Annotated in this window: 45 protein-coding genes and 1 pseudogene (2 of these 46 running past the window's edge); 21 read left to right on the top strand and 25 right to left on the bottom strand. The window is 68.7% G+C overall.

Annotated features, from left to right (window positions below; genetic code table 11):
• From BSZ36_RS12695 to BSZ36_RS12680, 4 genes are all read left to right on the top strand, one after another.
• Window positions 1–2371 carry the 3' portion of an efflux RND transporter permease subunit gene (locus BSZ36_RS12695; RefSeq protein WP_094549526.1) on the top strand. Its footprint begins 941 nt before the window's first position, so the window shows 2371 of its 3312 coding nt (coding positions 942–3312); its start codon lies beyond the left edge, outside the window; the stop codon is at window positions 2369–2371.
• Window positions 2368–3873 (top strand): TolC family protein, encoded by a 1506-nt coding sequence (locus BSZ36_RS12690; RefSeq protein ID WP_094549524.1) that lies wholly within the window; start codon window positions 2368–2370, stop codon window positions 3871–3873. Before BSZ36_RS12695 ends, BSZ36_RS12690 begins: the two co-directional genes overlap by 4 nt.
• 350 nt (window positions 3874–4223) lie before the next feature.
• Window positions 4224–5360, top strand: coding sequence for a tRNA guanosine(34) transglycosylase Tgt (gene tgt / locus BSZ36_RS12685; RefSeq protein ID WP_094549522.1), 1137 nt, complete (start codon window positions 4224–4226; stop codon window positions 5358–5360).
• Window positions 5361–5466: 106 nt separating this feature from the next.
• Window positions 5467–8379, top strand: coding sequence for an MHYT domain-containing protein (locus BSZ36_RS12680; RefSeq protein ID WP_094549520.1), 2913 nt, complete (start codon window positions 5467–5469; stop codon window positions 8377–8379).
• Between the two features lie 100 nt (window positions 8380–8479).
• On the opposite strand, the gene BSZ36_RS12675 is transcribed toward BSZ36_RS12680, so the two are convergent.
• The 4 genes from BSZ36_RS12675 to BSZ36_RS12660 form a co-directional block, all read right to left on the bottom strand.
• The gene (locus BSZ36_RS12675) at window positions 8480–12484 is read right to left on the bottom strand and encodes an efflux RND transporter permease subunit (protein WP_179271181.1); all 4005 of its coding nucleotides are present in this window, start codon (window positions 12482–12484) and stop codon (window positions 8480–8482) included.
• Between the two features lie 79 nt (window positions 12485–12563).
• Window positions 12564–13928 (bottom strand): efflux RND transporter periplasmic adaptor subunit, encoded by a 1365-nt coding sequence (locus tag BSZ36_RS12670; RefSeq protein WP_179271180.1) that lies wholly within the window; start codon window positions 13926–13928, stop codon window positions 12564–12566.
• A gap of 164 nt (window positions 13929–14092) precedes the next feature.
• On the bottom strand, window positions 14093–15769 hold the full coding sequence (locus tag BSZ36_RS12665; RefSeq protein ID WP_094549514.1) for a TolC family protein: 1677 nt from the start codon (window positions 15767–15769) through the stop codon (window positions 14093–14095).
• 1 nt (window position 15770) lies between these two features.
• Window positions 15771–16445, bottom strand: a complete 675-nt coding sequence (locus BSZ36_RS12660) for a TetR/AcrR family transcriptional regulator (protein WP_143536890.1) — start codon at window positions 16443–16445, stop codon at window positions 15771–15773.
• A 406-nt stretch (window positions 16446–16851) separates the two neighbouring features.
• Between BSZ36_RS12660 and BSZ36_RS12655 the strand changes: the two genes are divergently transcribed.
• The 4 genes from BSZ36_RS12655 (at window position 16852) to BSZ36_RS12640 (ending at window position 21362) form a co-directional block, all read left to right on the top strand.
• Window positions 16852–18444 carry a sigma-54-dependent transcriptional regulator gene (locus BSZ36_RS12655; protein WP_094549510.1) on the top strand — a complete coding sequence of 531 codons (1593 nt, stop codon included), beginning with the start codon at window positions 16852–16854 and terminating at the stop codon, window positions 18442–18444.
• Between the two features lie 135 nt (window positions 18445–18579).
• On the top strand, window positions 18580–19395 hold the full coding sequence (locus BSZ36_RS12650) for an EcsC family protein (protein ID WP_094549508.1): 816 nt from the start codon (window positions 18580–18582) through the stop codon (window positions 19393–19395).
• Window positions 19396–19434: 39 nt separating this feature from the next.
• Window positions 19435–19932, top strand: coding sequence for a YDG/SRA domain-containing protein (locus BSZ36_RS12645; protein WP_094549506.1), 498 nt, complete (start codon window positions 19435–19437; stop codon window positions 19930–19932).
• Window positions 19933–19985: 53 nt separating this feature from the next.
• Window positions 19986–21362 carry an alkaline phosphatase gene (locus tag BSZ36_RS12640; RefSeq protein WP_094549504.1) on the top strand — a complete coding sequence of 459 codons (1377 nt, stop codon included), beginning with the start codon at window positions 19986–19988 and terminating at the stop codon, window positions 21360–21362.
• Between the two features lie 50 nt (window positions 21363–21412).
• On the opposite strand, the gene BSZ36_RS12635 is transcribed toward BSZ36_RS12640, so the two are convergent.
• Window positions 21413–22330, bottom strand: a complete 918-nt coding sequence (locus BSZ36_RS12635) for a hypothetical protein (protein WP_094549502.1) — start codon at window positions 22328–22330, stop codon at window positions 21413–21415.
• 55 nt (window positions 22331–22385) lie between these two features.
• Between BSZ36_RS12635 and BSZ36_RS12630 the strand changes: the two genes are divergently transcribed.
• Window positions 22386–24194: a DEDD exonuclease domain-containing protein gene (locus BSZ36_RS12630; RefSeq protein WP_179271179.1), complete on the top strand. Its 1809-nt coding sequence runs from the start codon at window positions 22386–22388 to the stop codon at window positions 24192–24194.
• A gap of 21 nt (window positions 24195–24215) precedes the next feature.
• Here the strand turns inward: BSZ36_RS12630 and BSZ36_RS12625 are convergent, their stop codons facing one another.
• The gene (locus BSZ36_RS12625; protein WP_094549499.1) at window positions 24216–24719 is read right to left on the bottom strand and encodes a DinB family protein; all 504 of its coding nucleotides are present in this window, start codon (window positions 24717–24719) and stop codon (window positions 24216–24218) included.
• 55 nt (window positions 24720–24774) lie between these two features.
• Window positions 24775–25728: an alpha/beta hydrolase gene (locus tag BSZ36_RS12620; protein WP_179271178.1), complete on the bottom strand. Its 954-nt coding sequence runs from the start codon at window positions 25726–25728 to the stop codon at window positions 24775–24777.
• A gap of 103 nt (window positions 25729–25831) precedes the next feature.
• On the opposite strand from BSZ36_RS12620, the gene BSZ36_RS12615 reads away from it, so the two are divergent.
• Window positions 25832–26338, top strand: a complete 507-nt coding sequence (locus BSZ36_RS12615; RefSeq protein ID WP_094549495.1) for a carboxymuconolactone decarboxylase family protein — start codon at window positions 25832–25834, stop codon at window positions 26336–26338.
• A 170-nt stretch (window positions 26339–26508) separates the two neighbouring features.
• Window positions 26509–29280: a S8 family peptidase gene (locus BSZ36_RS12610; RefSeq protein ID WP_094549492.1), complete on the top strand. Its 2772-nt coding sequence runs from the start codon at window positions 26509–26511 to the stop codon at window positions 29278–29280.
• On the opposite strand, the gene BSZ36_RS19485 is transcribed toward BSZ36_RS12610, so the two are convergent.
• Window positions 29223–29405 carry a hypothetical protein gene (locus BSZ36_RS19485; protein WP_179271177.1) on the bottom strand — a complete coding sequence of 61 codons (183 nt, stop codon included), beginning with the start codon at window positions 29403–29405 and terminating at the stop codon, window positions 29223–29225. The two genes, BSZ36_RS12610 and BSZ36_RS19485, sit on opposite strands and share 58 nt — an antisense overlap.
• 54 nt (window positions 29406–29459) lie before the next feature.
• Between BSZ36_RS19485 and BSZ36_RS19480 the strand changes: the two genes are divergently transcribed.
• The 3 genes from BSZ36_RS19480 to BSZ36_RS12595 all read left to right on the top strand — a co-directional run bounded on the left by BSZ36_RS19480 (window position 29460) and on the right by BSZ36_RS12595 (window position 32172).
• The gene (locus tag BSZ36_RS19480) at window positions 29460–29705 is read left to right on the top strand and encodes a PID-CTERM protein-sorting domain-containing protein (RefSeq protein ID WP_094549490.1); all 246 of its coding nucleotides are present in this window, start codon (window positions 29460–29462) and stop codon (window positions 29703–29705) included.
• Window positions 29706–29908: 203 nt separating this feature from the next.
• Window positions 29909–31564, top strand: coding sequence for an energy-dependent translational throttle protein EttA (gene ettA, locus BSZ36_RS12600; protein WP_094551312.1), 1656 nt, complete (start codon window positions 29909–29911; stop codon window positions 31562–31564).
• Between the two features lie 131 nt (window positions 31565–31695).
• Window positions 31696–32172 (top strand): hypothetical protein, encoded by a 477-nt coding sequence (locus tag BSZ36_RS12595; protein ID WP_094549488.1) that lies wholly within the window; start codon window positions 31696–31698, stop codon window positions 32170–32172.
• Between the two features lie 18 nt (window positions 32173–32190).
• Here the strand turns inward: BSZ36_RS12595 and msrB (BSZ36_RS12590) are convergent.
• Window positions 32191–32616: pseudogene (gene msrB / locus BSZ36_RS12590) on the bottom strand (peptide-methionine (R)-S-oxide reductase MsrB); the annotation flags it as partial.
• A 123-nt stretch (window positions 32617–32739) separates the two neighbouring features.
• Window positions 32740–33897, bottom strand: coding sequence for a peptide-methionine (R)-S-oxide reductase MsrB (msrB, locus tag BSZ36_RS19730; protein WP_094549484.1), 1158 nt, complete (start codon window positions 33895–33897; stop codon window positions 32740–32742).
• 405 nt (window positions 33898–34302) lie between these two features.
• On the opposite strand from msrB (BSZ36_RS19730), the gene der reads away from it, so the two are divergent.
• Window positions 34303–35616, top strand: coding sequence for a ribosome biogenesis GTPase Der (der, locus tag BSZ36_RS12580; RefSeq protein ID WP_094549482.1), 1314 nt, complete (start codon window positions 34303–34305; stop codon window positions 35614–35616).
• Window positions 35617–35684: 68 nt separating this feature from the next.
• On the opposite strand, the gene BSZ36_RS12575 is transcribed toward der, so the two are convergent.
• From BSZ36_RS12575 to BSZ36_RS12540, 8 genes are all read right to left on the bottom strand, one after another.
• Entirely contained in the window at window positions 35685–36713 is a 1029-nt protein-coding gene (locus BSZ36_RS12575; RefSeq protein ID WP_094549480.1) for an extracellular solute-binding protein, read from the bottom strand.
• Between the two features lie 84 nt (window positions 36714–36797).
• Window positions 36798–37010, bottom strand: a complete 213-nt coding sequence (locus BSZ36_RS12570) for a hypothetical protein (RefSeq protein ID WP_094549478.1) — start codon at window positions 37008–37010, stop codon at window positions 36798–36800.
• A gap of 82 nt (window positions 37011–37092) precedes the next feature.
• The gene (locus BSZ36_RS12565) at window positions 37093–38673 is read right to left on the bottom strand and encodes an MltF family protein (RefSeq protein WP_094549476.1); all 1581 of its coding nucleotides are present in this window, start codon (window positions 38671–38673) and stop codon (window positions 37093–37095) included.
• Between the two features lie 75 nt (window positions 38674–38748).
• Window positions 38749–39018 carry a DUF4235 domain-containing protein gene (locus tag BSZ36_RS12560; RefSeq protein WP_094549474.1) on the bottom strand — a complete coding sequence of 90 codons (270 nt, stop codon included), beginning with the start codon at window positions 39016–39018 and terminating at the stop codon, window positions 38749–38751.
• A gap of 148 nt (window positions 39019–39166) precedes the next feature.
• Window positions 39167–40438: a GAF domain-containing sensor histidine kinase gene (locus BSZ36_RS12555; RefSeq protein ID WP_179271175.1), complete on the bottom strand. Its 1272-nt coding sequence runs from the start codon at window positions 40436–40438 to the stop codon at window positions 39167–39169.
• Window positions 40439–40524: 86 nt separating this feature from the next.
• The gene (locus tag BSZ36_RS12550) at window positions 40525–41691 is read right to left on the bottom strand and encodes a DUF3095 domain-containing protein (protein WP_094549470.1); all 1167 of its coding nucleotides are present in this window, start codon (window positions 41689–41691) and stop codon (window positions 40525–40527) included.
• Window positions 41692–41773: 82 nt separating this feature from the next.
• Complete coding sequence (locus BSZ36_RS12545) at window positions 41774–42400, bottom strand: hypothetical protein (RefSeq protein ID WP_094549468.1); 627 nt, start codon at window positions 42398–42400, stop codon at window positions 41774–41776.
• 91 nt (window positions 42401–42491) lie between these two features.
• Window positions 42492–42851, bottom strand: a complete 360-nt coding sequence (locus BSZ36_RS12540) for a cupin domain-containing protein (protein WP_094549465.1) — start codon at window positions 42849–42851, stop codon at window positions 42492–42494.
• 183 nt (window positions 42852–43034) lie between these two features.
• Between BSZ36_RS12540 and BSZ36_RS12535 the strand changes: the two genes are divergently transcribed.
• On the top strand, window positions 43035–44327 hold the full coding sequence (locus BSZ36_RS12535; RefSeq protein WP_094549463.1) for a hypothetical protein: 1293 nt from the start codon (window positions 43035–43037) through the stop codon (window positions 44325–44327).
• Between the two features lie 126 nt (window positions 44328–44453).
• Complete coding sequence (locus BSZ36_RS12530; protein WP_094549461.1) at window positions 44454–45416, top strand: ankyrin repeat domain-containing protein; 963 nt, start codon at window positions 44454–44456, stop codon at window positions 45414–45416.
• Window positions 45417–45813: 397 nt separating this feature from the next.
• Here the strand turns inward: BSZ36_RS12530 and BSZ36_RS12525 are convergent, their stop codons facing one another.
• From BSZ36_RS12525 to BSZ36_RS12510, 4 genes are all read right to left on the bottom strand, one after another.
• Window positions 45814–46371, bottom strand: a complete 558-nt coding sequence (locus BSZ36_RS12525) for a hypothetical protein (RefSeq protein WP_094549459.1) — start codon at window positions 46369–46371, stop codon at window positions 45814–45816.
• A 151-nt stretch (window positions 46372–46522) separates the two neighbouring features.
• On the bottom strand, window positions 46523–47149 hold the full coding sequence (locus tag BSZ36_RS12520) for a response regulator transcription factor (RefSeq protein ID WP_094549457.1): 627 nt from the start codon (window positions 47147–47149) through the stop codon (window positions 46523–46525).
• Entirely contained in the window at window positions 47146–48249 is a 1104-nt protein-coding gene (locus BSZ36_RS12515) for a sensor histidine kinase (RefSeq protein ID WP_094549455.1), read from the bottom strand. The genes BSZ36_RS12520 and BSZ36_RS12515 overlap by 4 nt, the downstream gene beginning before the upstream one ends.
• A gap of 81 nt (window positions 48250–48330) precedes the next feature.
• Window positions 48331–50673 (bottom strand): TonB-dependent receptor, encoded by a 2343-nt coding sequence (locus BSZ36_RS12510; protein ID WP_094549453.1) that lies wholly within the window; start codon window positions 50671–50673, stop codon window positions 48331–48333.
• A 26-nt stretch (window positions 50674–50699) separates the two neighbouring features.
• Here BSZ36_RS12510 and BSZ36_RS19470 point away from each other — a divergent pair, with 26 nt between their 5' ends.
• Both BSZ36_RS19470 and BSZ36_RS12505 read left to right on the top strand, forming a co-directional pair.
• Window positions 50700–50840 (top strand): hypothetical protein, encoded by a 141-nt coding sequence (locus tag BSZ36_RS19470; protein WP_179271174.1) that lies wholly within the window; start codon window positions 50700–50702, stop codon window positions 50838–50840.
• 455 nt (window positions 50841–51295) lie between these two features.
• Window positions 51296–52237, top strand: a complete 942-nt coding sequence (locus tag BSZ36_RS12505) for a sulfotransferase family protein (RefSeq protein WP_179271173.1) — start codon at window positions 51296–51298, stop codon at window positions 52235–52237.
• A gap of 19 nt (window positions 52238–52256) precedes the next feature.
• Here the strand turns inward: BSZ36_RS12505 and BSZ36_RS12500 are convergent, their stop codons facing one another.
• The 3 genes from BSZ36_RS12500 to gyrA form a co-directional block, all read right to left on the bottom strand.
• Window positions 52257–53030 carry an SDR family NAD(P)-dependent oxidoreductase gene (locus tag BSZ36_RS12500; protein WP_094549450.1) on the bottom strand — a complete coding sequence of 258 codons (774 nt, stop codon included), beginning with the start codon at window positions 53028–53030 and terminating at the stop codon, window positions 52257–52259.
• Between the two features lie 68 nt (window positions 53031–53098).
• Window positions 53099–53521 (bottom strand): hypothetical protein, encoded by a 423-nt coding sequence (locus BSZ36_RS12495; protein WP_094549448.1) that lies wholly within the window; start codon window positions 53519–53521, stop codon window positions 53099–53101.
• Window positions 53522–53817: 296 nt separating this feature from the next.
• Window positions 53818–56493, bottom strand: coding sequence for a DNA gyrase subunit A (gene gyrA / locus BSZ36_RS12490; RefSeq protein ID WP_425442700.1), 2676 nt, complete (start codon window positions 56491–56493; stop codon window positions 53818–53820).
• Between the two features lie 390 nt (window positions 56494–56883).
• Here gyrA and BSZ36_RS12485 point away from each other — a divergent pair, with 390 nt between their 5' ends.
• Together BSZ36_RS12485 and BSZ36_RS12480 are read left to right on the top strand one after the other, a co-directional pair.
• Window positions 56884–57135 carry a hypothetical protein gene (locus BSZ36_RS12485; RefSeq protein WP_143536888.1) on the top strand — a complete coding sequence of 84 codons (252 nt, stop codon included), beginning with the start codon at window positions 56884–56886 and terminating at the stop codon, window positions 57133–57135.
• A gap of 173 nt (window positions 57136–57308) precedes the next feature.
• On the top strand, window positions 57309–57671 hold the start of the coding sequence (locus BSZ36_RS12480; protein ID WP_094549442.1) for a carbonic anhydrase family protein. 399 nt of this gene lie beyond the right edge of the window; only the first 363 of its 762 coding nucleotides appear in the window; it begins with the start codon at window positions 57309–57311; the stop codon falls past the right edge of the window.

The following is a 57671-nucleotide window of genomic DNA, read 5'->3' as shown; positions in this document are numbered from 1 at the left end:
CATCGAACTCGGCATCGGGTTCGACAACACGGAGCCCATCCGCGCCTCCATCGAGGAGGTCCGCAACACGGTCTTTATCGCGCTGGGGCTCGTCATCCTCGTCATCTTCGGCTTCTTGCGCGACTGGCGGACGACCATCATCCCGGTCCTCGTCATCCCGGTCTCGCTGATCGGCGCGTTCGGCGTGATGGCGCTCGCGGGGTTCTCTATCAACGTCCTCACGCTGCTCTCGCTCGTCCTCGCGATCGGCCTGGTCGTGGACGACGCGATCGTCGTGCTGGAGAACATCTACGCCAAGATCGAGGAGGGCATGGAGCCGATGGCGGCGGCCGTGGTCGGGACAAAGGAGATCTACATCGCCGTCATCGCGACCACGCTCGCGCTCGTGGCGGTCTTCCTGCCCATCATCTTCCAGAGCGGCGTTATCGGCGCGCTCTTCCGCGAGTTCGGCCTGACCATCGCCGCGGCCGTCGTGATCTCGTCGTTCGCGGCGCTCACGCTCACGCCGATGCTCTCGTCCAAGCTGCTCAAGAAGCGGGACAAGAAGCCGTGGGTCTATCGCAAGACGGAGCCGTTTTTCCAGCGCCTCAACGACGCCTACCGGAGCACGCTGGACGCGTTTCTCAAGGTCCGCTGGATGGCGTTCGTGGTCATGCTCATGGCCGCTGGCGGCGTCTACCTCCTGTTCACGAACCTGGAGAGCGAGCTCGCGCCCGCCGAGGACCGCTCCCAGATGCGCGTGAGCGCGAACGCGCCGCAGGGCCGCGGCTACGCGTACATGGACGCGTACATGGACGAACTCGTCGCGCTGATCCAGCGGGAGGTGCCCGAGATCGAAGCACTCATCTCGATCACGTCGCCCGGCTTCGGCTCGTCGGGCTCGGTCAACTCGGGCTTCGGCAACGTCATCCTCGTAGACCCGAGCGAGCGCGAGCGGACGCAAGAGGAGATCGCGAACGGCCTGCAGAAAGCACTCAGCACGCTTCCCGGCGCGCGCGTCAACGTGAGCCAGCCCGCGACGATCCAGACCTCTGGCGGGCGAGGCTCGCCGGTCCAGTTGGTGATCCAGGCGCCCAACCTTCCCGCGCTGCAAGAGGCCCTGCCGGCGTTCATGGAGCGCGCGATGCAAGACCCCGCCTTCCAGTTCGCCCGCGCCGACCTGGAGTTCACGCTTCCCGAGCTTCAGGTCGAAGTCGACCGTGACCGCGCCCAGGCGCTCGGAATCCCGCCTCTGGCGGTGGCCGAGGCGCTCGCGGTCGCCCTCAGTGAAGGCCGCTTCGGGTACTTCAACCGCGACGGCGAGCAGTACGAGATCATCGGGCAGGTGGAGCGCCGCGCGCGCGACACGCCCAACGCCATCCAGGGCATCTTCGTCCGCAGCGCCGCGGGCGTCCCGATCCCGCTCTCCAACCTCGTCACGCTGACGGAGTCGGCCGCGCCGCCGCAGCTCTACCGCTTCAACCGGTTCACCGCCGCGACCGTCTCCGCCGAGCCCGCCGAAGGCGTCTCCCTCGGAGACGCCATCGACGCCATGGAGGCCATCGCGGACGACACGCTGCCCGAAGGCTTCTCGACCGCGCTCGACGGCCAGAGCCGCGACTTCCGCGAGACCGGCGGCTCCATCTTCATCATATTCGGCCTCGCGCTGGTCCTGATCTACCTCGTGCTGGCGGCGCAGTTCGAGAGCTTCCGCGACCCCGTCACGATCCTGCTCACCGTTCCTCTGGCGCTCTTGGGCGCACTTGGCGCGCTGTACGTGTTCGGGAGCACGCTCAACGTGTTCAGCCAGATCGGGCTGGTCATGCTGATCGGGCTGGTGACCAAAAACGGCATCCTGATCGTGGAGTTCGCCAAGCAAAAGCGCGAGGACGGCCTGAACCGCCGCGAGGCCGCCGCCGAGGCGTCGGCCGCCCGCTTCCGCCCGATCCTGATGACGGCGTTCTCGACCACGCTCGGCACGCTCCCCATCGCGCTCGCGCTGGGCTCGGGCGCCGAGAGCCGCGTCCCGATGGGCCTGGCGGTGATCGGCGGCTTGGTCGTCGGCACCTTCCTGACGCTCTACGTCATCCCGGCGCTCTACACCTACATCGCGAGCCCCGACGTGGCGCCCTCGCTCGGCCAGGAGACCGAGGACCCGCTGGCCTCTGGCGACGCAGACCACGACACGGCGGAGAACACCGTCGCCTCTGGCGCCAGAGGCCCGAACTCCGGCTCTGGCGACGGCGCGACCTCTGGCGTGCCCGAGACGGGCCCGCTCCCCGCCGCCGAAGCGGGTGGCGACGGCGCCCCCGGCGATGCCGCTCCCGACCGCGCCGCCCCGGCGCCAGAGGCCGCCCCCGATCCCACCGACGACCGCCCCGAGCCCTCGTGACCGACTCCGTGAGGCGCCTCGCCCCGCTCGTCCTCCTGCTCGTCGCCTCTGGCGCGAGCGCGCAGGACCGCCCCTCGCTCCGGCAGGACTCGCTCCCGCCACTGCCCGACTCGCTCCGCCTCTACGGCGGCACGCTCCCCACGCGCCCCGCGCTACCGGGCTTCGACGCGCCCGCACCCGCGGTCCGGCTTTCGTTGCAGGAGGCCGTCCAGATCGCGCTCTCGGCCAACCCGGACCAGGCCATCTCCGAGTTGGAGGCCGCGCGCGCCGTCAACGACGTGACGCTGGGCAACGCGGGCTACCTGCCGACGGTCGACGCGAGCGCGGGGCTGATCGGCTCGCGAAGCGGAAGCCTGTTCGGCGGCGGTGGCGGTGACAGCACGGGGGCCTCCTCTGGCGGCGGCGGAGGCCGTGGCTCGACGGTTCTGGACGCGAGCCTCGCCGCCACCTACACGCTTTTCGATGGCGGCCTGCGCGATGCCACGCTGGACCGCTTGCAAGCCGAGGCCCGCCGTTTCGCCTACCTCGCCGACGCCGACGCCGAAGCACTCGCGCTCGACGTCTCGGCCGCCTACCTCGACGCCGCGCGCCAGAAAGCTCTCGCGGACGCCTTTGCCGAAGCCATCGAGGTTTCGGAAGACCGCCTGCGGCTCGCGCAGGCCGAGGTCCAGATCGGGACCGCCGCCGAGATCGACGCCGCGCTCGCGCTCGCGGACTACAACGCCGACCGCGCCGCGCTTCTCCAGCAGCAGGTTCTCGCCGCTGGCGCCCGCGCCTCGCTCGGCGGACTCCTCGCGCTGCCGACGCCAGAGGCCGTGATTGTGACGGACTCGCTCGCGCTCGGCGGGCCTCTGGCGCTCGACGCGCTCGTCACTCAGGCCGTGGACGGCAACCGGCGCGTGCTCGCCTTCGAGGCGGCCGAGCAGGTCGCGGAGCAGGCCATCCGGCAGGTCCGCTCCGAGTGGCGCCCCACCGTGCGCGCCTCGGCGGGCGTCGGCCTCACGCTGTTCAACGACGGCTTTCTGCCGCCGGGCCTCTCGCCCACGCTCGGCCCCGACCTCCGCGCCGGCCTCACGGCCTCGCTCCCCATCTTCGACGCGGGCGAGCGCCAGAGGCGCCTCCAGAATGCGCAGATCGCGCTCCAGCAGAGCGAACTCGCGACCTCTAGCGTCCGCGTCTCCAACCGCGCCCGCGCCGCCCGCCTCGCTGCGACCGCCAGAGGCTTCCGCGCGCTTGCCGAACTGGAAACTCTCAACGAGACCATCGCGCGAGAGAACGTCCGCGTGGCCCTCGCCCAGCTCCGCCTCGGGTTTATCACGCCCGTCGATCTCCGCCAGATCCAGCTCACGCTCGTGGACGTGCGCCGGCGCCGTGTAGAAGCGGTCTATCAGGTCGGCCTGGCAGAGGCCGAGTTGCAACTCCTGGCAGGCACGCTGCTGCCGCCAGAGGCCAACGTGTCGCCGGAGATCCTGGACGGCATCGACCCGCGCACGCGGCGGTAGCCTCTGGCGCCAGAGGGTTCCTGGCGCGGTCGGCCTCTGGCGTGGGGCTGCGTTAGCCTGGGAGGACTGCCATGTTCTCCCAAGTGTGTCATCCCGAACGGACGTGAGGGATCTAGCCACGCCCGACTTCGTGGTTGCTTCCGGCCACTAGGCCTCTGGCGAGCATCCTGCACGAGGGCGTATGCGATACGCCCCTACGGGAGGTCATGGGGACCGGAAGCCACAAGGCCTCTGGCGCCAGAGGCGAGCGGTCTGCTACTGGCCACTCCCCACTGGCCCATTCCCCGCAATTCCCCGGTCCCCCGCGTCCTCTGGCGCGATCCTGAGCGCCAACAGACACGCCAGAGGCCATGCCCCTCCGCTACACGCTCCAGGCCGAGTGCCCCGAGACCGGCGCCCGCGCCGGAACGATCGAGACCGACCACGGCACGATCGAGACGCCCATCTTCATGCCCGTCGGGACGGCGGGCAGCGTCAAGGCGCTCTCGCCGCGCGCGCTGACCGAGGACATCGGCGCGCAGATCATCTTGGGCAACACGTACCACCTGCACCTGCGGCCGGGGCGCGAGGTGCTGCACGAGTTGGGCGGCCTGCACAAGTTCATGTCGTGGGACGGACCCATCCTGACCGATAGCGGCGGCTTCCAGGTGTTCTCCCTCGCCGAACTCCGCAAGATGAGCGAGGAGGGCGTCCGCTTCCGCAACCACCTGGACGGCGCGTACCTGCACTTCACGCCCGAGAACGTGATCGACACGCAGCGCGACATCGGCAGCGACATCATGATGGTGCTCGACGAGTGCCCGCCCGCGACGGTCGACATCGCGACGGCGCGGAAAAGCAACGAGCTGACCGTCCGCTGGGCGAAGCGCGCGTTTGAGCACTACCACAACACGACGCCGCACTACGGCCACCATCAAGCGCTTTTCCCCATCGTGCAGGGCGCCGTCTACCCCGAAGTCCGCCGCGAGAGCGCCGACGCGCTGTTGCAGCTGGATGCCGAGGGCTACGCGATTGGCGGCCTGAGCGTGGGCGAAACGGCCGACGTGATGTACGAGATCGTCGAGGTGGTCAACGAGGTCCTCCCACACGACCGGCCGCGCTACCTCATGGGCGTCGGCACGCCGCAGAACCTCATCGAGAACGTCGCCAGAGGCGTCGACATGTTCGACTGTGTCATGCCGACCCGCAACGGCCGCAACGGCTCGCTGTTCACGACGGAGGGCCTGGTCAACATCAAGAACAAGCGCTGGGAGCGCTCGCCAGAGGCTATCGACCCCGGGCTGGACCTCTACGCGTCTCAGAACTTCTCCAAGGCCTACCTCCGCCACCTCATCAAGAGCAACGAGCCTCTGGCGATGGAGCTCGCCTCGATGCAGAACGTGGGCTTTTACCTCTGGCTGATGCGTGAGATGCGCGCCGCCATCCTGGAGGGCCGCTTCCCCGCCTTCCGCGCTGAGTGGAGCGAACGCGTCGCGCAAAAGGTGTAAGCGCCCCGCTCGGCGAGGCGGCCTCTGGCGCCAGAGGCCGGGCTTGCAACATGGGGTTAATGCGAGCCCCAAAAGGGCGATACGAGCCGTGTCTCACCACGATCGTATGCCTTTGCTGTTCGGCTCCTACGACCCTCTCCTCGTCGCGCTCTCGTACGCCGTCGCGACCCTCGCGTCCTTTACCGCGCTGTCGTTCGCCTGGCGGGTCGCGCGCACGACCGGCGCGGCGGCTCACCGCTGGCTGGCGGCGGGCGCGGTAGGCATGGGCACGGGCATCTGGTCCATGCATTTTGTCGGGATGCTGGCCTACCACCCCGGCATGCCGATGACCTACGACCCGCTCCTCACGGCGGTCTCGGTCGCGGTCGCCATCGTCTCGTCCGCGCTCGCGCTGTGGATCGGCACCCGACCGGGCCTGAACACAGCCGGCATCGCGGGGGCGGGCGTCGTGCTGGGCATCGGCATCGCCGGAATGCACTACACCGGCATGGCCTCTATGCGGACGCCCGCCAGCATCCGCTACGACCCCGTCCTGCTCGCCGCGTCCATCGCCGTAGCCATCGGCGCCGCGGTGGCGGCCCTCTGGATCTTCTCCAAGCTGTCCTCGCGCGAGAGGCCCCACATCGGCCTGACGTCGCTGGCCGCGCTCGTGATGGGCCTGGCCGTGTGCGGGATGCACTATACCGGCATGGCGGCGGTCATCCTCACGCCGCACGAGGGGCACGCGATGGCCTCTGGCGACGGCGCGGGATGGATGGCGCTCGGCGTCGGCGGCGGCACCGCGCTCATCCTCCTGGGCTCGCTCGTCGCCCTCCTGTTCGACTACCGCTACTCGCTCGCCGTCGCCTCCGAGGCGCGGCTCTCGCAACTCGTCGACGAGCGGACGGCCGAGTTGGAGGGGCAGCGCCGCCTTCTCCGCGCCGTGACGGACGCGGCCCCGGACGCCGTCATCACGGTCAACTCCCGGGATGTGGTGGTCGACATGAACCCGGCCACGGAGCGCCTCCTCGGCTTCCCGCGCGACGTGCTCATCGGAGCCAGGCTGGCGGACCACGTGGTCCCCGCGGCGTTCCGCGACGAGCACCGCGCCAAGCTGGCCCGCTACGCCGAGACCGGCGAACCCGGCTCCCTCCTGCAGCGCCTGGAGCTTCCGGCGCTCACCGCCAGAGGCGAGGAGATCCCGTGCGAGGTCACCTTCGTGCCCGTCGGCACGGGCTCGGGGCAAGCGCTGTTCACGATGTACCTCCACGACCTCCGCTCGCGGGAAGCCGCCGTGGCCGCCGTGACGGAGGCGAAAGAGGCCGCCGAGGCCGCTCGCGAAGCCGCCGAGGCCTCCGCCGAAGCCGCGCGAGCCGCGACGCAGGCGAAGTCCGAGTTTCTCGCCAACATGAGCCACGAGATCCGCACGCCCATGAACGGCGTGATCGGCATGACGAGCCTGCTCGTGGAGACCCCGCTCGACGAGGAGCAGGTGGAGTTTGTGGAGACCATCCGGGCCTCTGGCGACGCGCTGCTCACCATCATCAACGACATCCTGGACTTCTCGAAGATCGAGGCGGGGCAAGTGGACCTGGAAGAGGCGCCGTTCGACGTGCGCGACTGCACCGAGGCCGCATTGGATCTTATCGCGCCCACGGCTGCGGAGAAGGGGGTGGAACTGGCCTACGCCGTGGAGGACGGCGTACCGGGCCGCGTGGTCGGCGACGTGACGCGCGTGCGTCAGGTGCTCGTCAACCTGCTCTCCAACGCCGTCAAGTTCACGGCCGAGGGGAGCGTCTGCGTGCGCGTTTCCACGGTGCCCTCCAACGCGCTCGTGGGATCCCGCACCATGCTCCAGTTCGCCGTGGAGGACACCGGTATCGGGATCGCGCCGGACAAGCTGGCGGTGGTCTTCGAAAGCTTCTCCCAGGCCGACGCCTCAACAACGCGGCAGTACGGCGGAACGGGGCTCGGGCTCACCATCTCGCGCCGCCTCGCGTCGATGATGAACGGCTCCCTCTCCGCAGAGAGCGAACTCGGCACCGGGTCCACGTTCACGTTCAAAGTGCCCGTTGAGGTGGCCGCGATGGAGAGGCGCGTGTTCCTGCAGGTCAACCAGCCTGCGCTCCAGGGCCGCCGGATCCTCATCGTGGACGACAACGCCGTGAACCTGGACATCCTCACGCGCCTGGCGGAGCGGTGGGGGATGGCGCACGAGGCCGTCACCTCGGGCCCTGCGGCCCTCGCGGCGGCGTCCGTCGCCGAAACGACGGGGCGCCCGTTCGACCTCGTGCTCCTCGACGTGCAGATGCCCGACATGAACGGGGTCGAAACGGCACGCCGGCTTCAATCCGTCTTGGACAAGGCGCCCCTCATGGTCATGCTCACGTCCATCAACCGCGACGGCGCGTTGCGGGACCAGGCGAAAGCCGCTGGCGTCCACACCGTGTTGTACAAGCCAACCAAGCCAGCCGCGCTCCACGACACGCTCGTGCAGGCTCTCAGCGCCACCCATAAGGCGCAGCGCGCGAGCGCGATACCCGCTCCGGTCAACCGCTCAGCGTGGGTCGCCCGGTCTGCGGCGGCGCCGGGAGCGTCCGCCAGCGGCCCGTCCTCCGGGGCTCCCGCGCCGCGCCTCCGTGTCCTCGTCGCGGAGGACAACACCATCAACCAGAAGGTGGCGACCCGGCTGCTCAGCCGGCTCAACGTCCGCGCCGATGTCGTCGCCGATGGGGCGGAGGCCATCGCGGCCGTCCGCGCTCAGGACGCGGCGGGGTATCCCTACGCCCTCGTGCTGATGGACCTCAACATGCCCGTCCTAGACGGGCTGGAAGCGACGCGTCAACTCCGCGCTCTGGGAGCCGCCATCCAGCAGCCGCGCATCGTTGCGCTGACGGCCAACGCCATGGATGGAGACCGCGAGCGTTGCCTGGAGGCGGGATGCGACGCCTACCTCGCCAAGCCCGTCCGCTCCGAGGACATCGCGCGAGCCGTGGAAGAGACCGCCGCGGCCTCTGGCGAGCCGGTGCTCGCCGAATAGCACAGGGCTGGAACGAGGCCGAGCGCCAGAGGCCTCTGGCGAAAACAAAGCAGGCCGCTCCGAGAGGGGCGGCCCGCTGAGTACGGCTCCGTCGGCAGGGCTATTCGCCGCGCTCTTCCTTGCGGAACGGGCTCGCCCACGGCTTCTCGCCCGAGGCGCCGTCGCCGTCCGGCAGGACCACGTGCGACGTGCTCCCGTCGGCGTTCACCGCGACGGCGACCGCGCCGTTACCGCCAGAGGCCCCGTTGGAGCGTGCCTCTGGCGAGGCGTCCGCGCCGCGCGCGGCAGAGATGCGCATCGCGAGGCTGTCGAACGCGGAGTACATGACCGGCACGATGACGAGCGTGAGGAACGTCGCGAAGGTGAGGCCGGAGATGATGGCCGTGCCCATCGGGCCCCAGAACTGCGTGTTCTCCGAGCCGATGGAGAAGCCGGGGTCGAGGTTCACCATCAGCCCCACGAAGTCGATGTTGATGCCGAACGTGAGCGGGATCAGGCCGATGACGGTCGTGAACGCGGTCAGCAAGACCGGGCGCAGACGCGTTGCGCCACCGTCCACAATCGCTTCCTGCTTGTCCTCGCCGCGGTCGCGAAGCTGCTCGATGTAGTCCACGAGCACGATCGCGTTGTTGACCACGATGCCCGCCAGCGAGATCACGCCGATAAACGTCATCAGGCCGAACGGCGTCCGCGTGAGGATTAGCCCCAGCATGACGCCGATCAGGCTCAGGCCCACCGCCACCATGATGATGAGCGGGTTCTTGACCGAGTTGAACTGCGCGATCAGGATGATAGTGATGAGCGCGAGGCCCATCAGGAGCGCCGTGGTCAGGAAGCTGAAGCTCTCGTTCTGCTCCTCGTTCGCGCCGGTGTACGAGACCGTGTAGCCCTCCGGCACGTTCGCGACCGTCTCCTGCAACTCGGCCTGCACGGCCGCGAGGACCTCGTTGGCGTTCGCGCCAGGGGCCGCGTCGCCCAGGACCGTGACCACGCGCTCCTGGTCCAGACGCGTGACCGAGCCCAGCCCGGCGGCGGGGACGATTTGCGCTACGGCCGTGAGCGGGATCTGCTGGCCCTCGTCGAAGATGGTCAGGCTCTCGATCTGGCGGAGGCTCTCGCGGTCCTCCTCGCGGAGGCGGACCGTGATGTCGTACTCGTCCTTGCCGTCACGCCACTTGCTGGCCTCGACGCCGTTGACGGCGCCGCGGACACCGAGCGCGACCTGCTGCGTGCTGAGCCCGAACGCGGCGGCGCGCTCGCGGTCGATCTCGATGCGGTACTCGGGGCGGCCGCTGTTGAGGTTGTCGCGGATGTCCACGAGTCCCGGAAGGCGGCCGGCCTCTTGCGCAGTAATGAGCTGCTCCTTGATGCCGTCGGCGAGGTCCTGGATCTCCTCGAACTCGTCGCCTGAGACCTCGATGTTGACCGCGGCGCCCGTCGGCGGGCCGCCCTGGTCCTGCGTGATCGTGAGGTCGATGCCGGGCAGGCCGCTCAGGCTTTCGCGGATGCGGCGGAGCGTGTTGGAGGACTCCTCGGCGCGGTCGCCGTAGTCCACCATGTTCATCGTGATCGACGAGCGCTCGGCGGAGGCCGCGCCGCCGCCGAACATCGCGTCGCCGCCCACGCCGACGCTCGTGGAGATGTTCTCCGTGTTTGCCGCCGTTGCCGGGTCGGACTGGATCAGGCCGTTGACGCGGCTGAAGACCTCCTCCGAGACCTCGTTCGAGCGCTCGATCGTCGTTCCGATCGGCGCCTCGGCCGTGATCATGATCTGGTTCGGGTCCGTCGTCGGGAAGAACTCCACGCCCGTCGGAGCAACGGCGAACAGCCCGATCACGCCGATCAGCGTGCCGAGCGTGGCCGTGAGCAGCCGCGCGCGGTTATCCGTGAGGAAGATGTACGGCGAGTCGAAGTTCGTCCGCTTGTCGCCGGAGCCTCTGGCGGCGCCGAGCGCGCCGGCCACGAGCAGGATGATCGGGATGGCGAGCATTCCGATGATGACCTCGACGCCCTTGATGGTGGAGAAATCGATCTTGCCCGAGAACGTGAGCAGCGCGATCAGGACGAGCACGATGCCGCCGAACCACATGCCCACCTTCATGCTGGTGCGCCCGCCCAAGAACGCCGTCTCAAAGCTGTGGACGAGGATGGCGATGATGCCCACAATGAGCAGGAGACCGCCGGGTGCCATCAGGAGGAAGCCCGCCGGCGCGGCGGCGGCGTTGAGCGCCGCGCCCGCGATCAGCAGGAGGAAGCCCGCCGTAAAGGCGCCGAGCGCGAACGTGTTGCGCCAGAGGGCGCGGTTGACCGTGTAGTCGCGCTGGAGCATCCACTTCAGGAAGGCCCGGTAGGCGTTGGTCATACGCGGAACGGTCACGTTCGCGAACCGCTGGTGCGCCGGCTCCAGCGCCTTGCGGTAGAGCAGGACGAGGGCGGGAATCGCGATCGCGAGGAAGATCAGCGTCTGCCACCGCGCGATGCCGACGATGAGCGCCGTAAACGCCACGAGTCCCAGCGCGATCTTGCGCTGCGTCGGGTTCTCCTTCGCGCCAGAGGCCGCCTTCTGCGCCTTCTCCTCGGCCATCTCGCCCTCGGTCTTGACGAAGTAGCCGGCGATGACGGGGTTGATGATGAGCGCGACGAACAGCGAGGCCGTCAGCGTCACGATCAGCGTCAGCGGCATGTAGCCCATGAACTTGCCGATCGTGCCCGGCCACAGGAGCATCGGCGCAAACGCGGCGACGGTTGTGGCGGTGGACGCCGCGACGGCGAGGCCGACCTCGGACGTGCCCTTCTGCGCGGCTTCCCAGTTGGAGTAGCCCTCCTCCTTGAAGCGGTAGATGTTCTCGATGATCACCACCGCGTTGTCCACCAACATGCCCAGCGCGATGATGAGGCTGAACAGGATGATGAAGTTCAGCGTCTGGCCCATCACGCTGAAGACGAGGAACGTGAGGAACATGCTCAGCGGGATCGCGAGGCCCACGAGCGCCGCGTTGCGCACGCCGAGGAAGAACAGCAGGACCACGATCACGAAGAGGATGCCCGCGATGATGTTGTTCTCCAGGTCCTCCACGAGCGTTTCCACCTGCTCGGACTGGTCGCCCGTGAGCACGTGCGTCGTCCCGCTGGGGAAGACGAACCCGTTGATGACCTCTTCGACGCCGCCCACGACCTCGATGATGTTCTCGCCAGAGGCCTTTTTGACGTTGAGCCGGATGACCGGGAGGTTCTCGGCGTTCGCGACTGGGACGGTCTCGCCGTCCTCGTTCTCGCGCTGGAGCAGTTCGAGGCGGGCGTAGGAACTGCGGTCTTTGTAGCCGAAGCGGACGTCAGCCACGTCGCGGACGTAGACGGGTGTCCCGCCAGGGGCCTTGACGACGAGGTCGAGGATCTCGTTGGGGCTGTCGAACTCGCCGTTGACGCGGACGAGGTAGTTGGACGGGCCCACGTCCACGGAGCCGCCGGGGATGTTGGTGTTCTCGCTCTGGACCGCCGCGACGACGTCGTTGATGCTGAGGTTGTAGCCCTGCAGCGCCGCGATGTCTACGTCGACCTGCACCTCGCGCTCCAGGCCGCCGAGAAGGTCCACGCCGCTCACGCCGGGGACGGATTCGATCTCGTCCTGCAACTCCTCCGCGGTGGTGCGGAGGGCGGTGAGGCTGCCTTCCGTGAGGAGGTTGACCGTGAGGACCGGGAAGTCCGCGAAGTCGATCTCGCTCACGATGGGCTCCTCCACGTCGCTCGGAAACTCCGTTTTGGCGAGGTCCACCGCCTCGCGGACCTCTTGCGAGGCCTCGGAGATGTCTTTGTCCGGGTAGAACTCCGCGATCACGGTCGAGACGCCCTCGGTGCTCGTGCTGCGCACCTGGTCCAGGCCGGAGATCGTGGCGACCTCGCGCTCCACCTCTTGCGTGATGATGGACTCCACGTCGTCCGGGGAGGCGCCGGGGTAGATCGTCGTGATGATGATCTGCGCGAACTCGATCTGCGGCTGGCTCTCCTTGGGAAGGGAGATGTACGAGATGAGCCCGCCGATGCTGAGCGCGACCGTGAGGACGACGATGGCCGTCCGGTTGCTGATCGCGAGGTCGGTGATTTTCATCGGAGTGATGCGTGATGCGGGAGACGTGAGGAGGTTGCGATGCGAGGGGCGGGCGCCCTCACGCATCACGGATCACGAATCAGATGGTGGGTTCGGTCGCGGCGCCGTTGGGCCTCTGGCGCTGGGCCGTTTCGCTGGCGGCGCCAGAGGCCGCGGGCGCCTGGCGCTCGGTCGGCTTGACGAGGTCGCCGTCGTTGAGGCTGGTCTGGCCGGAAACGATGATGCGGTCGCCGGAGGAGACGCCGGAGAGGAGCACGATGCGGTCGCCGGCGTTGGGGCCGAGCTCGACGGGGCGGCGCTCGGCGACGGACCGCCCGTTGGCGTCGGTCACGGCGACGAAGACGCTGGTCCCGCGCTCGTCGCGGATGACGGCCTCTTGCGGGACGACGATGGCGTCCTGAAGGACTTCGCGCGCGACCTGGAGGCGGACCACCATGTCGGGCTTGAGCGTGCGGTCGCCGTTCTCGACGGCGATCTCGACGGGGAACGTGCGACTTTGCGGGTCGATGGCCGTGCCCACGAACGTTACGCGGCCGCCGCGCGGCTCGGCGCCATAGGCGCTCGGGATCACGCGGACCTGCGTGCCGACCTCGATGTCACCGGCGTAGCGCTCGGGGATGCCGGCCTTGACGGTCAGGCCGCCAGAGGCGACGAGCCGCACGACGGGCGCGCCGGGGCTCGCGAGCTCACCCGGCTCCTGCAGCCGCGCTTCGACGACGCCGCCAAAGGGTGCTACGATGCGCGTGTTGGACAGCTGCGCCTGCGCGCTCTGCACGCCCGCCTGCGCGGCGTTGACCTGGGAGCGCGCAGCGTTGAGCTGCTCGCGAGAGGCCCGCAGCTGGCCCTGCGCCTGCGCGATCCCAGCATCGGCCTGGGCGGCCTGGGCACGTGCCTGGGCGAGCTGGGTCTCGACGCCGCGGAACTCCAGAGCCGAGAGGATGGAATCGCGGTAGAGCGGAAGCTGGCGCGTGTACTGGTCCTGCGCGAGGTCCAGCTGTGCCTGGGCGGCCTGCCGCTGGGCCTGCGCGGCGCGCACGCCCGCCTCGGCCCCGGCGATGCCTGCCTGCGCCTGCGCGATCCCGGCCTGGGCCGTCGCCACGCCGGCGCGCGACTGCGCCACGCCAGCGGCCTGCGTGTTGGCCTTCACTTGCGCGACGGTTCCGCCGCGGCCGATGTACGAGCCGAGCGGGGCCACGAACGTGAGGCTTCCCGGCACGTCGGGCGAGAGGAGCGCGTCGTTGGGCGCGTCCACGTTGCCCGTCAGCTCGATGGCGTCCTCGAAAAAGTCGGGGTCGGCGAGGACCACCTCGACGGGCACGCCCGTGTCGGTGGAATCGGCGGCGCCAGAGGCCTCTGGCGCGTCGCCGGGGGCGTTGCAGGCCGCGAGGGCGAGCGCGAGGAGGGGGAGCGCGCTGAAGCGGAGCGCGGGGGCGAGGCGAGACATGGCGGAGCGGGTGAAGCGGGGCGAAGGCGTCCCGGAAGAAGTCGGCAGAGGCGACCCGCCGGGTCGCCCGTACGAGGGGAGAAGCGGGCCTCTGGCGCGAGAGGCGTCGCGTAGGGGCGCGGAATACGCCGGTGGATTGGCGCCAGAGGCGCGGGATGGGCGCGTCATCGGATCGAGGCCGTTGTCGGCGTGGCGGCGGCGGGCCGGACCGGGCCGGGGGCGATGACGGCGGTCGCGCGCTCGTAGTCCGAGCGGGCGATGAGCGCGTCGTAGACGGCCTGGAGGTAGTTCAGGCGCGCGGTGTCGAGGTTCTGGCTCGCGAGGCGCACGTCCACGAGCGAGGCTGTGCCCACGTCCAGGCGCTCCTCGGCAAAGGCGTAAGCCGTTTCGGCGGTCTGCACCGTCTGGCTCTGCGCCTCCAGCCTCTGGCGGGCGCTGCGGAGCTCGCGGATCGCGTTGGCGACTTCCAGGCGCGCGGCCTGGGTGGCCTGCTCCAACTGCACCTCCGCCTGCTGCACCGCGATGGTGTTTTGCTGCACGCGGCGGCGGGTCTGGAAGCCGTCGAAGAGGTTCCAGTTCAGCGTCAGGCCGATGCTTGCGGCGGGCTGCCAGTAGGCGTCGGAGAAGAAGCCCTCGGTGGATTCCTCAAACGTGAACGGGTCGCTGGGGTCCGGTGCGAAGACCGACGTGCGGTTGTCGGGCACATTGGCAGTGTAGGCGAGGTTGGCGAAGGCGCTGAGCGTGGGGTACTTCGCCGCCGCGGTGATGTCGCGCTGCACCTCGTTGAGCTTGATCGCGAGGCGGGCCTGCTCCAGGTCCGGGCGCGTATCGACCGCTGCCTCCAGGGCTTCCACGGTTGCGACGGTCCGGAACAGGTCGGCCTCTGGCGTGGCGAGCGAGCTTTCCAGCACCACCGGCGCGCCGACGGGCAGGCCGAGCACGAAGAGGAGTTGGTCGCGGGCCGTTGCGGCGCCGGCTTCGGCGCTTACGAGCTGCGTCTCGGCGTTGGCGAGGTCGACCTCGGCGTTGAGCCGGTCCAGCTTGGGGCTCACGCCAGCGGCCACGAGCTGGGAGAAGTCGGCGTAGGTGTCCTCGGCGCGCTGGCGGCTCGCGCGGACCACCTGCACCTGCTCCTGCGCCAGAAGCGCGCCGTAATAGGCCTGCCGGGTCTGGTGGATCACCTCGTCCTCGGCCTGTGCGACCGCCGCGCGGTTGATGTCCACGAGGCTTTTCGCGCCGCGGACCGCCGCGAACGCCGTCCCGCTGTAGAGCGGTTGCGAGATGGAGATCGAGTTCTGGAACGCGTTGTCCGTCCCGAACGGGTTGCTGCCGGCCTGCCCGGGTACGAACCCGATGGCGGCCTGCCCCTCGCCGATCCGGCGCTGGTACTCTTGGAACGAGATCGGCATCGTCGCCGGGTCGTCGTCCGTCCGGGCGTTCTCGTTGAACGCGATCCAGTCGATGGCGCCGAGCCCGCTAAAGATGTTGCCCGCCGAGGAGCCCGCGAACGGGTTGGCCTGGACGACGTTGCGCGTGTACGAGCTCGTGAGGTCGGCGCGGGGGAACAGCTGGCCGTACGCCTCGCTCACCTGGAGCTCGGCGTTGGTCACGTCGTACTGCACGTTCCGGAGCTGGTAGTTGCGCTCCAGCGCGATCTCGATGGCCTCGTCCAGCGACAGCCGCACCGCGTTCGCGGGCACAACCTCGCCAGAGGCCTCTGGCGCCGGGCGGTCGGGCATCGGCATGCGGGGCACGTCTGGGTCCGGCGTCTGCGCGAAGGCCGCGGGCGGGGCGGCGAGGAGGAAGAGGAGCGCCAGAGGCGCGCGGAAAGAGGTTCGCATGTCAGGCGCGGGCGAGGGGCCCGTCGAACAGCACAGTCGTGATAAAGGCCGCCGCCGCGTCGGGCGTGGCGTGGGGAGGCGGCTGGAGCGCCCCGGTCGGGTCGCACTCGGCGCCGAGGTAGGCCAGGAGGTAGCCTTTGACGTTGCCCATAAGCAGGTGCGCCACGGCCGTGGCCGGAAGCGGGACAAGGGAGCCGAGGTCCATCGCCTGCTGGAGCGGGCGGGCGACCGCCTGGATCAGCGCCGCCTGGTGGCGCGCGAACAGCGCGTTGGTCTCGGCGTCGAACGCGGCGCGGTGCGCCTCGCGCATGAACAGGTTCAGCACGTGGCGGTGATCCGCGAAGTGCGCGAACAGCGCGCCGACAAAGCCGCGGAACGCCTCACGGACCGCCTCTGGCGTCGCGAGGCGTTCTGACTCGTCGAAGGCACCCTCGATGACCGCGAGCAGGCTGCCGAACACGCGCTCCTCGAACAGAGCGAGGAACAGCTCGGCTTTACCGCCGGGGAAGTAGTTGTAGAGCGTCCCCTTGCCGAACTCGGCGCGCTCGGCGACCTCGTCGAGCGTGGCGCCGTCGTAGCCGTGGTCCGCGAAGACGCCGAGGGCGGCGTCCAGCATCGCACGGCGGCGCTCCAGGCGCTCGCGGTCTCGGCGGGAGAGGGTAGCAGTGGCGTCCACGATGGGGGTCGGGTCAGAAGGTGACTCTCGGGTCACTTTGGGAACTAGGCCGTCACTACGGAAGCCTAAGCACCTGGTTTCCGCGCAACTTGTTAAGAGACGGTGACGGCATCGTGGCACCCATATTGCGCACCTGCTCTGTGCGCCAGAGGCCTTATAGACGCCTCTGGCGTGCTCTTTGAAGACTGCGCGCGGGCTGGACGCGCCTCGTCGAACAAGGTGTGCGTCCGTTGTCTGAGATGGAATCGCCGGTGCCCACAGTCGCTGTCTCACTCTGAGATTCACCTGCCTCTGGCGTGACGCTACCGGACCCGCCAGAGGCCTCGAACGATTCCCGCCGCCCGGGGCTACAGGCACGAAGCGGAGTGCCGATACCGGGGGCAGCTCCACATCTCTCGCACCTCTGATGACTGTCCGGCTCTACGTCGTCGACGACGACCGCCACTACGCCCGCCTGCTTTCCTACCGGCTCGACAAAGACACCGAGCACGAGGTCCACACCTTCGCCTCTGGCGAGGAGGCGCTGGACGCGCTGGACGCCAACCCGCCCGATCTCGTCCTGCTCGACATCATGATGCCCGGAATCGGCGGGATGGAGACGCTGCGGCGGTTGCAGCTCTTCAAGCCGGATCTGCCCGTGGTGATGATCTCAGCACAGGGCACAGCCGACGTGGCCGTGGAGGCCATGAAGGGCGGCGCGACGGATTACATCACGAAAGGGCAGGACGACCTCGTCAAGCTGGACATCGTGGTCAAGAACCTCAAGCAGCGCGTCAAGCTTTCCCGCGAGGTGGAGCGGCTGCGCGGCGAGGTCGCGAAGAAGTACGGCATGGACGAGATCGTGGGCGACAGCCCGGCGATGGAACGCGTCTACCAGCTCATCGAGAAAACGCTTCGCGGCAACCTGACCGTCGCCATCCAGGGAGAGAGCGGGACGGGCAAAGAGCTCGTTGCGCGCGCCATCCACTTCAACACGCCCCCGCAAGGCGGCGCGAAGGAGGGGCCCGGGCCGTTCGTGGTCGTCAACAGCGCGGCCATCCCGAAGGAGCTGATGGAGAGCGAGTTCTTCGGCCACGAGAAGGGGTCCTTTACCGGCGCGCACGCGCGCCACATCGGCAAGTTCGAGCAGGCCAACGGTGGCACGCTGTTCCTGGACGAGGTGGGGGAACTGGACCTCAAGCTCCAGGCGAAGCTGCTCCGCGCGCTCCAGAACCGCGAGATCACGCGCGTCGGCGGGAGCGAGACCATCAAGTTCGAGTGCCGCGTCATCTCGGCTACGAACAAGGACGTGCTCAAGATGGTGGCCTCTGGCGAGTTCCGCGAGGACCTCTACTACCGCCTCTTCCAGTTCCCGGTCCAACTCCCGCCGCTGCGCGAGCGCGACCAGGACGTGCTCGTCCTCGCGCACGACTTCCTGCGTGGCTACGCCAAGCAGTACCCGCGCTTTAAAAAGAAGCGCCTCGGCGCCGACGCCGCCCGCGCACTCATGAGCTACCCGTGGCCCGGCAACGTCCGCGAGCTCAAAAGCGTGGTGGAGCGCGCGATGATGATCTCCGATCAAGACGAGATCACGCCCGAGGACCTGCTCATCGATGGCCCGCACGCCATCGCGCCGTGGGCCGAGCGTGTGCACAAGACGGCCTCTGGCGCCGCGCCGCCGCGCGAGACGCCGCCTCCCACGTCCTCTGGTGACGGCTCCTCCGTTCCGACGATGACGGTCCCGGCCGCGTTCGCAACCGGCGAGCCGGAGCCCACCCTGGTCGCCGTGCCCTCGCCGGCCGATCTCGGCCTGCCGATGCCCTCCTCGCCAGCCGCGACCGCCGTCGCCGAGGCGCCAGAGGCCGACGAGCCGATCGTGCCGCTGGAGGACCTCAAGCGCCGCGCCGTGGAGCACGCCTACACCGTCTGCGACGGGAGCGCCGAGCGCGCCGCCCAGGAGCTCGGGATCGGCCGCGCGACGATGTACCGCCTGCTGAAGAAGTATGAGATCGAGGGATAAGCGCGGGCGTGCGCTCCGCCGCGTGCGTCGTGCGCCTCTGGCGCCAGAGGCCGGGAATCGGAACTCTCCGATGCCTCGCGCAACACCGGTGCGCCAGAGGCGGTAGTCTGCACCCCTCACCCGGCCCAGGCCAGCATGCGACTCTCGGACTACGAACGGAAAGCCCAGCGCGAAATCGAGCGCTGGGAGCGCGGCGAAAGCCTTTTCGGCCAAGCCCTCGGCTTCGCCATGAAGCCCGTGGACTGGGCCTTCGACAAGTTCGTCCCGGACTCCGTCGTGGACAGCCTGACGGACGCGCTCACGCAGGCGCTCTCCTCCCTCAACGACGCCTCGGCGTGGACGATGGCGCCGGACGACGTGCTGAGCGCCGCGCGCGACCTGGAGATCGACGTGGACTCCGTCGAGGACCTCCGTGACGTACCGCTGGACGAGCTCGACGCCGTCGCCAAGCGGTTTACGTCGCAGAACACGATCCTCTCGATGCTCTCCGGCGGTGGCGCGGGGTTGGGCGGCGCGCTGCTCCTGGCGGCCGACATCCCCGTTCTGTTCACGGTCAACTTCCGCCTCATCCAGCAGGTGGCGGCCTCGTACGGCTTCCCGCTTCACGGGCCGGAGTACAGCCCGCTCGTGGTCTCCATCTTCAACGTTGCCGCCAGCGGCTCGCGAGAGGCCAAGAGCGACGCGCTCCGCGAGCTCTCGGTGGCGGCGGCGGCCTTCGCGCACGGCAGCGGCTACAAGGGCCGCAAGGCGCAGGGCACGCTCCGTGAGCAGATGGGCCACGTGCCGCGCGAGATCGCCAAAAACCTCGGCGCGGCCAAGCTTGGCCAGATGATCCCGATCGCGGGCGCGGCCGTCGGCGCGGGCGTGAACTACTGGTTCACGGACCAGACGGCGCAGGCGGCCATGATGCTCAGCCGCGCGCTCTACCTGGAGCGGAAGGAGCGCCTGTAGCCTCTGGCGCCAGAGGCCGGCCCGCCCGTAGCCTCCGGGATGCCGCGCGACCCCATCTTCGGACACGTCCCCGGTTTTCCACCTGGGAGCCTGTTCGCAGACCGCGACGACCTCGCGGCCTCTGGCGTGCACCGCGCGCGCCGTGCGGGCATCGTCGGCCGGGCAGCGGAAGGCGCAGAGTCCATCGTGCTCAGTGGAGGCTACGTGGACGACGAGGACCGCGGCGACGTGATCCTCTACACCGGAGCCGGAGGGCGGGACCCTCGGACGGGCCGGCAGGTGCGGGACCAGATCCTCACCCGGACCAACCTCGCGCTCGCCACCAGTGCGCGGCTTGCGCTCCCCGTCCGGGTGGTCCGCGGCACCAGCCCGGACGTGCGCGATCCGCCAGAGGCGGGCTACCGCTACGATGGCCTCTGGCGCGTCACGGACTATTGGCAGGAGGCCGGAGAAGACGGGTATCGGGTGTGGCGCTTCCGCTTGGAGGCGGAATCGAGCCAGCGCGAATCAGTGGCGCCAGACCTCACACGCTCGTGACGCCACACGGCCGAGCGCGTCGGTACGTTCGGGGCCGACACCCCACCACACCTATGCCTCGCCTGCCTCTGGCGCTCGCCGCCGTCCTCGCCTGTACCGCTTGCTCCGGCCCTGTGTCCTCGCCAGAGGCCTCGATGCCCGGCACGCCAGCCGCCACCGCCTCTGGCGACACGTTCCGCGCCGCCCCGGCTGCGAGGCCCGCGGACGCACCGCAGAACGTCGTCCTGTTCATCGCCGATGGCTTTGGGCCGACTTCGGCCACGATGGGCGCCTCCGCCGCCGAAGCGCTTGGCCGCGACTGGACGCTCGGGACCGGGCTGATCGGCGCGTCTGAGACCTCGCCCAGTGAGGGCCGCGTCACGGATTCCGCCGCGGGCGCGACGGCTTACTCGTGCGGGATCAAGACCTACAACGGCGCCATCGGCGTCGGCCCGGACAAGGCGCCGTGCCGGACGCTCCTCGAAGCCGCCGAGGCGAAGGGCCTCTCGACCGGTCTCGTCGCCACCAGCCGGATCACGCACGCCACACCCGCCTCCTTTGCCGCGCACGTGGAGCAGCGCTCGCAAGAGGCCGAGATCGCGAGCCAGATGATCACCTCTGGCGTCGACGTGATGTTCGGCGGAGGCCTGGGCTTCTTCACCGGCCGCGAGGACGGCCGCGACCTCCTCGCGGAGTTGCGCGCCTCTGGCGCGACGGTCGCCACCGACGGCGCGGGCTTCGACGCCCTCTCCAGCACGCCTGCTGTCGCCATCATGGCGCCGTCGCACCTCGCCTACGAAGTGGACCGCGACGAGACCGATCAGCCCTCGCTCGCCGAGATGACGACCCGCGCGATGGACCTCCTGGGCGAGGCGGCCGGCGCCAGAGGCTTCTTCCTCATGGTTGAGGCCAGCCGCATCGACCACGCCGGGCACGGAAACGACCCCGTCGGGCACCTGCACGACATCCTGGCCTACGACGAGGCCCTCGCGGCAGCGTTGGACTGGGCCTCGGAAAACGGCAACACGCTCATCGTCGCCACGGCGGACCACGAGACCGGCGGCATGTCGCTCGGGCGCGATGGCATCTACGCCTGGGACCCGCAGCCGCTGCTCGACGCCAACGCGAGCATGGAGCGCATCGCTGAGCAGATCGCGGGAGGCGCCGATCCGGTTGCCGCCGTCCGGGACGGACTTGGCTTCGACAGCCTGGAGGACGGCGTAGCCGAGGCGATCCGCGGCGCTGCTTCCTCTGGCGACCGCGCTGCGCTCAGCACGCTCGTACGTGACCTCGCCTCCGAGCCCGCTGGCATCGGCTGGACCACCGGCGGCCACACCGCCGTCGACGTCGGCCTGTACGCGTGGGGCCCCGGCATGGAGCGCTTCCGCGGCCGCCTGACCAACGACGAGGTGGGCCGCCGCCTCTTTGCTGCGCTCGGCCTCACGCCGTAGCGACAGCGGGCGAGCGCGCCTGATGCTGCCTGCGCCAGAGGCCTCTGGCGCTACTCCTTGCGGAGCGAGCGCGGCTGCGGCGCGTCCCGCTTCGGGTCGCGCCGGGGCGCTGCCGGGTACGCCGGCGGCTCCGTGGCGCCAGAGGCTCGGGCCGTGGGCAACTCCTCTGGCGGGGGCGCCACGCGCGGCATGTTCCAGGCGGTCTTGCGCGGCGAGTGCTCCCGCGGCGCGGCCGCCTCAGACGCGGCCTCTGGCGTGCGGGACTTCGGAGCGCGGAGCAGTCGGCGGAAGACAAGGAGGTGGCCGAACAGCGCGAGTTGGACCAACCACGTTGGCAGCCAGATGCCCGGCCACGTAGCGGGGAACGTCATGCGCGGCTCGGTCTCGATCAGCCCGAACGCCGAGCGGGCTGCCGTGACCACGACGATCGCCAGGAGCGCGAGGCCCGCGACGTTCCACACCCAGACCACCGATCGCGGGAGGGTGGACTTCCGGCCCCAGATTCCGAGGCCGAGCGCTGAGAGGCCTGTCAGCACGTCGAAGTTGGCGCCGGCCCACGTCACCTCCGCGGGCACCATGTCCAGCCCGTACGCCCCCGCTAAGAGCACCTCGACTACGATCCGGAAGCACTGAACGCCGACAAGGGCCCACATCGACCACGCGAGGACCAGCCGCTCCCCGAAGCGAGAGAACGCGAGCGCGACCGTCCCGACCGTGGTCCCGCCGATCAGCACCGCCGCCAGAGGCGGCCGGGCGTTCAGGTCGCTCAGCGCGCCCGAGAGCGCGAGCGCCGCCGTCGTGGAGAGCAGGATGCCCACGATGCCCGTCGCGATGAGGACCCAGCGGTCGCGGACAGCCGGCCTCTCGCGCAAGCGGTACCCCACGCGGCGCGTTGCGTAGATGAAGAGCCACGCCATCACCGCGCTGAGTGCGACGAAACCTGCGGGCACGAGGGTCGAGAAGTTCATGGAGGCTAAGCCGAGCCGAAGAGAAGAGAGGCTAGGGTACAGCCGTTCCGGTGGCGTGACACACACGTCGTCACACACACCCGGTACCTTCCGGGCTAGCGTCCCGTCAGTCCCGCATCCCGCCAGAGGCCTGCTCATCTCCGAAGCCACGTTCTGCATTGTCGATACCGAGACCACGGGCTCTCGGGCGGGAGACGACCGTCTGATCGAGGTGGGCGCCGTGCGGATGGTGGGCGGCGAGGTGGTCGAGGAGTTCCAGCAGCTCATCGACCCCGAGCGGCACGTACCGCGGCGTATTACGCGTCTGACCGGCATCTCCACCGGCATGGTCTACGGCCAGCCCACGGTCCGGGAGGTGATGCCGCGCTTCCGGGAGTTCCTGGGCGACTCCATCATGGTGGCCCACAACCTCCCGTTCGACCTCCGCTTTCTGGACCTCGCCCTCGACGAGGCGGGCCTACCGCCCATCCAGAACCCGGCCGTCGACACGCTCCGGCTCGCGCGGCGGCTGCTCTCCGCGCTGCCCTCTAAGGGCCTCTCGCGCCTGACGGAGCACTTCGGCATCGAGGTCAAGGGGCGCCACCGCGCCCTCGGCGACGCCGGGGCAACGGCCGAGCTGCTGTGGATCCTCCTCTCGCGGATGCAAATCGAGTTCGGCGTCGAGACGGTGGAGGACCTGCTGACCTTCCAGCACCGCCGGTACAAAGACACGCGGCGCGAGCCCTCGCACCTCAAGAAGATCCGCGAGGAGATGCTGCCGGACCTGCCGGAGCGTCCCGGCGTGTACTCCATGCGTGATGGGCGCGGCCGAGTCATCTACGTCGGCAAGGCGAAAAACCTCAAGAACCGCGTCCGGAGCTACTTCGTGGGCGTGGAGAACCACCCACCGAAGACGAAAAAGCTCGTGCGCGACGTGCGCGAGGTGACGTGGGACGAGACCGGGACCGAGCTGGCTGCGCTGCTGGACGAGAGCCGCCGCATCAAAAGCCTGTTGCCCGTCTACAACCGCGCGCTGCGCCGCTACCGGGACTACCCGTTTTTGCGGCTGGACGTGAGCTCCACCTACCCCACCATCTCCTGGGTGCCGCGCATCGCGCACGACGGCGCCGAGTACTACGGGCCTCTGGCGCGCCGCGGCCAGGCCGACGAGTTGGTGGAGTTGATCGGCCGGCTGTTCAAGCTGCGCGAGTGCGACGAGAACGTGTTCAACCTCGGCCGTCCGTGCCTCTACCACGAGATGGGCCGGTGCGGCGCCCCGTGCCTTGGCGGCGTCGCCGATGCCTACGCCGATGAGGTGGAGCGCGTCCGCGCCTTCCTGACCGGCCGGGACACCGACGCGCTGGACGCGCTCGAAGCGGCCATGCACGAGGCCGCCGCCAACCGCGAGTTCGAGTCCGCCGCGTGGTACCGCGACCAGCGCGAACGCCTCACCACAACCCTGGGCCGCCAGAAGCAGATCGCCTCGCCTGTCCACGACCACAACGTGGTCCTCGTGGAGCCTCTGGCGCCCGGCTACGCCGGCTTCGAGAACGGCGGCGCCCAACTCTTCCTCATGCGCCACGGCCGCCTCGCCGCCCGCGTCGACATCGCGTCGAACCTCGGCGCCGGGGAGATCGAGGATCTTCGCGAGACGCTCGACGAGCACTTCGACCCGCTGGCGTCGCCGCCAGAGGCGCACCTCCGCGCCGATGTGGACGAGATGCGCATCCTCGCGGCATGGATGCGCCGCTTCCCCGCGCCCGCGCGCCAGGTCCGCTGGCACGAGTCCATGTCCTCGGACGATTTCCTGGACGCGGTGCTGAAAGCGGCCGGCTCGGCGCTGCCGGATGCGGAAGAGGAGCCGGTAGAGGAGGAAGAGCTCTAGCGCCGCCAGAGGCCTCTGGCGCTAGCCCAACCCGTACCGCTCGCGCAGGATGCGCGTGTGGTGCTCCACGTGACCGGCCAGGACCCACGCCGCCGCACGAACGGTCATGTGGTGACCGCTGGCCTCGCCGCCGCGGCCCCAGGCCTCTGGCGCCAACGGCTGAAATAGCGCGAGCGTCGACGCGCGGATAGCCAAGAACTCGGTGAACGCCTCGCCGAGCGATTGCTCGGGCGCGTGCGGCATCCAGTCGTCTTGGTCGAATCCCGCCAGAGGCGATGTCTCGCCCCGCGCCCACCAGAGCGCGCGGAAGGCGAACACGCGCTCGGTATCCGCCATGTGCTGGATGACCTGGAGGACGGCCCACTTGCCCGGTTCGTAGGCGTAGTCCGGATCGGCCTCGGCGAGGAGCTGGTCGAGCTCGACGGGTTGCGTCTCCAGCGTCTCGAACAGATCCACGTCCGGGACGGCGTCGATGTAGCCGGCGTAGAACGGGGCGTATTCCTCGGGGCGCGGTCGGGCGGTCATCGGCGGGGAGAAGCGGAGGCGCGAGGATAGCGCCTCTGGCGCCAGAGGCAGAGGGCTACTCGCAGCTCAGGCCGCGCACGAAGCCGAGCATCGCTGGGCCCGCGGCCTTGCCCTCCTTGCTCAGCGTCGCGATGATGCGCTCGTGGGAGTTGCCGGGCTCGATCGCGACCTCGTGCGGCACGCCAGAGGCGTCGAGCGCGTCGATCAGCAGCTCGTTCTGCCGGATCAGCGCCGGGTAGTCGCCCTCGGCGTAGATCACCAAGAACGGCGGCGAAGCGGGCGTGAGGAGCGGGACGACGGACGCCTCGGTCTGCCACGGCTCCGGCGCCAGAGGCGCAGTCTCCATCTTGGCCGTCCCGGCCGGCGCGAAGCGCGTCTGGTAGTACGGGTAGTTGTCCGCGATCTCGAACGACTCGCGGTCGCGCAGGTCGAGGGCGGCGCCGCTGACCGAGATCGCGCCGCAGATGGCTCCTTGCGGGATGCCCGCGGCCTCTTGCGCCGAGCGGTCCAGTGCGACGCGGTCGATGAGGTGGGCTCCCGCCGAGTGGCCCATCAGGACCAGGCCGTTGGGATCGCCGCCAGAGGCGGTCACGCGGCGGCGGACCTCGGCGACGGCGCGCGCCACGTCCGAGACCTGCTCCTGCCACGTCGCGCCTGGCTGCAGGCGATAGCTGACCGTTGCGGCGCCCATCCCGCGCGCGGCGAAAAAGCGCCCGATGTTGCCGTAGATGTCTTCCCCGCCGAACGTGAGGTCTTTGTCGCCGGTGGTCCAACCGCCGCCATGCACGAAGACGACCGTCGGCCACGGCCTCTGGCGGACCGAGTCCGCGAGCGGCATAAACAGGTTGAGCCGGTGTTTGGGGTCGAGCGAGTCCTCGACGTACGAGATGTCGTTTTGGACGTTTGCGGGCGGGAGGTCCTGGTGATCGTAGACGAAGTCGAGGGCGATGCCCGTGACGGCGGTGCAGCCCGCCAGGGGCAAGAGCAGGAGGAACGCGAGGAGGCGCATGCGTGTGGAGTGGTTTGGCGTTCCACCCGCCAGAGGCGGTGCGGGTTCGGGCGTCACACAATGCGCGCAGGGCCGTACGCTGCCACGAACTGCTTCTGGCACCATGCTCCGCCCGTTCCTCCGCCGCGCGCTCAGCCGCACCGAAGCCAGCCTCGGCGTCCCGGTCGACTACCTCCGCTACGTGGCGGATCACGACCCCGCCGCCCTGCTCAAGTTCGGGCTCTTGCAACCCGCGACGGCGCACCGGAAAGTGCTCCCGCCCGAGGTCTACCACGCCGCTCGCATCGCGGCCACGCAAGCGGCCGACTGCGGCACATGCGTGCAAGTGGAGGTGAACGCCGCGCGCGCCTCTGGCGTCGCGCCCGAGGCGATCCGAGCGGTCCTGGCCGGCGAGCCGCTTTCGGTGCCAGAGGCCGACGCGGTCTCTTTCGCGCGGATGACCGCCGGGGGCGAGGACCCCACCGAACCGCGCCAGAGGCTCCGGGAGCGTTTTGGCGACCGCGGTGTGGTCGAGCTCGCCCTCGCCGTCGCAACCGCACAGGCGTACCCGACGATTAAGCGTGCGCTGGGCTTCGCCACGGCGTGCTCGCGCGTGGAGGTAGAGGTGTAGCTGGGGACGGCCTCTGGCGCCAGAGGCCGCGGCGGTTGTGCATTGTTGTGTAGGACAAACGCGGAAGTCGCCTCAACTGAATCTTCCTACAAGGTCCTTCGGGCCAAGCCGATGGAAGGGAAGCGGAACGGCAGGGAGGTTTGGAGCACACCCCTCACCTCCGACCGCCCATGACTCCTCGCGCTACACCCCTCCTCCGTTCCCTTCTCGTTGCGCTGGTGGTGCTCCTCTACTCCTCCGCCAGCGCTCAGACGGCCGTCATCGGGCGTTCGCTCCAAGACGTGCTATCGATCACGTCCAGCCTGGACCGCCTGGAGGTCGTCGTCACGTTCGATCAGGAAGGCCCCCTCAGCACGTCGCAACTCCGCGGGCTCACCGCTCTCGGCGTCACAACCGGCACCACGTTCCAGAGCCTGCCCATCGCGGGCGTTTTGGCAACGCCGGCGCAGGTTGCCTCTATCGCGAGGATTCCGGGCGTCGCCTCCGTCTGGCTCAACGAAGAGCTGAACTACCACAACGACGGCTCCAAGCAGATCACCGGCGTTGACCGGCTCCGCACGGACTCCCAACTCCGCACGAGCCAGGGCCTTCCGTACTCCGGTAAAGGCGTTACGGTGGTCGTCAACGATTCCGGTATCGACGCCACGCACGCGGACCTTCCCTATGGATCGAAGGTCGTCGAAAACGTGCAGGCGCTCACCAACCTGAATGCGATCACGGACCTCGCGCCCATCACGTACCTCGAAGGCACGCCCAACACCGACACCAACTCCGGCCACGGCACGCACTGCGCCGGCACGGTCGGCGGTCTCGGCGTTCGCTCGGGCGGCCTGTACGAAGGCGTTGCGCCCGGCGCAGACCTGATCGGGTACGGCTCCGGCGGCGTGATCCTCATCCTGGATGGGCTCGGCGGCTTCGATTACGCGATCACCAACCAGTTCCGCTTCGACAACCCGATCCGCGTCATCACCAACTCGTGGGGATCCGATGGCGAGTTCGCGCCCGAGAGCCCCATCGTGCAGGCCTCCTACCGGGCGTACCAGCGTGGGATCGTCACGCTGTTCGCGGCCTCCAACAGCGGTCCGGGCGAGGACACGCACAACATCTACGCGCAGGCCCCATGGGTCATCTCCGTCGGTGCCGGGGACAAGCTTGGTGCGCTCGCGGACTTCTCCTCGCGCGGTAAAAAGGGCGAGGGCTACTCCTTCACCACCTACGACGGCCAGACCTGGGAGTACAAGAACGACGTGACCATCGTGGCCCCTGGCGTCGACATCATCTCCACGCGCTCGGCGACCAACGCGGGCGCCAACGGAGGCGACGCCGACCTGGACGCGATCGCGCCGGCCTACCTGCCGTTCTACACGATGATCTCCGGCACGTCGATGGCGACGCCGCACGTGGCTGGCATCGTGGCGCTGATGCTGGAAGCCGATCCGAGCTTGGACCCGATGGAGGTCAAGGCCATCCTGCAGCGGACGGCGACCAACATGCCTGGCCGCGAGCCGTGGGAGGTCGGCACGGGCTACGCCAACGCGCATGCCGCCATCGCGGAGATCCGCGGCGTGGACGTGGGGGACCGCTCGTCGTTCGCGACGGCGACCCGCGCGTTCAACGCCAGCGGCCGCTTCCGCGACGCCGGAGGCTTTGATGCGAGCCTGTTCTTCAGCCCCATCGGCGAGCCGGAGTCGGTCTCGTTCGAAGTGGCTGCCGACGTGTCCCTCGTCAAGGCTCGCGCCGTCGTGTCGGAGAACACCATCGCGCTCGTCCTCACGTCCCCGAGCGGCAAGCGCTACGGCTCCGGCATCACGCTCCCTGTGCTCGGTGAGATCGCGGGCGTGAGCGCGCCGGGCGAGGAAGGCACGTGGACGATCAGCGCCAGCGGCATCGGTTCGCTCTCGGGCGTCGGCGTGGACCCGCTCGGTGTCACGAACGGTCTCGCGCTCCCCGGCACGATCAACGCCCGCGTCGAGTTCGTCGCGACCGACGGCTTCGTCGGTCTCAACGACATCGCGAACCACCCCGCCAGAGGCTTTATCGAGGCGGCGGTGATCGAGCAACTCGTCGACGGATTCCGCAACGGGCGGTACAACCCGAACGGCGTGATGCGGCAGGGCGAACTGGCGATGTACCTCACGCTCGGTGCGGGCATCCGTCAGCCGTCGCAGGTGGCGCCTCTTCCGTTTATCCAGGCCAACGCCGCGACCCTCCGGGGCGCTGCGCTCAAGGACCGCGACGGGTTCGCGCCCGGCGTAATCCGCGCCGAGGGCTTCCACGAGAACAACCTCGTCTCCCGTGCGGACCTCGCCTACTCCTTTGTCGCCGCGCTCGGCCTGCACGAGCCCGCGATGGACTACGACGGCACGGTCTACGCCGCCTTCGACGGCCAGCGCATCGCGCTGGATGACAGTGGGGCGATCCCCGCGGCTCTTCGCGGCTACGTGCAACTCGCGCTCGACGCGGGGCTGATGAGCGCTCAGTTCTCGGTGCACCAGGGTCCGTTCGATTTGCAGCCGACGATCCGCGCTCGCTTCAACCCCTCGGAGACCGTAACCCGCGCGGGCTACGCCGTTGCCGCGGTTCGCTTCCTGGACATGTACGACGCCACCAACCCGGACGCCTTTACGGGTGAGCCGGCTGGGACGACGCTACCCGCCCTCAAGGGTGGAGAGGTCTCTGGCGAGATGGCCCTGGAGGCCAACGCGCCCAACCCCTTCGGGGCGACAACGCGGATCGCCTACACGACGAGCGTCAGCGGCCCCGTCCGCCTAGCGGTCTATGACCTGCTAGGCCGCGAGGTGCGCTCTCTCGTGGACGAGACGGTGGAGGCCGGCCGCTACGAGGTGACGCTCGACGCCAGCGGCCTTGCTGCCGGCACCTACGTCTACCGCCTCACCTCTGGCGGCGAGACGGAGATGCGCCGGATGACGGTCGTGCGGTAGCACGCCGAACGCTTGACACCATCGGGCGGGGCTGCTTCGGCGGTCCCGCCCGTTTGCGTGAGGCCTCTGGCGCCAGAGGCCGCGGGGTCTGTTAGGCGCCGGGTGCGAATGGGTCTTCGGGACACCCCCTTGTGCGGTCGCGCGAGCGATCCTCTGTTTTGACTGCTACCGGCTTCTCCATGCTTCGCCTCGTCGCTCTCTCGGCTCTCGTTTTCTCCTCCGCGGCCTTCGCGCAGAACGTCCCGGACTGGGCCGCCGCGCCAGAGGCCCCGGCGGCTTCGGAGGACAACTTCGGTCCGGGGCCACCGCCGCCACCGCCGCCGCCGCCCAACGTGCCGCTCGATGGCGGCCTCGGCCTGCTCGCGCTGGCTGGCGCGGGCTACGCCGCCCGACGCCTCTCGAAGAGCACCGAGCCTCTGGCGTAGCCGAGAGCGATCTCGCTCTAGCGATGTCGTCCGCACTTGATGCCGGGGCACACCGCCAGAGGCCCGTCGGGTTTCGTAGAGGATTGGCCTGCGCGCCGAGGCGCGCGGCCTAGCTTGGTTTCGCCTCTGGCGCCAGAGGCCCGAGCCTACACCTGAACACCGACGACCCCGACACTGTGAGCGACCAGAAGATCATCTTCTCCATGGTCGGCGTGAGCAAGAGCTACCGCCCCGGCCAGTTCGTCCTCAAGGACATCTACCTCAGCTTCTACCACGGCGCCAAGATCGGCGTGCTGGGCCTCAACGGCGCCGGCAAGTCGTCGCTGCTGAAGATCATCGCAGGGGAGGACCCGAAGTACGACGGGACCATCCAGTCCGAGAAGGGCATCACGTTCGGCTACCTCCATCAGGAGCCCGAGCTGGACCCCGAGAAGACGGTCCGCGAGATCGTGGAAGAGGGTGCAGGCGAGGCCGTGCAGCTTCTCAAGGACTACGAGGCCGTCGGCCTCAAGTACGCCGAGCCGGACGCCGACTACGACGCCATCATGGCCGAGCAGGGCAAGCTCCAGGAGCGCATCGACGCCCTGGACGCTTGGGACATCGACTCCAAGCTGGACATGGCGATGAGCGCGCTCCGCTGCCCCCCGCCAGAGGCCAAGATCGGCGTGCTCTCGGGCGGCGAGAAGCGCCGCGTGGCGCTCGTGCGACTGCTCCTGCAGAAGCCCGACGTGCTCCTGCTCGATGAGCCCACCAACCACCTCGATGCCGAAAGCGTCGCGTGGCTGGAGAACCACCTGGAGCAGTACGAGGGCACCGTTATCGCGGTCACCCACGACCGCTACTTCCTAGACAACGTCGCGGGCTGGATCCTCGAACTCGACCGCGGCAAGGGCATCCCGTTCCAGGGCAACTACACGTCGTGGCTGGAGCAGAAAACGGCCCGCCTGGCGCTGGAGGAGAAGCAGGAGTCCAAGCGCCAGAAGGCGCTCAAGGACGAACTGGAGTGGGTGCGCCAGAACCCCAAGGGGCGCTCCAAGAAGAGCAAGGCGCGTATCGCGAACTACGAGCGCATGGTCAGCCAGGAGTACAACAAGGCCGACGAGGACCGCGAGATCCCCATCGCGCCCGGCCCACGCCTCGGCGACGTGGTGATCGAGGCCTCTGGCGTGACGAAGAGCTACGGCGACCGCGTGCTCTACGAAGACCTCACGTTCAGCCTCCCGCCCGGCGGCATCGTGGGCGTGATCGGCCCGAACGGCGTGGGCAAGACGACGCTGTTCAAGATGATCATGGGCCAGGAGGAGCCGGATGCAGGCACCTTCAACGTGGGCAGCACGGTGCAGATCGGCTACGTGGACCAAAACCGCCCGCTCGACCCCGAGCACACCGTCTTCGAAGCCATCTCCGGCGGCTCCGACTTTATTCAGGTCGGCAAGCAGGAGGTCAACGCTCGCGCCTACGTGGGCCGGTTCAACTTCGGCGGGCAGGACCAGCAGAAAAAGGTGACCGAGCTCTCCGGCGGTGAGCGCGGACGCCTCCACCTCGCGACGACGCTCAAGGAAGGCGCCAACGTGCTCCTGCTCGACGAGCCCTCCAACGACCTGGACGTGAACACACTTCGCGCCCTCGAAGAGGCCCTCTTGGAGTTCGCCGGCTGCGTCGTGGTGATCTCCCACGACCGCTGGTTCCTCGACCGCGTCGCGACGCACATTCTGTCCTTCGAGCCTGACGCCGACGGTGAGGTGCACCCGCGCTGGTACCCCGGCAACTACTCCGAGTACGCCGCTGACCGCCGCGAGCGCCTCGGAACGGACGCCGACGTGCCGAAGCGGATCAAGTACCGCCAGCTCACACGGTAGCGCAGATAGACGACAGACCGAGACCGCCTCTGGCGCTGGTAGAACCTGCCGCGCCAGAGGCGTCGTCGTATACGGCCGATTTGAAGGTTCTGGGCCCTCGGCCGATATCCAGGGCGTCCGCCGGTACGCCCATGTCGTCTCTCCGATTCGAATCCTCCTTTGCTCGCATTGCGCGCTCGTGGGCACTCGTCTTCGGTGTGAGTTGCCTGATCCTCTTTGCCGTTATCGCGCTAGAGGAAGACTCGTGGCCGCCGCTGTTCGTGATGGTCTTTAGCTGCGGCGTTCTGGCCCTCCTCCTCGCTGCGCTACTGGGAATCTCCTGGCGACGGGGATTGCGCTGGGTCGAGGTGGCCTCTGGCGGAGTCCTCGTCGCGAATCGGAAAGGAGAGCACGCGTTCTCCTGGGACGAGATCGCGAGCTACCGCCATTACCGGGGCCGCGCCGAGAGTTGGCGCTTCGACCTTGCAGACGGCCGCCGCGTGCGGATCTACGTCGAGGGGTTCGAGCGCGGATATGACGTGCGCCTGGCTCGCGCTCTCTACGCCGGGCTCGTCGCCAGAGGCTTCGCGACGGTCGTGGGCGAGGACCGCTATCAACGTGTGGGCTGACGCCAGAGGCCTCTGGCGCTACCGTCCGAACGAGGCGGCGAAGCGGCCGTACCCCTCGGCGCGGAGGCGTGCGGCGGGGATAAACCGCATGGCTGCGCTGTTCATGCAGTAACGCTTGCCCGTCGGCGCGGGGCCGTCGTTGAAGACGTGCCCGAGGTGGGAGTCGGCCCCGCGGGAGCGGACCTCGACGCGCGTCATGCCGCCAGAGCGGTCCGTGACCGTGCGGATGTTGCCGGGAACGAGCGGGCGCGTAAAGGAAGGCCAGCCGGTCCCGCTTTTGTATTTGTCCTTGGACGAGAAGAGAGGCTCGCCGGAGACGATGTCCACGTAGATGCCGGCGCGCTCGTTGTCCCAGTACGCGTTGCGGAACGCGGGCTCGGTCGCGTCCTCTTGCGTGACGCGGTACTGCATCGGCGTGAGCCTCTGGCGGAGTTCGGCCTTGCTCTGCGCTTGCGCCAGAGGCGCGGCAAGAAGGAGGGCGAAGAGGAGAAGGGAGACGCGTGTCATCAGAAGTCGGAGGTGGGGCGCCAGAGGCCTCTGGCGGGGGGCGGGAGCGGGCGCCAGAGGCTAGCTGGAGGCGAACAGGCTGGCGTACTGCCCGTAGCCCTCGGCTTCGAGCCGGTCGGCCGGGATAAAGCGGAGCGCGGCGGAGTTGAGGCAGTAGCGCAGGCCGGTGGGGGCGGGGCCGTCATCGAACACGTGACCGAGGTGCGAATCCCCGACAGCGGAGCGAACCTCCGTCCGGTCGCCGAAGACGCCCGGGTCGGGTTTGGTGACGACGAGGGCGGGCTCCAGCGGCTGCGTGAACGAGGGCCACCCGGTCCCGCTGTCGAACTTGTCGAGCGAGGAGAAAAGCGGCTCGCCGGAGACAATGTCCACGTAGATGCCAGGCTCCTTGTTGTCGTCGTACTCGTTTACGAACGGCGGCTCGGTCCCGTCCTCCTGCGTCACGCGGTACTGCATGCCAGACAGTCTGGCTTTGAGCGCAGCGTCGCTGGGCCGCTCAAACCGGGAGGCCCAGGTCTCACGCGTCTCGCGGGCCTCTGGCGAAAGCTCGGCGGTGTCCTCTGCGCCCCAGAGCTGTTCCAGGCGCGCATCGCGGCGGCAGCCGAGGCGGTAGGAGTAGTAGCGCTCCGGGTCCTTGAGCCAGAAGTCCTGGTGGTAGTCCTCGGCGGGGTAAAACGTCGCAGAGGGCAGAATCTTGGTCTCGATGGGCTGGTCGAACCTGGCTGCCACCTCGCGCTTGGTCTGCTCCGCCAGAGGCCGCTGGACGCTCGTGGCGAAGATGGCCGAGCGGTAGGAGGGGCCGCGGTCGCAGAACTGGCCGTCGCCGTCGAGCGGGTCCACGTTGCGCCAGAAAATGTCCAGGAGGTCCTCCGTAGAGACCTGTTCGGGGTCGTACACGACCTCGATCACCTCGTAGTGGCCGGTGCCACCACGCGTGACCTGGTCGTAGGTCGGATTGGCGACCGTGCCGCCTGCGAAGCCGCTGGTCACCTTTGCAACGCCCGGGACGCCTTCAAAGGCGGTCTCGGCGCACCAGAAACACCCGGCGGCCAGGATGAGCGTGTCGGCGTCCGCAGGAGCGATGTCGAGCGATGCGGGCTCAACAGGGCTGTGGACGGGCTGGCCGAGAACGGCCTCCAATTCGGAGGCGCTTTCGGCGCCGCCGCACGCAGCGAGCGCAAACGCGAGGGCAAGGAGGCCGAGAAAGGGAAGTCGCATGTCGGGGTAGAGTCGGATCGGTGGTGTAACGCCTGAGGCTGTGCGGTGGTGCCGGTTCACCAACTTCGAGAACGGGTCTTACACCCGCGTCCGCACTCTGGACTACACGCCCCGCACGCCGGCACGATTGCTGAGCTTGCATCTGCCTCTGGCGTCGGCGCACACGCGAAGGGTCCGCAGAGGCGCCAGCGGCCGCGCGACGCCTAGTTTGGGCCTCTTGCGCCGTCGCCGCGGCCCACACACGTCTACGGCCTGTGTGTGGGGAAGTGGTGCGCGCCAGAGGCGGGAACGTTGGTAGGCCGTGGCACTCGCCGGCGGCCTCTGGCGGACTTCGCTGCGTCGCCAGAGGCGCGGACCCCCGGGTGCGCCTTCTGCATTCTGCTTTCGCTGATCTGACTTCCCGCTATGCCTCTCGTCGCCATCGTCGGCCGCCCGAATGTGGGCAAGTCCACGCTCTTCAACCGCCTCACCGAAGCCCGCCAGGCCATCGTCCACGACGAAGCCGGCGTGACGCGCGACCGCATCTACGGAGACGTGGAGTGGGGAGGGCGTGTGTTCGACCTCGTCGATACCGGCGGCTTGGTCCCGCGCTCCGCCGAGCGCTTTGAGGCCGCCATCCGCGAGCAGGTCATGCTCACGCTGGAAGAGGCCGATGTCATCCTGTTCGTCGTGGACGTGGAGACAGGCATCACGGACCTTGACCAAGAGGTGGCGCAGGTGCTGCGCCGCGCCGAGCAGCCTGTTCTCGTCGTTGGCAACAAAGCAGACAACGACCTCCGCCGCATGGAAGCCGCCGAGCTGTGGAGCCTCGGCCTGGGCGACGTGTTCGCGCTCAGCGCCATCAACGGCTCCGGGACCGGCGACTTCCTCGATGCGGTCATCGAAGCCCTCCCCGAGCAGCCCGACGTGGCCGAAGACGATGACGCCCCGCGCATCGCGTTTATCGGCCGGCCCAACGTGGGCAAGTCCTCGCTCGCGAACCTGCTGCTCGGGCGCCAGAGGAGCATCGTGACCGAAATCGCGGGGACGACGCGCGATTCGGTCGATGCTCGAATGGAGGTCAACGGCCGGGAGATCGTACTGGTGGACACCGCCGGCCTTCGCAAGAAGGCGCGCGTGAAGGAGAACGTCGAGTTCTACTCCATGCTGCGGACCGAGCGCGCCATCCAGACGTGCGACGTCGCCGTGCTCCTCATCGACGCCGAGCGCGGCTTCGAGGCGCAGGACGCGAAGGTGCTCCGCGAGGCTGCGGACATGAAGAAGGGCTTGGTCGTCGTCGTCAACAAGTGGGACCTGGTTGAGAAGGAGACCAACACCGCCCGAGACTTCGAGCGTGCCGCCAAGGAGCGCGGCACCATCGACTTCGTGCCGTTCCTCTACGCCAGCGCCCTCACAGGTCAGCGCGCCGATAAGGTTCTCGACCTCGCGCTGCAGGTCTACGACGAGCGCAACAAGCGCATCCCGACCTCCAAGCTCAACGAGGTGGTCGAGGCCGCCGTACGGGCGCAGTACCCACCATCCTGGCGCGGCAACTACGTCAAGATCAACTTTGCGACCCAGGTCCGCGAGAGCCCGCCGGTTTTCGCCTTTTTCTGCAACTACCCGCAGGGCATCAAGGAGAGCTACAAGCGTTTCCTGGAGAACCGCCTCCGTGACGCCTTCGGATTCGAGGGCGTGCCGCTGACGCTTTCGTTCAAGGCGAAATCCAAGCCGCAGTAGTCCGGTTGCCCTCGCGGGCCGACGCCAGGGGCCTCTGGCGCCAGAGGCCTCGTGCCCTCGCCAGAGACTTACTCCGCGAGGTAGGCGGCGCCGCGTCCCTTGACGGACTCGTCCCAGCGCTGCATCCAGGCGTCCTCCTTGTCCGCGAGCGCCGACCAGTCGAGCTCCATCGGGCGGATCTCTGCGGACGTGATCCATGCCGGGAGGCTGTCCTGTGGAATGTCGGTCCGCGCCGGGATGCGGTAGAAGCGGCGCGACTGATCCAGCAGCGCCTCTTGCGAGGTCACGAACTCGATGAACTGCTTCGCGAGCTCGGGCTGCGGCGCGCCTTCGGGGATCGCGATGCCGTCCACGAGGACGGGCGCGCCGCTAGAGGGCACGATAAAGGCGAACGGGTAGCCATTGGTCTCGGCCTGGAGGTACGCGTCCGGCATGTTCCAGAGCGTCACATCGGCGGTGCCTCTGGCGAGCCCGAGGTACATCTGGGTCGGGTCGGCGGCGTAGGACTTGGTGTTCGCGTCCAGCCGTGCGAGCCACTCGAAGCCGGCTTCTTCGGTCGGCTGGCGCACGATGATCGCGCTCCAGATGGCGCGCATGGTCCCACTCGCCAGAGGCGTGCGGATGATGACGCGGTCTTTCCAGCGCGGGTCGAGCAGGTCGTCCCAGTCCCGAGGCATCTCGGCGGCGTCCAGCGTCTCCGTGTTGACCAGAAAGCCCTCGGGCGTCAGAAAGGTTCCGTACCAGCGGCCTTCTGGATCGCGCGAGGAGGCGTCCAGCGCGCCTGCCCAGGAGGGTGTAAAGGGCGCGAGTAACCCTTCCTCGGCGGCGCGAGCGAACGTGACCTGAGGTGCGCCCCACCACACGCTCGCCTGCGGGTTCTGCCGCTCCGTTCGGATGCGGTCGTAGGCGTCCTGCGCGCCCATGTCGATGGGCTGCACGTCCACGCCGGGGTTCGCGGCCTCGAACGCCTCCTCGTACGCGCTCAGCATCTCCTTGCCATGTGGCGAATACACCACGAGCGGCGTACGGTCGTCGCTCGCGCACCCGGAGAGAAGGAGGAGGGCGAGCGCCAGAGGCGCGAGTCGAGAGGCGGTCACAAGGCAGCGGGACGGTTCGGCGTCCCTACCCGGCGTCTCGTGTGGTGATCCCGCCAGAGGCCTCTGGCGGTAGAAGCCGCCCGCTCAGGCGTCGCCGCGGACGCCGCCGAGGACGAGGGGGCGGTGTGTGGCGGCCGAGCGCACGTCCGCCTCGCGCTGCGCTTCGTCCATCGCGCACGTCTCCAGGGCCTCTTGCACCAAATCGCGCAGCCAGTCCCGGTTCTCGTGCAGGGCCTCCGTCACGGCCCGCTTCAGGGCGTCGGGGTCGATCTCAACGTCAGGGGTAGAAACGGGCATCGGCAACGTGTCGGGAGATAGGAGAAGGTAGAGCAGCCAGGCGGGGTAATCAGGCCACCTTGGCGTGCCCCGTATGCGCCGCTCAGCCTTTGGCGCCAGAGGCTGCCGAGCCATCGGCGGAGGCCACGCTGACGTCGTCGGTCACGAACTGGCGGTAGTGGTCGAACCGCTCCAAGATGATGGCGACGTAGTGGACGGGCTCCAGGCCTCTGGCGTAGCCGTGGCGCACGACGGGATCGTTGTAGTACTTGGGATCGGACTTCTTGAGCATCCAGTAGGCGACATCGGCCCACTTCGTTTTGTCGCCGCCGTACTTCTCCGTCAGGCGCTGCGCGTCCATAACGTGGCCGGCTCCGGCGTTGTAGCTCGCGAGGATAAACTTCTGGCGCTCGAGGGAGTCAGGCACCATCTCAGCCCAGTAGGTGTCGTCCAGCCACTGGAGGTAGCGGACGGCGCCGTCGACGTTTTCCTCGATGTCGTACGGGTCGGAGATGCCGAGGTCTTGGGCCGTCAGCGGCATAATCTGCAAGAGGCCCATCGCGCCGGCCCACGACCGCGCACGGGGCTTAAAGCGGCTCTCTTGAAACGCTTGGCTCGCCAGAAGCCGCCAGTCCCATCCGATCTCGGCCGCGTTGGCCTTGAACACGTCGTCGAACTGGGAGAGGACCGATGTCTCGCTCGTGAGGTACTCGCTTTCGACGCGCTCGCGGAAGCCGTCGCGGTCCACGTAGTACTTGCGGTAGAGGCTCGCCCAACGGTTGGAGTCCCGGTTCTCGAGGATCCAGCGGTTGAGCGCCGCCGCGAGGTCAGGCGAGTTGCGCCGCGCGGCCCAGACCACGCCCGTCGCGGGCCCGATGACCGGGTTCACCTCCAAGTTCTCGAAGTAGCTCGCCTCCAGTTGCGCCACGTTCTGCGGCGCGATGGTGAGGTCGATTCCGCCTCTGGCGACCTGCCGGATCAGCGCCTCACTCAAGGTGTCCACCTCCACGACCTCGATGTCGCCTGTGACGCGGTTCTCGATCTCGACGAGCCGCTCGATGTACGCGTGGTCCTCGGGCAGGAACACCTGCTCTCCCGCGAGATCGCCAGGCCTCTGGATGCGAGCGCCTCGGATGCGGATAGGGCCGCGCGCCGCGTCGTCTCCCAACTCACGCGCGGCGTTGCTCGCTTGGAGGCTAGAGGCCTCTGGCGCACGGAGGGTATCGGAGGCGGAGGTGTCCTCGTTGAGCGGCCCCGTGGACTGCACAACCGTCGGGGGCGTCTCATACAGCGGCCTCGTGTACGCGAACTGCGAGGTGTCGCTCTCGCTCGGGAAAAGCCGCGCCGCCACGACATCACCCAATCCCGCATTGAGGAAATACAGCAGGCTGTCCCGCGGCACGACGCGCATCGTGACCACCACGTCGGCCTCCTCGGCGAAGTCCTTTAGCAACTCGTACTCGTAGCCGAAGGCCTCGCCTCGGTAGACGAAGTAACTCGTCGGGTTGTAGCTCGTCAGCGCGATGATTGTGTCCCGCTCGATGATCTGGTCGAGGTCCCGTTCGATCGGATCGGGAAGGCGGACAACGGAGGCTGAGTCCGGCGAAAACGCCGTAACGACGGCGGCGCCTGCGAGGCCGAGGCCGAGAAGGATGGCGACAATTCGGAAGGGACCTCGAAGCATGGAAAAGGCAGAATAGAAGGGACAGAGATACGGGACGGGCTTCTGGCGGGGTCCGTGAATCCCGCATTCACAGCGTTAGGCGCCAAGCACAGGAACGTCTCCTTCCTTAAACGCGCCGGCGTGGCGCTTGGCCACGAGCTTCGCGAGGCCACCTGCGAGGCTGCTCGCAGCCGTCCAGATCAGGGCTTCCGTCCAAGCCGTCTCACGGGCGGCGGGGTTCGTTGGTGGCTTCTTGCCGGTGATGGCTTGCCAGCCGTTTTTGAGCGCCCAGTGCGTCGTGAGCGCGGCGCCTGTGGCCGCGACGAACGTGAGGGCTTTCCACGTGGTGTCGTCTGAGATCTTCATCGGAGGGGAGGGGGAGAGGGGCTAGGCCTACGCTCCAGAAGCACCCCAGGCTCCGACCGCTCTTCTCGCAGGCGCTCCGCACCCCTCCGCGCGCTGGCGCCAGAGGCTTCTGGCGCCAAGCTCTCCGCGTTCTGTACCGCCAGAGGCCCTACGCCGCCAGGGGCAAGCGCACGTGGAACGTGCTGCCCTGGCCGAGCCCGGGGCTCGTGGCCCACAGCCGCCCACGGTGACGGAGCACGATGCTCCGCGCGACGGTCAGGCCCATGCCGAGACCCTCGGTTCGGCGCGTGAGCGGGTCGTCGGTCTGCACGAAGGCCTCGAAGATCCGCTCCAAGTCCTGCGGATCGAGGCCGCGGCCCTCGTCGCGGATGCTCACGTGGACCTCGTCGCCGTGCACCTCGGCTTCCACGCGGATGGCGGCCTCTGGCGGCGTGAACTGCACGGCGTTGGCGAGCAGGTGCGAGAACGCCAGCCGCAGCCGGTCGCGCTCACCGCGGATCAGCAGGGGGGCGGGGGGTAGCGAGAAATCGATGGGCCGGTCCATCCCGGAGTCGGCCCGCGCGAGCACGTCGGAAAGGGTGACGGTGTTTCCATTCCTGCCGTGCGGCTCGGCGCGCTGGGGGTGCTCCAACTGGCTCATCTCCTCCAGCGTCTCTACGATGGCCTCCATCCGCTTCGAGGAGCGGACCACTTCCTCAGCGTGGCCCACGAGGTCCGGGCGCACCTCTTCGTGCAGGATCTCGCCGAACCCACGGAGCGCCGCCAGAGGCGTCCGGAGTTCGTGGGAGGCCACGGCCATGAAGTCGCTTTTGACACGGTCGAGCGCGGCGAGGCGGGTGCGCGCGGCGTCGAGTGCGTCGCGCTGCCGAGCGTTGCGGATGGCGACGGCGGCCTGGGCCGAGACGATGAGCAGCATCTCCGCGTCAACGGCGTCGAACGCGTCGCGGGGATTGAGCGCTTCGAGCACGCCGATGGGCACGCCGTCGATGCGCATGGGGACGCCGAGAAGCACGCGCGGCTGAAAGCCTGTGGCCTCGGCGGCGTTGCTGAAGTGGCGCTCGTCGCGCTTGAGGTCAACGGCGAGCAGGGCGCGGTTCTCGGTGTAGATGGTGCCGGCCAGGCTCCCGTAGAGCGGCACGCGCACCTCCTTTAGCGCGCCCTTCTCGTCGCCCGTGGCGGCGGCGAAGCGGAGGACGTTCTCGTACGGCTCGTGCAGCAAGATCGAGGCGGCCTCGCACTGGAGCACGCTTGTCGTGGTGCGAATGATGGTGCCGAGCAGGTGATCGAGGTCAGCGACAGCGCTGAGCGCGACGTTGACATCGAGCAGCATCCGAAGGCGGCGCACGGCGACTTCAAACGGCTCGTCGGAACGGGGCGCGAGGTGGGTTTCGGTCACAGGGGCGCCGGGCGGCGAGGCCATGGCAAGGCCGGAAGTTCCGCGGAGATATCGGCCTCTCGCGTCCATACTTGAACCGCCCCGGCCGCGCGCCGCTGGCGCCAGAGGCCTCAGGCGCGCTCCGCCGCCAGCGCTTTGAGGCGCTTCTTGAACGGCACCGCGGCGGCGGTATAGCCGCCGTTCGCGCCGTCGATAAAGTGGACCTGCTGGCCCATGCGCTCGTAGACGAGGCAGGTCATCACGGCACGGTCCGAGACGTGGAGGCCCCAGGCCAGTTCGCCTTTGTCGTAGCGCGCCGTCAGGAAGCGCTCCATCCTCTGGCGTTGCTCTGCGGTGCCGGCGAGAATCATGCGCAGGACGCCATCGAACTTGCGGTAGTCCGTGGCGGCGCGGAGAAGCCTCGGGTACGCGTCCCAATCGGTCTCCGATGTTTTTGCCTTCCGCCGGATGAGCACGCGGCCGAGGAGGTTCCGCGCCCACAGTTCGGCCCGCGCCGCGACGGCCTTTGCGGGGTGCCGGAGGGCGACTTCGGGGGAGAGCCGCCGCGGGTCCGAGGAGAGCCGGAGCCCGTCGAGCGTGATGGGGTGGGGTGCGTCGCCGGTGCCGTAGATGTCCTCCACCTCGCGCAGCACCTCGCGGTACGTGTCGGCCTGGGCGCCGCCAGAGGCCGCCACGAGAAGCGAGACCGTCTCGCCGTACGGACTCGGGATGTCCTCCCACCGGCACTCCAGGCCGGCGTAGGGGTCCGCGCCAGAGGCCGGCTCCACGACCGAGGCGTACTGGGAGGCGGTCGCGGGGGCCTTGATCTGGTCCTCGGCCCAGCCCATGCCGCTGCCCAGAAACAGCGCCTGCGCGTAGTTAGGCGAGGCCTGGAAGCGCGCGACGGCGACCTCGTGCCCGGCGGCGCGGATGTCTCCCAGGGACACGTAACCGACACGGAGGGGCAGGTCCAACCGCTCGCTCGCGTGGATCTGCAGCGCCGCGAGCGCGGCCAGCGAGTCGTCCAGCAGGTCCGGGGGGACAACGAGCGTGGCGCCGTCGCCGCCGAACACGAACGGGATGTCCACGCGATCACTGGCGTTGAGGACCGCCGCGATGCTCGCCGCGCCGACGTAGTTCACATCGCGGTAGCGTCCCGCTTGAACGGCCACGGTAGAGCCGATGACATCGGTGAGGACCACCGTCCACGAGTCCGGAAGCGGCGTGTAAACGGCCGGGTCCGCGAGGTCGGCAAACCGCGTGAGCGCGGGGAGGGCGGCATAGAAGTCAACGGGCATGAGGCTCCAACGAGCGCGCCTCTGGCGGGGTCCCTCGTCGGAAGTCGTCCGCGGTGCTGCCTCGGGCCTCTGGCGCCAGAGGCTAGCCCGCGAGCAACGCCAGCACCATCGCGTCCACCTTGGCCTTGTCGTGCAGCCCCTCGGGAAAGGACACGCGTGCCTTGATCCAGTGGATGTCGTCTTTCAGGAGGTACATGTACGAGTCAAACGGGGCGCCGCGGATCGTCTCGACAAACCGTACGCGGTGCAACGTGGCCTCCGTGTCGTCCCAAGCGACCTCGCGGGCGCTCTGTTCCTTCAACTCGAACGCGTCGATGCGCCCCTGCTCGACGAGCGTAGCGAGCGCCACCTGCGTCCCCTCGATCTGAGAATCGGCATCGGCGCCGAACCGGTAGACGTACAGGCTGAATCGACCGTCCTGCAATCCGTATTCGTAGACCGATGTTTTGCCCATGCCCCCAACCGGGGGCAACTCGGACGCGTCGATTTGCCGCAGGCCGCCAGCGGCCTCTGGCGGCACCCACTTGGTAAGCTCTGCGGCGTCTTGGAGAGCCGCCATCAGCGTTTCGGCTGAGGCCCCCGGCGGCACCTCTATCGTCACGTCCCCGTTCTCTTCCTGCGAGACTCGGTATCCATCCGAGGTGGCCTGTTTCGAGGACGTGCAGGCCGCGAGCGTTAGGACGATTGCGAGGGCGAGGGCGGCGCGCATACGGGTGCGGAGGCGATGAGGGCATGAAAGCTAACTGGCGGGCCGCTGGCGACCCGCCGAGATGGAGACCGCGCCAGAGGCCCGGCGTTGCTCAGCCCTCGCGGCCCGCTTCCTCTGGCGAGAACGCGGGCGTGCAGACCGCCCAGTACTCGCACTCCTCCGCGATGGACGGGTTGACGTAGCGGACGCGCTCGCCCGCCTCGCAGAGCACGGTCTCGCCCGGCCCGATCTCCATCTCGCCGCCGTCGTACTCCACGCGCATCCGGCCGCGGATCACGATGGTGACCTCGTCGAAGCTCGGGGTCTGTGCCGGCTCATCCCAACCGGGCGGCGCCACCATGTGCGCGACCGAGACGCTCTCGGTGTGGGTGTTCACGCGGCCAACGTGCTCTTCGATGGTCTTGCCACCAGGGACGGGGATGCGGGTAGGGGCGGTAATGTGACGGGGCATGGACGCGAGAGGCGTGGGAATGGAAGACGGAAAGATCGGGCCGGACAGGTCCGGGTGGAGCCGCGTCGCAGCACCTGATATCACGCTGCTCGTGCGCCTCTGGCGCCAGAGGCTCCCGCGATCTCGGGAGGCGGCACGCCCGCAGGCACCGTTAGCATAGCCCTTCCTCCCCCGACCTCCGCCGTGACCGCTCTGCGCCCCACCCTGATCCTCGCGCTTGCTGCCTTCCTCCTCGCGCCAGAAGCACTCGCGCAGCCGCGCGTGAGCCGCACCGCCGAGGTGCCGGCGCCGACGAGCGGTGACTACGAGCGAGCTGCGGCCTTCGTAGACGCCGAGGGCGGCGTCGTCCTCGCCGTCCCGTTCGGCGTGTTCCTGAGCGTCGCGCGCTCGCTCGACGGGGTGCAGACGTGGTCGCGGTCTACCGACGACGACTTGGGCGCCTACACCCGCCCGGCCCTCCACCTCGCCCCCGATGGCGACGGCGTGGCGCTCGGCATCGCGCGGACCGCGATCTCCGACTCCCGCATCGCGCTCGGCCTACGGCTCGGCCCGGACGGCACGGAGCGGGCGCGCACGGAGGTCTCGCCCGCCCTTCCAGCGGACATCCGGTCCAACCCGAGCGTGATCGGGACGTGGAGCGAGGAGACGTACGGCTTTCTCCCGATCGAGGGGGGCGACTGGCTCGCGATCCACGCCGGCGAGACGCGCGTCATCAACGACGAGGGGGACTCGACCGGCGTCGAGGTCCTCGTCGCCAGCCGGATCACAGCCTCTGGCGAGGTGACGTGGAGCGGCGGCCTCCACGTCGCCCCGACGCTCGTCGACTTCGACCCGGGGGAAACGGCAGGCCGGGCCGTCGCCAGAGGCCCGCGCGCGACGCTGCCCATCGACATGACGGCCTACATCGGGACCGCCTCGCAGTCCGCAGTTCTCGACCTCGACCTCACGGCCGGCACCCCGTCCCTCGCAACAGGCTTCGAGACGTTCGGCACCGGGTACGACGGCACGCGGCCGGGCACGACGTTTTTCGGCGCGACGCCTTCGGGACGCCGCGTCCGCGTCGGGTACACCGGGGAGCAGAACTCGTTCACGGACCGCCGGGGGACGACGACGACCAACACCGAGTGGTTTGTGGAGGCCGACGGGATGGAGCGCGCGAGCGCGTTCAGCGTCGGCGGGCCAGACCCGGACGTGGCGTGCGATTGGGACGGCGACATCGCGCTCCTCAGCACGCGCTGGGCCGAGAACTACCAGCGCAAAGTGGACATCCAGGTGATTGCAGCCGACGGAACGATCGGCAGACGCGAGGAAGTGGCGTCGGTCTCCATCTCCGACGCCGGCACGTTCACGCACCGCGTCCTCGCGTGCGGCGAGGTCGGCGACGCGCTGCGCGTCGTCGTGTCCGGCTCGTACCGCTCCTATGACGGCGGCCCCACGCCGTCCGCTACCGTCACGGCCTACGACCTCGTGCGCTGACGCCTCTGGCGCCGCCCAGCGCCTCAGGCGCCGCCCGGTGCCTCTGGAGCCGCCCGCTACCTCTGGCGCCGCCGCCGACACCGACCCACCAACGCCAGAGGCCTCTGGCGCCACACCCCCGCCTCCATGCGCCTGCTCGCTCTCTCCGTCCTGCTCCTCGCCGCCGGCCCCGCGTCTGCGCAAGGCCCGTGCGCCGAGGTCCGCATCCTCGCGTACGCGGGCTCGGCCCCGTCCTACGACGGAACGCTCGTGGAGCTGTTCACCGCTGCCGACTGGAACGAGGGCAAGCCCGCCCGCTACTCCGCCCAGACCGACGCCAGAGGCGAGGCCGTCTTCACGAGCCTCACCGTCACGGACTACGTCGCCGTCGTCTCGCGCCGCGGGTTCGAGCCCGCCGAGGGGAGGTTTATGTGCCTCTCGGCGTCGCGGACGCGGCTCAACTTCGCGCTCGCGCCAGAGGCCTCTGGCGCGGCGGCCGGCGCCTCTGGCGATTGCCCTCCGCTCCCTCGCGCCGAGACCGCCGCGCACGTCCGCTGCGCGCTGGACGCCGGCGCCGACCCCAACGAGACGGACGCTGAGGGATGGGCGCCCCTCCATGCCGCGATCAACCGGAGCGACGCCGAGGCCATCCGGTTGCTGGTGGACGCCGGCGCCGACCTGAGCGTCGCTGGCCCATACGGGCGGCCCATCCTGCACCACGCCGTGATCTACGCCGACGCCGACGCCGCCACGATCCGCCTCTTGGTGGAGGCAGGCGCGGACCCCGCCACGGCAGACGACAACGGCGACACCGCGCTCCACGCCGCGGCCCGCTTCGACGCGGCCGGGCCTGCGCGCGCACTCCTCGACGCCGGCGCAGACCCCGACGCGCGCTCGGCCGACGAGTCCCGCCACACCCCGATGCACGCGGCCTTTCTCGGCTCCGTAAAAGGCTCGGTGGTCCCGATTCTCCTGCAGTACGGCGCGGACCCCACAATCCACAACGCGGACGGCCTCACCCCGCTGGACCTCGCGCGGCTCAACGACGACAGCGAGTACACGGACTTCAGCGCCGCCGTGGCCGCGCTCCAAGCCGCTCTTGGCGAATAGGGAAAGGCGGCCTCTGGCGTGACTCCGAACGCCAGAGGCGCGGCATGAGAGGTGGCCCGCGAGGCCACGGCCGGCGTTGAGCAGGGACCGGCGTCAGGTCAGCCCTGAATCGCGACGGTTCGCGTGGTCTCCGCCTGCATCGTGCAACTCCAATGCCGTAGTTGTCCGTACAGAACTTCCCGTCCACCAGCCGCCCCACGCGACATGATTGCTTTGCAACTCGCGGTCCCGGCGGCGCTCCTCTTGCTTCTCGCCCTCGCCTCCCACCGGGAGAAGGCCAACAGCTAAGCCGCGCCTCCGGCACCGGATCTCAAGCCCCGCCCGTCCCCGAGACCGGCGGGGCGTTTTTTTAGCGCGGGCGCGGCATGCCACATCGAACGCCTCTGGCGGCGGGGGCCTACCACCCGCCCACGCGCACGCCCAGGACGGCACCGTGCTGCCCCAAGCTCGGCATCTGCGCGAGGAGGTCCGGGTCGCTCTCGCTGCTGCCCGACGCCAGAGGCACGCTCCAGTACCCTCCCGCCGAAACGCTCACGGTCCGCGTCAGGCGCACGACGGCGCTGAGGTCGAGGGGAAGCGTCAGGCCAAACTGCATCTTGGGAAAGCGGAAAAACGCGCCGTCCTGAGAGGCCCCCTCGTCACGGGCGGCAACGGCGACGGCTACCCCCGCGCCGCCCGCGAGTCCGACCCCATCCGCCAGCCGCACCACCCGCGATGCTCCCAGCCCCACCTCGACGTTGGACTGCCGGTACGAGGGCTCCGCCGACGCCGGTGCCGTGTCCGTTGTCATCGCGAGGCGGACCGTGGGCGCAACGGGGCCCAGCCGCCCCAGCCCGGCCTGGCCTCTGGCGGCGATGCCGTTGGAGCCGGCGCCGAACTCCGCGGCGAAAAACGAGGACTGCGCCGAGGCTGCAGGCACGGCGAGAAGCGCGACGAGAACGAGGGAATAGCGCATAGCAGGAAAGGGGAGGCAAGGAGGACTGAGACAGTGGTCGTGCCCAGTCCCGCAGCCTACGGTGCGCCCCTGCGGCGCCCCTACGTGCACACCTCACGATCTCGCCAGAGGCACCTCACAGGCCTTCTAGTCCATACCTCACAGGCGCGGCCTACGCCCCTTCCTGAGCGTCTGCGATGCCGTGCTTCCAGGCCCACGCGATGGCCTCCCGAGCGGAGTTCAGTCCCAGCTTGGAATAGATCGCGGTGAGGTGGTTCCGGACCGTGTTCTCGGTCACGAACAGCCGGTCGCCGATGGTGCGGTTGTCGAGCCCACGCGAGAGAAAGAGCAGGACCTCGTGCTCGCGGGCCGTCAGCGGCGACAGCTGATCAGGCCGCTGCGGGAGGGCCACAAACCACCGCCCGTGCCCCTCGGCCACCGCGACGACGGCCTCGCGGATCACGGCGGGGTGCTGGTCTTTCGTGACGTAGCCCGCAGCCCCCGCGTCCATCAGCGCGTGGACGTAAGACGCGTCGTCGTACGCGCTCAGCGCGAGCATCCGAGGAGGAGCCGCCAAGGCCGATGCTGCCTGCGCCACGTCGGGGCCGGAAAGCTGAGGCAGATGCATGTCCAGCACGAGGACGTCAGGGGTCAGGCTCTGGCACAGCCGGAGCCCCTCCTTCCCGTCCGACGCCTCGCCGACAACCTGAAGCCGGTCGTCGGCGTCGAGTTGACGGCGGAGCCCCTCGCGGAAAAGCGGGTGGTCGTCTACGAGCAGGACGCGGTAGGGAGGCATCATGAGAGCTGAAGCGAAGACGTGCGCCGCCGCGAGACCGCCACCTGCGTCCCCCCGGCCTCTGGCGTCCTGAACGCGAGCCGCAGGTCCAGCGTGTTTGCGCGCTCCTTCATTCCCACGATCCCAAAGTGCCCCGCCTCGGCTAGAGACTGGTCCTTCCGCCGTTCCAACCCCACGCCGTTGTCCGTCACGACGAGGCGGATCGCGCCGCCAGAGGCCTCGGCCGCGACCTCAATGCGTGAAGCGGAGGCGTGCTGGATGGCGTTGGTCAACGCCTCTTGCGCGATGCGGAACAGGGCCAGAGCCTCCTCGTCCCCGAGGTCTCGGCCGAGCGCCTCGGCCTCTGGCGAGGCCTCGAATCCAAACGCGATCTCCGGGTGGCGCGCGCGGGCGCGCTCCATGAGCGCCTCGACCGAGCGGACGAGCCCCATCTGGTCCAGGCCCGGCGGCCGGAGGGCCCCGCACACCAGCCGAAGCTCGCCGATGATCTCGGCTGCCAGCACCCGCGCGCTGTCGGTGTCGACCGGCTGATCGCCCAGCCCGACGAGCCCCATCTGAAGGGCGCACAGCTCTTGCAGCGGCCCGTCGTGTATTTCGCGCGCGAGGTGTGCGCGTTCGGCCTCACGAGCGCGCGCCAACCCACGCTGCAACCTCCTCTCCCGCCTCTGGCGCCGGATGGCCCAGAGCAGCACCCCCAGCGCGAGCGCGAGCCCCGCGGCACCACCCAGAGCCGCCGCCGCCGCTGGCGGGACGCTCACGCTCACGATCACGTCGTCCTCTCCCGGCATGCGGTCGTACTTCATCGCGGCGGGGTCCTCCGCGATCACCACGCCCAGCGCTTCGAGTTGTACCACGATCGCGCTAAAGGCATCGAACGGCATCTCGACCTCGGGTCCCTCCTCCAAGCCCTCGCCAAGCACGACAAGGCTGTCCGGCAGGTAACGGTAGCGATAGTAGACCGGGCCCTCGTCCAGAAACACGCCCACCTTGCCATTCAACTCGCGGGTCCCGCTCTCGCGCTTCCGCTCGTCTACGTCCTCGCGCGAGGGCGATCCGCACGCGGCAAGGGAGAGCAGGCACAGGAGAACAGCGGCGCGTTTCATACCGCCCGCGAAAGTACCTACGCGGTTGCCGCGCGGGAACGCGCCGGAGGCCTCTGGCGCGAGGCCTCTGCGTCTCCCGCCCTAGAACTCGACGCTGAAGCCGACCGACGGGAGCCGCCCGATGCCCGACTGCTCGCGCAAGCGGCTCGGGACCGCAGGGTCCTCGGTGTACTGCACGCCGAACACGTTTTCGCGGTCGAGGATGTTTTGCACGTCCAGGTACACGTTGCCGTTGACGCGGCCCGCGATGGAGAAGCGGCGGTCCACGCGCACGTCCCAGCGGGTGTAGACCGAGGTGCGCTCCTGGTTCAGCCGGTCGAGGTCCAGCACGCCGCGGCGCGAGAGGGCGTACTCCACTTCCGAGGCCGCGAAATCGAACGGCGTAAACGGGCGGCCCGACTGGAACGCGAGCTTGGAGCCGATCTCCCAGCCACCCAGCCGAATCCCGCCGGTCAGTTGGAGGTTGTGCCGCACGTCCCACGCGCTCGGCTTGTAGACGCCATCGGCGCCGGTGAACTCGCTCCACGCGAGCGTGTACGCGCCGAGTCCGTAGACCTTCGAGGTCAGCCGCTTCTGCGCCGAGAGCTCCACGCCGTAGGCGCGGCCCTCGCCCTGGGGCGCCAGAGGCTCGGCGCCGATCACGCCGAAGTCGCCGCCGAGGTTGGCGAGCGACACGCGCGGATCGCTCACGGAGACGGGGTAGTCGTCGTACTGCTTGTAGAAGCCCTCCAGCGAGACGCGGAGGCTGGGCACGGGCGTGAGTGCGAGCCCGCCGATTACCTGATCGACGGCGATCCACCGGAGCCCGCGGTTGGCGTACGGGGCCTCTGGCGAGACGCCGTCGCGCACGGCGAGCGACACCAACTCCGGCGATTGAGTAAAGCGGCCCACGGCGCCAGAGGCGCTGATCTGATCCGTCAGGTCGACGCTCGCGCTCACGCGCGGCGAGACGGAGAAGCCCTGGTCCAAGAAGTCGGTGCCATCCGCACGGACGCCGCCGGTGAGGGCGAGCTTGCCGCCAGCGGCCTTCGCGGTGATCTGGGTGTAGCCGAAGCCTTTCCAGAGACCGAGATCGGCGTCAAAGGCGAGATCGGCCGGGAGGCGGTTCGCGGGCGTCGCGCGCTGGAAGAAATCGCTCGCGATGGTCTCGCGAGAGGCCCCGCCGCCGACACCGAGCGTGAGGCCGGGCGCGAGGCGCAGGTCGCCGTCGGTCCGCAGGCGCCACGCGGCTTCCTCGGAGATGTTGGAGAGGAGCGGGTCGCCGGCCTCGTCGCGGTCGTTGAAGAAGAACTCCTGGTAGGAGCGGCTGAAGGCCGTCGTAAAAAAGCCGCCGGGGACGAGCCGGCGCCACGAGAGGCCCGCGGTGTAGCTCCGCTGGTCGTTGTCCAGCACGCGAGAGGCGATCTCCTGACCTTCGAAGTCGTCCGGGTCTTCGGGCTGCGCGATGTCGAAGTCGTCCACGGCCCAGAGGCCGAAAAAGACGAGCCGGTCCTTGTCGGTGACGTCCCACTCGGTCCGGTTTTGGAAGTCCCAGTAGGCCGGCCGGATGGGCAGGTCGATCAGCTCGAACAGGAGCTGGAGGTAGGAGCGCCGGGCGCTAAAGATCCAGTTGAAGTCCTCGCCAGAGGAGCCGTCCAGAGACAGCGCGGTCTCGGTCGCGCCGACCGTGATGTCGCCCGAGAGCAGGCCGGGGCTGCCCGGACGGTTCTCGACGACCAGGACCGACGAGCCCGCGTCGCCGTACCGGACCGGAAAGCCGCCGGTGTAGAACGTCGCCTCGCGGATAAAGTCCACGTTGAGGAGCCCCAGCGCGCCGCCAGCGGCCCCTTGCGTCGCGAAGTGGTTGATCTGCGGTACCTCGATGCCGTCCACGAAATAAGCGTTCTCGCTCGGCCCGCCGCCGCGCACCAAGAGGTCGTTGCGGTTGTCGACGCCAGAGGAGACTCCGGGAAGCGCGAGCAGCGAGCGCGAGATGTCGTTCTGCCCGCCAGGCGTGCGGCGGATTTCCTCCGGCCCGAGCGCGGTGACCGAGACGGGCGCGTCGGGCTCGTCCTCGAAAAAGCCTGCTGTCACCGTGATCTCCTCGCCCAGCGCGGTCGTGGTCTCCCGGAGCTCGAACAGCACGAACGTCGGTCGGCTGGCCTGCACGACGACGTCCGTCCGCGTCTGGGTGTCGTAGCCGACAAAGGAAGCCTGGAGGTGGTAGTTGCCTGCCCGGAGGCCCGACAGCGAGAACGCGCCGTCGAGGTCCGTCGCGGCGCCCGCGAGGATCTCGCCAGAGGCGTCCAGCACGGCCACGTTCGCGCCCGGCAGCGTCTGCTGCGTGACCGCGTCCACGACGCGGCCGGTGATGGACTGCGCGTGGGCCTCTGGCGCGAGGAACAGGGCGAGGGCCGCCAGAGGCGGGAAAAGGCGAGCGAGCATCGGAACGGCGAGAGGGAGCCCGCCCGATGCGTTGGGCGCGGGCGCTGTTCCTGCAGGGGTTCGGTTCCGCCGACGCTTCGCCAGAGGCCTCTGGCGCCAGAGGCGGTCACCTACCGTTCGTGCAAGGAGCGCACTCCACTGTCAGGAATCAAGCAGCTTGGCACTAGGGTGGACAAACCGCTTGGTGGATTACCAGCCTATCAGGCTGGAGTTGGGAAGCGCGAAGGTGAACACCTCGCCGAAGCCCGTCGTACGCGTGCCGGTCTTCTGGCCCACGCTCTGCGCGAGGCGGTAGTCTTTGACCGCGAACGCAAACAGCGTGCCCGACTGAAACCGTGGGAATGCCTGCGAGCGCAGCCCAGTCGCCGGTAAAGTGGCGCGCGTGAGCCTCTGGCGTCAGAGGATTGAACTCCCTCGTAAGGGGGGGCTAGTAGTTTGAGCGAGGCAAGCGTCAGAGCGGTGAAAGAGAAACGTGCGCATCGCGTTAGAAGCTGTGAGCGCTTGGGGCAAAGTAAAACGCTGCTGCTGGACGCACTATCTATCCCACGCGTACGGTCGGCAGCGCCAGAGGCTGGCTATGCTTTTGGCCCCTCCCCCGACGCATCCTACACACTGTAGTCATATGGGTCTTCCCAATTTGATTCTTCCTGGTGCGCAGAAAAGCGCAACGACGACGCTGTACCGTCTGCTCACCCGCCACCCCGATATCGCGAGCGGGACACCAAAGGAGCCGCATTTCTTCGCCAAGGACGACCTGTACGCTCAAGGAGTGGCGGCGTATGCCAACCGCTTCTCTTCAACCAACGGAGAGAGGTACGTGATCGACGCGTCGCAGTCATACCTGCCTTTCGGCGAGGTCCCAGACCGGATCCATGAGACTTTGGGAGACGGTACGCGATTCGTTGTCTTGCTTCGCGATCCGGTTCGCCGAATCGAATCGGCGTTCAAGCATTTCCGGGTGAAGGACGGAGGGGAGATGGTTCGGAGCCTTTCCGACCTCTACCCAAGCGCTCGCGAGATCTCCCGGATGGAGCTCCCAACGCTCATGGAATATGAAGCTAAGGAGGTGGCGCGGCGGCTCGCCAACGGTGACATCATAGGGCGGCACCCATCCTGGACGAGGAAGGGGTTTCCATTCAACTACGCAGCGGTAAGTGCGTACCACGCGCACATTCAGCGCTATATCTGGACGTTCGGTCGAGAGCAGTTTCTATTTATAGGGTTCCGTACGATGACGCAAGACCAGAACAAGGCATTGAGTCAGATTGCGGCGTTCTTGGGCATAGACCCCGCGCCGATGCAAGTCGATCAGAGCGTGAATGCAACGCCGCAGCGCTACCAGAGCGCGCTCGCGAGACGTGTCATTGAGCCGGCAAAAAAGGCGATACGGCCATTACTCGGCAGCACGCTCAGCACCTCCCTCGGCAAGGTAGAGCGACGCTTATTCAAGAAGCATATCAAGATGGAGTTCGAACCCGATGTGCGTGCCGCGCTCTCGGGCGTGTTCGCCGAGGACATGGCGGCCGTCTCGAGTCTAACGGGTGTGTCCCTCGAAGACCTTTAGCTCGGCGCGTGCAGCCTCGCTAGACGTTAAGCACCTCGTCGCCTCTGGCGATGGCGCCGCCGGCCGCCTGCGCGCGCGGGGTGACGAGCACTTCCTGCACGTTGACGCGCGAGGGCTGGGTCGTGGCCCAGACGACGGCCTCGGCCACATCCTCTGGCGTGAGCGCGACGGTATCGGAGTAGACGGCGTCGGCGCGCTGGGCGTCGCCAGAGAAGCGGACGAGCGAGAAGTCGGTCTCCACCAGACCCGGTGAGACGAGCGAGACGCGCAGCGGCGTGGCGTGGAGGTCCTGCTTGAGGCCGAGCGCGAGGGCGCGGACGGCGTGCTTTGTCGCGCAGTAGATCGTCCCGCCGGGGTAGACGAAGTGGCTGGCCGTGGAGCCGATGATGACCATGTGGCCTCTGGCGCGGTCCAGCATGCCGGGGATCAGCGCGCGGATGCCGTTGAGAACGCCCTTGACGTTCACGTCTACCATCTGGTTAACCTCCTCGACGGTGTTCTCCCAAACAGGCGACAACCCTTTTGCCAGACCCGCATTGAGGACCGCTACGTCGATATCGCGCCAGTCAGAGGGCAGATCGGTAATGGCGCGAGCGTGGGCCTCAGCGTCGGTCACGTCGAGAGGCAGCGCGAGCGCGGTGTTCTCGCCGTGCCTCTCGTTCAGGCTGCGGGCGAGGTCGGCGAGCGTGTCGGCAGAGCGGGCGGCGAGGACCACGCGGTGGCCGCCAGAGGCGAAGGCGTGTGCGGTGGCCGCGCCGATGCCGGCCGAGGCGCCGGTAATGAAGACAGTCATGGGTCAGGGGGAGGTGCGCGGTCCCTACCGCCAGAGGCGCGCCTTCGATCCCCAAGCTGGAGGCAACGTCAGCGCCATGCAATTAGGCCCAGCCCGGCTACACACAGCGCGACTCCTGACCACTGAGCCAACGTCAGCGTTTCGCGGTACACAAAGATCCCGACGCCGAGAAGGATGGCTGCAACCGCCACGTTGGCGATCAGCGAGACGGTCGAGATGGGCCACCCGGCGCGGTAGGCCAGCAGGTAGCCGACCTCAATGACGAGCGCCCCGAGTCCGAGGACGACGGCGGGCTTCCACGCCATGCGCGCGGTTTCCGTTACCGCGCCGCCAGAGGCTAGCAGAGCACCGAGCGCGCACACGAACCCTACCAAGTAGGCCAGCGCAATCACGCCAAACGGCGACGCATCCTCGGGGACGGCCTTCTGCGCGAGGTGGTATGTCACCGTTCCCGCAATGGCGAGCAGGAGCGGAAAAGGGCTGAGAAGCATGGGGAGGCGAGGGCGGAATGCCGAAAGGTCGCCCTGGCCTCTGGCGGGCACGCAGGCAAGAGGAACGGCCTCGCGACAAGACCGAGGTAGACCGCGCGAGACCCTGCGGAATCGCGGAGCCACGTCTGACCCGCGCGAGGGCACGTGATCCGCCATGAGAGACGCGCAACCGCGAACTCAGTCGGTAGCCAGGCCCAGAAAAAGGGAAGGGGATGGCTTCCGCGCCAGAGACCAGACGCAGAACGGCCCCACCAGCGCAGTGCTGGCGGGGCCGCTTCTGTCGTGACGCCAGAGGCTCAGGCCTCGTCGGTCTCCTCGGCAGGCGTGTCGCCAGAGGTGTCGGGAGCCTCCGCGCCTCCGCTCTCGCCAGAGGCCTCTGGCGCCTCGGCGTCCAGAGCCGGCACGACGCCGTCGGTCGCGATGTCCGGGTCCTCGTCTTCCTTCACCAGGCGCGCCACGTCGGCGATTTTGTCGCCATCGCGGAGGTTGATGACCCGCACGCCCTGGGCGTTGCGGCTGTACGTCGAGATGCCGGAGACGGCCATGCGGATGAGGAGCCCGTGCTCGGTCCCGATCATCAGCTCGTCCTCCTCGGCCACGCTCTTGAGCGCGACCAGTTCGCCAGTCTTGCTCGTCGTCTTCTGCGCGAGGATGCCCAGCCCGCCGCGGCTCTGCTGGCGGTACTCCTCCAAGTCGGTCCGCTTGCCGTAGCCGTTCGCCGAGATGGTGAGCACCTGCGCCCCGTCGCGCCGCACGGCGATCATGCCGACGACGGTCTCGCCGTCCTTGAGCTTCATGCCGCGCACGCCGCGGCTCTTGCGGCCCATGGAGCGCACGTCGGTCTCATGGAACCGGATGCCGCGGCCGCCGGAGCAGCCCAGCACGATCTCGGTGTCGCCCTCGGTGAGGTGCGCTTCCACGAGCCGGTCGCCCTCCACGATGTCGATGGCGATGATGCCCGTCCGCATGGGGCGCTTGAACGCGTCCAGCGCCGTCTTTTTGACGCGCCCATCGCGGGTGGCCATGAGGACGAAGTGGCTCTCGAGGAACTCCGGGTCGCGGAAGTTCTCCTTCTTGATGCCGATCACCGCCTTCACGCTGTCCTCTGGCGAGATCTGGATCATGTTGCGGATGCTGCGGCCCTTGGCCGTGCGCCCGCCCTCCGGCACATCGTAGACGCGGAGCCAGTAGACTTGCCCGTGGTCGGTAAAGAAGAGCAGGTAGTCGTGCGTGTCGGCCGCGAAGAGGTGCTCGATCCAGTCCTCGGACCGGGTGCCGAGCCCCTTGAGGCCACGGCCGCCGCGGCTCTGCGTCCGGTACTCGTCGATGGCGGTCCGCTTCGCGAGCCCCTGGTTGGTGACCGTGACCACCATCCGCTCGTTCTCGATCAGGTCCTCCAGGTCGATGTCGCCACCGCCGATGGGGTCGATCTCGGTCCGGCGCTCGTCGGCGTACTTCTCCTTGATCTCCAAGAGCTCGTCCTTGATGATCTGCATCCGGAGCCCCTCGTTGCCGAGGATGCTGCGCAGGCGCTCGATCTCCTGGAGGATCTCACGGTACTCGGCGAGGATCTTCTCGCGCTCCAGGCCGGTGAGGCGCGAGAGGCGCAGGGCCAGGATGGCCTCGCTCTGCCGCTCGCTCAGCCACTCGCCTCTGGCGCCAGAGGCCGCCTCGGAGATGTTGAGGTCGGCGATGGTGTCCTGCTTTTTGCCGCTGGCGATGGGCGGCTGCGCCGGGAGGCCCAGGCGCTCCAACTGCGCCGCCGTGAGGCTGGCGGGGTAGACGCCCGCCATGAGGTTGGCCTTGGCCTCGTCCGTGTCCGCGCTGTGGCGGATGATGGCGATGACCGCATCGATGTGGTCGAGCGCGATGCTCAGGCCCTCCAGCACGTGCGCGCGCTCCTCGGCGTGGCGGAGGTCGTACTCCGTCCGCCGCACCACCACCTCGTGGCGGTGCGCGATGTAGTGCTCGATCATCTCCTTCAGCGACAGCGTGCGCGGCCGCCCGTTGACGAGCGCGACGGTGTTGACGCCGAAGGTCTGCTGGAGCTGGGTGTACTTGAAGAGCTGGTTCTTGGTGACCTCGATCACCGCGTCGCGCTTGAGCTCGATCACGATCCGCATGCCGTCGCGGTCGGACTCGTCACGGAGGTCGCTGATGCCCTCGATCTTCTTGTCGCGCACGGCGTGCGCGATCTTCTCGATGAGCGTGCTCTTGTTGACCTGGTACGGGATCTCCGTGATGATGATCGCGTCGCGGTCCTTGCGGATCTCCTCCTCGGTCATCTTGGCGCGCATGATCACGCGCCCGCGTCCGGTCCGGTACGCCTCGCGCACGCCCGCGATGCCGTAGATCGTGCCGCCTGTCGGGAAGTCCGGGGCGGGGATGTGCTCCATGAGCCCATCCAGGTCGATCTCCGGGTCGTCGATCGTGGCGACGATGCCGTCGATGGCCTCGCCGAGGTTGTGCGGCGCGATGTTGGTCGCCATGCCGACCGCGATGCCACTGGCGCCGTTGACGAGCAGGTTGGGCAGCGCCGCCGGGAGGACGGTCGGCTCGTCGAGCGAGCCGTCGAAGTTGGGGATGAAGTCGGCGGTCTCCTTGTCCAGGTCGCGCAGGAGCTCTTCCGCGAGGCGCGTCATGCGAGCCTCGGTGTACCGCATGGCAGCCGCGCTATCGCCGTCGACCGAGCCGAAGTTGCCTTGGCCGTCCACGAGCGGGCCGCGCATGGCGAAGTCCTGCGCCATGCGAACGAGTGCGTCGTAGACGCTCTGGTCGCCGTGCGGGTGGTACTTGCCCAGCACCTCACCGACGATACGGGCGCTCTTTTTGTGCGCGCGCCCCGCCGCGAGGCCGAGCTCCTGCATGCCGTAGAGCACGCGGCGCTGCACCGGCTTGAGCCCGTCGCGCACGTCGGGCAGCGCGCGGCTCACGATCACCGACATCGAGTAGTCTATGTAGGACGACTTCATCTCGTCCTCGATGTTGATCGGGATGATGCGCGAGCTTAGGTCGTCAAGCGCGCCGTCGCCGCCGATGGCGTCGTCGCCAGAGGCCTCTGGCGTGGGGGCGCCGGCGTCGGAGGAGTCGTCGAGGGGGAGGTCGTCGTCGGGCGTCTCGGCCATGTATCGGAGTCAGAGTTGAGCAACCCGAGAAGGTACCAAATCTGAGCGCCAGGGGCCTGTCACAGGGCGCCTCTCGCGGTGGATTCCGGGGGAAGGCAGGGGACCCCGCGAGCGGACCTCCATCGCGGGAGAGCGGACGCGCGGGGCCTCTGGCGCCAGAGGCCGTGTCGAGTTGCGAAGAAGTTGGGCGGAGAGCGGGAACGACGATCGGACGCTGAGACTAAAGGGGCCATGTTCGTGCGTCTGCTCCTGTCCGTCCTCCTCGCAGCGGTGTCCTTCGGGGCGCCCGCTCGCGCCGTGGTGGACATTGAGCCCGCGCCGATCGAGGCGCCTGTGGAGTCTGTCTCCGAGGCGGAGCCCGACGACGTGCAGGCGATGCTGCCCCTCCGCCTCGCGGAACGGGGTAGCGCCGTGCGCCCTGGTACATCGGCGATCCTCGCTAGAGGCCTTGAGCGGGCGTTGCCCCCGCTCCCGCCGCCGGAACGGTAGCGGCGCGTTCTCTCGACTCTGGCGTCCGCCAGGGAGGAGACGCGCCGCAGATCTCTAGGCTACCGGCCTGATTTCGCGCGAGGAGTGGCCTCGCGTGGTCCCTTTTCTGTCCCGCCCACGCGGGACCGTCCCGCCAGAGGCGCGGGCACGAACCCCCCTTTCCTGCTAGTGCTATGCTTACCCGCCTGACCTTTTTCGCCCTTCTCATCGCCGCGTCAATGACGACCGCGTGCGCCCAGACCCCCGCAACCGGATCGATGTCCACACCCGAACCCCGTGACCCTACCGTTGCCCTGACTGCCGAAACGCAGGCGGCGCTTTCCCCGATGGACGTGTTGCAAGCCCTCAAGGACGGCAACAAGCGGTTCATCGACGGGACGCCGCTGGAGCGCGACTTTATGAAGCAGGTCCGCGAGACCGCCGGCGGCCAGTACCCGATGGCGGCCATCCTCGGCTGCATCGATAGCCGCGTGCCGCACGAGATCGTGTTCGACAAAGGCGTCGGAGACGTGTTCTCGGCGCGCGTGGCGGGCAAC

The organism is Rubricoccus marinus (assembly GCF_002257665.1).
GTDB classification, from domain to species: Bacteria; Bacteroidota; Rhodothermia; order Rhodothermales; family Rubricoccaceae; genus Rubricoccus; species Rubricoccus marinus.
The sequence above is the reverse complement of the archived record's forward strand: the minus strand, read 5'-3'. Positions and strand labels throughout refer to the sequence as shown.

Bases quoted from the DNA above. Each gene is read 5' to 3' on its own strand.
- tgt (WP_094549522.1), top strand. From the start codon at position 4,224: ATGCCCCTCCGCTACACGCTCCAGGCCGAGTGCCCCGAGACCGGCGCC.
- BSZ36_RS12680 (WP_094549520.1), top strand. From the start codon at position 5,467: ATGCCTTTGCTGTTCGGCTCCTACGACCCTCTCCTCGTCGCGCTCTCG.
- BSZ36_RS12675 (WP_179271181.1), bottom strand. From the start codon at position 12,484: ATGAAAATCACCGACCTCGCGATCAGCAACCGGACGGCCATCGTCGTC.
- BSZ36_RS12670 (WP_179271180.1), bottom strand. From the start codon at position 13,928: ATGTCTCGCCTCGCCCCCGCGCTCCGCTTCAGCGCGCTCCCCCTCCTC.
- BSZ36_RS12665 (WP_094549514.1), bottom strand. From the start codon at position 15,769: ATGCGAACCTCTTTCCGCGCGCCTCTGGCGCTCCTCTTCCTCCTCGCC.
- BSZ36_RS12655 (WP_094549510.1), top strand. From the start codon at position 16,852: ATGACTGTCCGGCTCTACGTCGTCGACGACGACCGCCACTACGCCCGC.
- BSZ36_RS12650 (WP_094549508.1), top strand. From the start codon at position 18,580: ATGCGACTCTCGGACTACGAACGGAAAGCCCAGCGCGAAATCGAGCGC.
- BSZ36_RS12645 (WP_094549506.1), top strand. From the start codon at position 19,435: ATGCCGCGCGACCCCATCTTCGGACACGTCCCCGGTTTTCCACCTGGG.
- BSZ36_RS12640 (WP_094549504.1), top strand. From the start codon at position 19,986: ATGCCTCGCCTGCCTCTGGCGCTCGCCGCCGTCCTCGCCTGTACCGCT.
- BSZ36_RS12635 (WP_094549502.1), bottom strand. From the start codon at position 22,330: ATGAACTTCTCGACCCTCGTGCCCGCAGGTTTCGTCGCACTCAGCGCG.
- BSZ36_RS12625 (WP_094549499.1), bottom strand. From the start codon at position 24,719: ATGACCGCCCGACCGCGCCCCGAGGAATACGCCCCGTTCTACGCCGGC.
- BSZ36_RS12620 (WP_179271178.1), bottom strand. From the start codon at position 25,728: ATGCGCCTCCTCGCGTTCCTCCTGCTCTTGCCCCTGGCGGGCTGCACC.
- BSZ36_RS12615 (WP_094549495.1), top strand. From the start codon at position 25,832: ATGCTCCGCCCGTTCCTCCGCCGCGCGCTCAGCCGCACCGAAGCCAGC.
- BSZ36_RS12610 (WP_094549492.1), top strand. From the start codon at position 26,509: ATGACTCCTCGCGCTACACCCCTCCTCCGTTCCCTTCTCGTTGCGCTG.
- BSZ36_RS19480 (WP_094549490.1), top strand. From the start codon at position 29,460: ATGCTTCGCCTCGTCGCTCTCTCGGCTCTCGTTTTCTCCTCCGCGGCC.
- ettA (WP_094551312.1), top strand. From the start codon at position 29,909: ATGGTCGGCGTGAGCAAGAGCTACCGCCCCGGCCAGTTCGTCCTCAAG.
- BSZ36_RS12595 (WP_094549488.1), top strand. From the start codon at position 31,696: ATGTCGTCTCTCCGATTCGAATCCTCCTTTGCTCGCATTGCGCGCTCG.
- msrB (WP_094549484.1), bottom strand. From the start codon at position 33,897: ATGCGACTTCCCTTTCTCGGCCTCCTTGCCCTCGCGTTTGCGCTCGCT.
- der (WP_094549482.1), top strand. From the start codon at position 34,303: ATGCCTCTCGTCGCCATCGTCGGCCGCCCGAATGTGGGCAAGTCCACG.
- BSZ36_RS12570 (WP_094549478.1), bottom strand. From the start codon at position 37,010: ATGCCCGTTTCTACCCCTGACGTTGAGATCGACCCCGACGCCCTGAAG.
- BSZ36_RS12565 (WP_094549476.1), bottom strand. From the start codon at position 38,673: ATGCTTCGAGGTCCCTTCCGAATTGTCGCCATCCTTCTCGGCCTCGGC.
- BSZ36_RS12560 (WP_094549474.1), bottom strand. From the start codon at position 39,018: ATGAAGATCTCAGACGACACCACGTGGAAAGCCCTCACGTTCGTCGCG.
- BSZ36_RS12555 (WP_179271175.1), bottom strand. From the start codon at position 40,438: ATGGCCTCGCCGCCCGGCGCCCCTGTGACCGAAACCCACCTCGCGCCC.
- BSZ36_RS12550 (WP_094549470.1), bottom strand. From the start codon at position 41,691: ATGCCCGTTGACTTCTATGCCGCCCTCCCCGCGCTCACGCGGTTTGCC.
- BSZ36_RS12545 (WP_094549468.1), bottom strand. From the start codon at position 42,400: ATGCGCGCCGCCCTCGCCCTCGCAATCGTCCTAACGCTCGCGGCCTGC.
- BSZ36_RS12540 (WP_094549465.1), bottom strand. From the start codon at position 42,851: ATGCCCCGTCACATTACCGCCCCTACCCGCATCCCCGTCCCTGGTGGC.
- BSZ36_RS12530 (WP_094549461.1), top strand. From the start codon at position 44,454: ATGCGCCTGCTCGCTCTCTCCGTCCTGCTCCTCGCCGCCGGCCCCGCG.
- BSZ36_RS12525 (WP_094549459.1), bottom strand. From the start codon at position 46,371: ATGCGCTATTCCCTCGTTCTCGTCGCGCTTCTCGCCGTGCCTGCAGCC.
- BSZ36_RS12520 (WP_094549457.1), bottom strand. From the start codon at position 47,149: ATGATGCCTCCCTACCGCGTCCTGCTCGTAGACGACCACCCGCTTTTC.
- BSZ36_RS12515 (WP_094549455.1), bottom strand. From the start codon at position 48,249: ATGAAACGCGCCGCTGTTCTCCTGTGCCTGCTCTCCCTTGCCGCGTGC.
- BSZ36_RS12510 (WP_094549453.1), bottom strand. From the start codon at position 50,673: ATGCTCGCTCGCCTTTTCCCGCCTCTGGCGGCCCTCGCCCTGTTCCTC.
- BSZ36_RS19470 (WP_179271174.1), top strand. From the start codon at position 50,700: ATGCGTTGGGCGCGGGCGCTGTTCCTGCAGGGGTTCGGTTCCGCCGAC.
- BSZ36_RS12505 (WP_179271173.1), top strand. From the start codon at position 51,296: ATGGGTCTTCCCAATTTGATTCTTCCTGGTGCGCAGAAAAGCGCAACG.
- BSZ36_RS12500 (WP_094549450.1), bottom strand. From the start codon at position 53,030: ATGACTGTCTTCATTACCGGCGCCTCGGCCGGCATCGGCGCGGCCACC.
- BSZ36_RS12495 (WP_094549448.1), bottom strand. From the start codon at position 53,521: ATGCTTCTCAGCCCTTTTCCGCTCCTGCTCGCCATTGCGGGAACGGTG.
- gyrA (WP_425442700.1), bottom strand. From the start codon at position 56,493: ATGAAGTCGTCCTACATAGACTACTCGATGTCGGTGATCGTGAGCCGC.